The organism is Kitasatospora sp. NPDC051164 (genome assembly GCF_044455625.1).
GTDB lineage: Bacteria > Actinomycetota > Actinomycetes > Streptomycetales > Streptomycetaceae > Kitasatospora.
The window spans coordinates 113,845-170,023 of sequence record NZ_JBITFB010000015.1; the positions used below are offsets into that span (position 1 = coordinate 113,845).

The 56,179-nt window shown below is 73.7% G+C and carries 47 protein-coding genes and 1 pseudogene (2 of these 48 running past the window's edge); 12 read left to right on the forward strand and 36 right to left on the reverse strand.

What is annotated here, in order from left to right:
* Positions 1-768 carry the 5' portion of an AAA family ATPase gene (locus ACIBEC_RS23095; RefSeq protein WP_360495151.1) on the reverse strand. It extends 315 nt beyond the left edge of the window, so only the first 768 of its 1,083 coding nucleotides appear in the window; it begins with the start codon at positions 766-768; its stop codon lies beyond the left edge, outside the window.
* 189 nt (positions 769-957) lie between these two features.
* On the opposite strand from ACIBEC_RS23095, the gene ACIBEC_RS23100 reads away from it, so the two are divergent.
* Positions 958-2,256, forward strand: a complete 1,299-nt coding sequence (locus ACIBEC_RS23100) for an SWIM zinc finger family protein (RefSeq protein WP_360495148.1) — start codon at positions 958-960, stop codon at positions 2,254-2,256.
* 11 nt (positions 2,257-2,267) lie between these two features.
* Complete coding sequence (locus ACIBEC_RS23105; RefSeq protein WP_360495146.1) at positions 2,268-3,869, forward strand: DUF5691 domain-containing protein; 1,602 nt, start codon at positions 2,268-2,270, stop codon at positions 3,867-3,869.
* Between the two features lie 152 nt (positions 3,870-4,021).
* On the opposite strand, the gene ACIBEC_RS23110 is transcribed toward ACIBEC_RS23105, so the two are convergent.
* Positions 4,022-4,426: a cobalamin B12-binding domain-containing protein gene (locus tag ACIBEC_RS23110; RefSeq protein WP_189916109.1), complete on the reverse strand. Its 405-nt coding sequence runs from the start codon at positions 4,424-4,426 to the stop codon at positions 4,022-4,024.
* A gap of 328 nt (positions 4,427-4,754) precedes the next feature.
* On the opposite strand from ACIBEC_RS23110, the gene ACIBEC_RS23115 reads away from it, so the two are divergent.
* Positions 4,755-5,555: a M23 family metallopeptidase gene (locus ACIBEC_RS23115; protein ID WP_360495143.1), complete on the forward strand. Its 801-nt coding sequence runs from the start codon at positions 4,755-4,757 to the stop codon at positions 5,553-5,555.
* Between the two features lie 2 nt (positions 5,556-5,557).
* On the opposite strand, the gene pcrA is transcribed toward ACIBEC_RS23115, so the two are convergent.
* The 3 genes from pcrA to ACIBEC_RS23130 form a co-directional block, all read right to left on the reverse strand.
* Entirely contained in the window at positions 5,558-8,197 is a 2,640-nt protein-coding gene (gene pcrA, locus ACIBEC_RS23120) for a DNA helicase PcrA (RefSeq protein WP_360495140.1), read from the reverse strand.
* Between the two features lie 82 nt (positions 8,198-8,279).
* The gene (locus tag ACIBEC_RS23125; protein WP_360495137.1) at positions 8,280-8,984 is read right to left on the reverse strand and encodes a response regulator transcription factor; all 705 of its coding nucleotides are present in this window, start codon (positions 8,982-8,984) and stop codon (positions 8,280-8,282) included.
* Entirely contained in the window at positions 8,977-10,317 is a 1,341-nt protein-coding gene (locus tag ACIBEC_RS23130) for a PspC domain-containing protein (RefSeq protein ID WP_396288791.1), read from the reverse strand. Before ACIBEC_RS23130 ends, ACIBEC_RS23125 begins: the two co-directional genes overlap by 8 nt.
* A gap of 263 nt (positions 10,318-10,580) precedes the next feature.
* Between ACIBEC_RS23130 and ACIBEC_RS23135 the strand changes: the two genes are divergently transcribed.
* On the forward strand, positions 10,581-12,011 hold the full coding sequence (locus ACIBEC_RS23135) for a PspC domain-containing protein (RefSeq protein ID WP_360495134.1): 1,431 nt from the start codon (positions 10,581-10,583) through the stop codon (positions 12,009-12,011).
* Positions 12,008-12,217 (forward strand): hypothetical protein, encoded by a 210-nt coding sequence (locus ACIBEC_RS23140; protein ID WP_360495131.1) that lies wholly within the window; start codon positions 12,008-12,010, stop codon positions 12,215-12,217. The genes ACIBEC_RS23135 and ACIBEC_RS23140 overlap by 4 nt, the downstream gene beginning before the upstream one ends.
* 73 nt (positions 12,218-12,290) lie before the next feature.
* Here ACIBEC_RS23140 and ACIBEC_RS23145 read toward each other — a convergent pair whose 3' ends face one another.
* The 8 genes and pseudogenes from ACIBEC_RS23145 to ACIBEC_RS23180 form a co-directional block, all read right to left on the reverse strand.
* Complete coding sequence (locus ACIBEC_RS23145; protein WP_396288793.1) at positions 12,291-12,734, reverse strand: ubiquinol-cytochrome c reductase iron-sulfur subunit; 444 nt, start codon at positions 12,732-12,734, stop codon at positions 12,291-12,293.
* A 48-nt stretch (positions 12,735-12,782) separates the two neighbouring features.
* Positions 12,783-13,310 (reverse strand): annotated as a pseudogene (locus ACIBEC_RS23150) (DoxX family protein); the annotation flags it as partial.
* Between the two features lie 202 nt (positions 13,311-13,512).
* Positions 13,513-15,108 (reverse strand): glutamine-hydrolyzing GMP synthase, encoded by a 1,596-nt coding sequence (gene guaA / locus ACIBEC_RS23155; RefSeq protein WP_360495125.1) that lies wholly within the window; start codon positions 15,106-15,108, stop codon positions 13,513-13,515.
* Between the two features lie 1,013 nt (positions 15,109-16,121).
* Positions 16,122-17,765, reverse strand: a complete 1,644-nt coding sequence (locus ACIBEC_RS23160) for a proline-rich domain-containing protein (protein WP_360495122.1) — start codon at positions 17,763-17,765, stop codon at positions 16,122-16,124.
* 342 nt (positions 17,766-18,107) lie between these two features.
* Positions 18,108-19,913, reverse strand: coding sequence for a GMC family oxidoreductase (locus tag ACIBEC_RS23165; RefSeq protein WP_360495119.1), 1,806 nt, complete (start codon positions 19,911-19,913; stop codon positions 18,108-18,110).
* An 88-nt stretch (positions 19,914-20,001) separates the two neighbouring features.
* Positions 20,002-21,633: a succinic semialdehyde dehydrogenase gene (locus ACIBEC_RS23170; RefSeq protein ID WP_360495117.1), complete on the reverse strand. Its 1,632-nt coding sequence runs from the start codon at positions 21,631-21,633 to the stop codon at positions 20,002-20,004.
* 137 nt (positions 21,634-21,770) lie between these two features.
* Entirely contained in the window at positions 21,771-23,582 is a 1,812-nt protein-coding gene (locus ACIBEC_RS23175; protein ID WP_360495114.1) for a serine/threonine-protein kinase, read from the reverse strand.
* Between the two features lie 161 nt (positions 23,583-23,743).
* Positions 23,744-24,874, reverse strand: coding sequence for a hypothetical protein (locus ACIBEC_RS23180; protein ID WP_360495111.1), 1,131 nt, complete (start codon positions 24,872-24,874; stop codon positions 23,744-23,746).
* A 57-nt stretch (positions 24,875-24,931) separates the two neighbouring features.
* Here ACIBEC_RS23180 and ACIBEC_RS23185 point away from each other — a divergent pair, with 57 nt between their 5' ends.
* Complete coding sequence (locus ACIBEC_RS23185; RefSeq protein WP_360495108.1) at positions 24,932-25,477, forward strand: SHOCT domain-containing protein; 546 nt, start codon at positions 24,932-24,934, stop codon at positions 25,475-25,477.
* Positions 25,478-25,519: 42 nt separating this feature from the next.
* Here ACIBEC_RS23185 and ACIBEC_RS23190 read toward each other — a convergent pair whose 3' ends face one another.
* Positions 25,520-27,520 carry a protein kinase gene (locus tag ACIBEC_RS23190; protein ID WP_360495105.1) on the reverse strand — a complete coding sequence of 667 codons (2,001 nt, stop codon included), beginning with the start codon at positions 27,518-27,520 and terminating at the stop codon, positions 25,520-25,522.
* 252 nt (positions 27,521-27,772) lie between these two features.
* Between ACIBEC_RS23190 and ACIBEC_RS23195 the strand changes: the two genes are divergently transcribed.
* Positions 27,773-28,336 (forward strand): hypothetical protein, encoded by a 564-nt coding sequence (locus ACIBEC_RS23195; RefSeq protein WP_360495102.1) that lies wholly within the window; start codon positions 27,773-27,775, stop codon positions 28,334-28,336.
* A 103-nt stretch (positions 28,337-28,439) separates the two neighbouring features.
* Here ACIBEC_RS23195 and ACIBEC_RS23200 read toward each other — a convergent pair whose 3' ends face one another.
* The 4 genes from ACIBEC_RS23200 to ACIBEC_RS23215 all read right to left on the reverse strand — a co-directional run bounded on the left by ACIBEC_RS23200 (position 28,440) and on the right by ACIBEC_RS23215 (position 33,203).
* Positions 28,440-29,564, reverse strand: coding sequence for a GuaB3 family IMP dehydrogenase-related protein (locus tag ACIBEC_RS23200; RefSeq protein WP_360495099.1), 1,125 nt, complete (start codon positions 29,562-29,564; stop codon positions 28,440-28,442).
* Positions 29,565-29,730: 166 nt separating this feature from the next.
* Positions 29,731-31,233 (reverse strand): IMP dehydrogenase, encoded by a 1,503-nt coding sequence (guaB, locus tag ACIBEC_RS23205; protein WP_360495096.1) that lies wholly within the window; start codon positions 31,231-31,233, stop codon positions 29,731-29,733.
* Between the two features lie 300 nt (positions 31,234-31,533).
* Complete coding sequence (locus ACIBEC_RS23210) at positions 31,534-32,259, reverse strand: sigma-70 family RNA polymerase sigma factor (protein WP_360495093.1); 726 nt, start codon at positions 32,257-32,259, stop codon at positions 31,534-31,536.
* A gap of 332 nt (positions 32,260-32,591) precedes the next feature.
* Positions 32,592-33,203 carry a response regulator transcription factor gene (locus tag ACIBEC_RS23215; protein ID WP_014136228.1) on the reverse strand — a complete coding sequence of 204 codons (612 nt, stop codon included), beginning with the start codon at positions 33,201-33,203 and terminating at the stop codon, positions 32,592-32,594.
* Positions 33,204-33,765: 562 nt separating this feature from the next.
* Here ACIBEC_RS23215 and ACIBEC_RS23220 point away from each other — a divergent pair.
* The gene (locus ACIBEC_RS23220) at positions 33,766-34,092 is read left to right on the forward strand and encodes a WhiB family transcriptional regulator (RefSeq protein ID WP_049654358.1); all 327 of its coding nucleotides are present in this window, start codon (positions 33,766-33,768) and stop codon (positions 34,090-34,092) included.
* Between the two features lie 97 nt (positions 34,093-34,189).
* On the opposite strand, the gene ACIBEC_RS23225 is transcribed toward ACIBEC_RS23220, so the two are convergent.
* The 3 genes from ACIBEC_RS23225 to groES form a co-directional block, all read right to left on the reverse strand.
* The gene (locus tag ACIBEC_RS23225; protein WP_360495091.1) at positions 34,190-35,188 is read right to left on the reverse strand and encodes a LysR family transcriptional regulator; all 999 of its coding nucleotides are present in this window, start codon (positions 35,186-35,188) and stop codon (positions 34,190-34,192) included.
* Between the two features lie 272 nt (positions 35,189-35,460).
* Positions 35,461-37,092: a chaperonin GroEL gene (gene groL / locus ACIBEC_RS23230; protein WP_360495088.1), complete on the reverse strand. Its 1,632-nt coding sequence runs from the start codon at positions 37,090-37,092 to the stop codon at positions 35,461-35,463.
* 114 nt (positions 37,093-37,206) lie between these two features.
* The gene (gene groES / locus ACIBEC_RS23235; RefSeq protein ID WP_014136232.1) at positions 37,207-37,512 is read right to left on the reverse strand and encodes a co-chaperone GroES; all 306 of its coding nucleotides are present in this window, start codon (positions 37,510-37,512) and stop codon (positions 37,207-37,209) included.
* 249 nt (positions 37,513-37,761) lie between these two features.
* Between groES and ACIBEC_RS23240 the strand changes: the two genes are divergently transcribed.
* Together ACIBEC_RS23240 and ACIBEC_RS23245 are read left to right on the forward strand one after the other, a co-directional pair.
* A complete protein-coding gene (locus tag ACIBEC_RS23240; protein WP_360495085.1) occupies positions 37,762-38,076 on the forward strand; it encodes a hypothetical protein in 315 nt (104 codons plus the stop codon).
* Positions 38,073-39,269 (forward strand): methyltransferase domain-containing protein, encoded by a 1,197-nt coding sequence (locus ACIBEC_RS23245; protein WP_396288757.1) that lies wholly within the window; start codon positions 38,073-38,075, stop codon positions 39,267-39,269. The genes ACIBEC_RS23240 and ACIBEC_RS23245 overlap by 4 nt, the downstream gene beginning before the upstream one ends.
* 31 nt (positions 39,270-39,300) lie before the next feature.
* On the opposite strand, the gene ACIBEC_RS23250 is transcribed toward ACIBEC_RS23245, so the two are convergent.
* The 5 genes from ACIBEC_RS23250 to tsaB all read right to left on the reverse strand — a co-directional run bounded on the left by ACIBEC_RS23250 (position 39,301) and on the right by tsaB (position 42,840).
* Complete coding sequence (locus ACIBEC_RS23250) at positions 39,301-40,212, reverse strand: polysaccharide deacetylase family protein (RefSeq protein ID WP_360495079.1); 912 nt, start codon at positions 40,210-40,212, stop codon at positions 39,301-39,303.
* 79 nt (positions 40,213-40,291) lie between these two features.
* Complete coding sequence (locus tag ACIBEC_RS23255) at positions 40,292-40,552, reverse strand: hypothetical protein (protein ID WP_360495077.1); 261 nt, start codon at positions 40,550-40,552, stop codon at positions 40,292-40,294.
* Positions 40,552-41,655: a tRNA (adenosine(37)-N6)-threonylcarbamoyltransferase complex transferase subunit TsaD gene (gene tsaD, locus ACIBEC_RS23260; protein ID WP_360495074.1), complete on the reverse strand. Its 1,104-nt coding sequence runs from the start codon at positions 41,653-41,655 to the stop codon at positions 40,552-40,554. The genes ACIBEC_RS23255 and tsaD overlap by 1 nt, the downstream gene beginning before the upstream one ends.
* Positions 41,648-42,154 (reverse strand): ribosomal protein S18-alanine N-acetyltransferase, encoded by a 507-nt coding sequence (gene rimI / locus ACIBEC_RS23265; protein ID WP_360495411.1) that lies wholly within the window; start codon positions 42,152-42,154, stop codon positions 41,648-41,650. Before rimI ends, tsaD begins: the two co-directional genes overlap by 8 nt.
* A gap of 23 nt (positions 42,155-42,177) precedes the next feature.
* Positions 42,178-42,840 (reverse strand): tRNA (adenosine(37)-N6)-threonylcarbamoyltransferase complex dimerization subunit type 1 TsaB, encoded by a 663-nt coding sequence (gene tsaB / locus ACIBEC_RS23270; RefSeq protein ID WP_360495071.1) that lies wholly within the window; start codon positions 42,838-42,840, stop codon positions 42,178-42,180.
* A 154-nt stretch (positions 42,841-42,994) separates the two neighbouring features.
* Between tsaB and ACIBEC_RS23275 the strand changes: the two genes are divergently transcribed.
* On the forward strand, positions 42,995-43,564 hold the full coding sequence (locus ACIBEC_RS23275; protein WP_360495408.1) for a hypothetical protein: 570 nt from the start codon (positions 42,995-42,997) through the stop codon (positions 43,562-43,564).
* A gap of 24 nt (positions 43,565-43,588) precedes the next feature.
* Here ACIBEC_RS23275 and ACIBEC_RS23280 read toward each other — a convergent pair whose 3' ends face one another.
* From ACIBEC_RS23280 to glmS, 6 genes are all read right to left on the reverse strand, one after another.
* Positions 43,589-43,783 carry a hypothetical protein gene (locus ACIBEC_RS23280; protein WP_360495068.1) on the reverse strand — a complete coding sequence of 65 codons (195 nt, stop codon included), beginning with the start codon at positions 43,781-43,783 and terminating at the stop codon, positions 43,589-43,591.
* 128 nt (positions 43,784-43,911) lie between these two features.
* Positions 43,912-44,418, reverse strand: coding sequence for a tRNA (adenosine(37)-N6)-threonylcarbamoyltransferase complex ATPase subunit type 1 TsaE (gene tsaE / locus ACIBEC_RS23285; protein ID WP_360495065.1), 507 nt, complete (start codon positions 44,416-44,418; stop codon positions 43,912-43,914).
* Between the two features lie 109 nt (positions 44,419-44,527).
* A complete protein-coding gene (locus tag ACIBEC_RS23290; protein ID WP_360495062.1) occupies positions 44,528-45,799 on the reverse strand; it encodes an alpha/beta hydrolase in 1,272 nt (423 codons plus the stop codon).
* Complete coding sequence (alr, locus tag ACIBEC_RS23295; protein ID WP_360495405.1) at positions 45,796-46,980, reverse strand: alanine racemase; 1,185 nt, start codon at positions 46,978-46,980, stop codon at positions 45,796-45,798. Before alr ends, ACIBEC_RS23290 begins: the two co-directional genes overlap by 4 nt.
* 226 nt (positions 46,981-47,206) lie before the next feature.
* Positions 47,207-48,682 carry an NAD(P)H-hydrate dehydratase gene (locus ACIBEC_RS23300; protein WP_360495059.1) on the reverse strand — a complete coding sequence of 492 codons (1,476 nt, stop codon included), beginning with the start codon at positions 48,680-48,682 and terminating at the stop codon, positions 47,207-47,209.
* 114 nt (positions 48,683-48,796) lie between these two features.
* The gene (gene glmS / locus ACIBEC_RS23305) at positions 48,797-50,653 is read right to left on the reverse strand and encodes a glutamine--fructose-6-phosphate transaminase (isomerizing) (protein WP_360495056.1); all 1,857 of its coding nucleotides are present in this window, start codon (positions 50,651-50,653) and stop codon (positions 48,797-48,799) included.
* Positions 50,654-50,752: 99 nt separating this feature from the next.
* On the opposite strand from glmS, the gene coaA reads away from it, so the two are divergent.
* On the forward strand, positions 50,753-51,748 hold the full coding sequence (gene coaA, locus ACIBEC_RS23310; protein ID WP_360495053.1) for a type I pantothenate kinase: 996 nt from the start codon (positions 50,753-50,755) through the stop codon (positions 51,746-51,748).
* A gap of 75 nt (positions 51,749-51,823) precedes the next feature.
* On the opposite strand, the gene glmM is transcribed toward coaA, so the two are convergent.
* The 4 genes from glmM to ACIBEC_RS23330 form a co-directional block, all read right to left on the reverse strand.
* Entirely contained in the window at positions 51,824-53,188 is a 1,365-nt protein-coding gene (glmM, locus tag ACIBEC_RS23315) for a phosphoglucosamine mutase (protein ID WP_360495050.1), read from the reverse strand.
* Positions 53,189-53,353: 165 nt separating this feature from the next.
* Positions 53,354-53,875: a 30S ribosomal protein S9 gene (gene rpsI, locus ACIBEC_RS23320; RefSeq protein ID WP_396288796.1), complete on the reverse strand. Its 522-nt coding sequence runs from the start codon at positions 53,873-53,875 to the stop codon at positions 53,354-53,356.
* A gap of 33 nt (positions 53,876-53,908) precedes the next feature.
* Positions 53,909-54,352 (reverse strand): 50S ribosomal protein L13, encoded by a 444-nt coding sequence (gene rplM, locus ACIBEC_RS23325; RefSeq protein ID WP_030055846.1) that lies wholly within the window; start codon positions 54,350-54,352, stop codon positions 53,909-53,911.
* A 232-nt stretch (positions 54,353-54,584) separates the two neighbouring features.
* Positions 54,585-56,179, reverse strand: partial view of an ATP-binding cassette domain-containing protein gene (locus ACIBEC_RS23330; protein WP_360495044.1) — the 3' portion only. It continues 64 nt past the right edge of the window; 1,595 of the gene's 1,659 nt are visible here — the last part of the coding sequence; the start codon falls outside the window, past its right edge — the gene reads right to left on this strand; the stop codon is at positions 54,585-54,587.

A 56,179-nucleotide genomic window follows, 5' to 3' on the forward strand; every position in this document is an offset into this window, starting at 1 on the left:
CTCCTCGGCGCCGCCGGGCAGTTCGGGCAGCTCCAGGGAGCGGCCGAGCTGGCCGACCCGGCGGGTGACGATGTCGACCTCCTCCTCCAGCGAGCCCGGCAGCGGCAGCACTACGGTGTTGAACCGGCGGCGCAACGCGCTGGAGAGCTCGTTGACGCCGCGGTCGCGGTCGTTGGCGGTGGCGATCACGTTGAAGCCGCGCACCGCCTGCGTCTCGCTGCCCAACTCCGGCACCGGGAGCGTCTTCTCGGACAGGATGGTGATCAGGCTGTCCTGGACGTCGGCCGGGATGCGGGTCAGCTCCTCGACCCGGGCGATCTTGCCGTCGGCCATCGCCCGCATCAGCGGCGAGGGCACCAGGGCGTCCGGGTTGGGGCCGCGGGTGAGCAGCTGGGCGTAGTTCCAGCCGTACCGGACGGCCTCCTCGGGGGTGCCGGCGGTGCCCTGCACCAGCATCGTGGAGTCGCCGCTGATCGCGGCCGCCAGGTGCTCGGACACCCAGGTCTTCGCGGTGCCGGGCACGCCGAGCAGCAGCAGCGCCCGGTCCGTCGCCAGCGTCGTCACGGCGACCTCGACCACGCGGCGCGGGCCGACGTACTTGGGGGTGATCCGGGTGCCGTCGGGCAGTTCGCCGCCGAGCAGGTACGTCGCCACGGCCCATGGCGACAGCTTCCAGCGCTCCGGGCGCGGACGGTCGTCCTGCGCGGCCAGGGCGGCCAGTTCGCCGGCGAAGGCGTCCTCGGCGTGCTGCCGCAGAACGTCGGTCATGGGGGCTCCTTGAGGTCGGCCACCGGGGCACACGGGTGCCCCGGGGCAGGATGATCGGGGGGAGCCAGGTCGGCGTCCCGGCCTGTGGGAACCACCCTGCACCGTCCCACTGACAACGCCCGCCGACCCCGGGAAGGGCGCCGGACGGTCAGTCAGCCACTGTCAGTGCCGCCGCCTACGGTCGGCCGCATGGAGGAACGCTGGAGCACCGAACACGTCCTGTCCCTGGCACCTGACGCCGCATCGCAGAAGGCGGCGGGCAAGCTCTCCTCGCCCGCGTCGTGGTCCGGCACGGGCGAGGACGGCACCGCGGTCTGGGGCGAGTGCAAGGGCAGCGGCCGCACGCCGTACCGCACCGTGATCGAACTCGTCACGCCCGCCTACAACTGCACCTGCCCCAGCCGGAAGTTCCCGTGCAAGCACGCGCTCGGACTCCTCCTGCTGTGGAGCGGCTCCCCGGAGGCCGTCCCGGCCTCCGAGCCCGCCGACTGGGCGGCCGACTGGCTCCGGGCCCGCCAGGAGCGCGCCGAGAAACGCGCGGCGGAGCCGGTCGACCCGGAGGCCGCCCGCCGCCGGGCCGAGAAGCGCGGCGCCCGGGTCGCGGCCGGCGCGGCCGAGCTGCGGCTGCGCCTGGCCGACCGGATCCGACACGGCCTGGCCGACCAGTCCACCGCCGGCCCCTGGGAGGAGGTCGCCGCCCGCATGGTCGACGCGCAGGCCCCCGGCCTGGCCGCCCGGGTCCGCGAACTCGACGCCCTGCCGCAGGAGCGGCGGCTGGAGGAGTACGCGATGCTCCACCTGCTCGCCACCGCCGCCACCCGGCTCGACGAGCTGCCCGCCGAGCTGGCCGCGAGCGTCCGCACCCGGGTCGGCTACACCCTGGATGCCGCCGAGGTGCTGGCCGGCCCCACCGTCCGCGACCGCTGGCTGGTGCTCGGCAGCCGGGACACGTCCGACGAGCGGCTCACCACCCGCCGGGTCTGGCTGCGCGGCGCCAAGACCGGTCGCCCGGCCCTGCTGCTGGCCTTCGGCCGCCCCGGCCAGGCCCCCGACCTCGCCCTGCCCACCGGCCACCTGCTGGAGGCCGAACTCGCCTACCACCCCGGCGCCCGCCCGCTGCGCGCCGTCCTCGGCACCCGCTACGGCGCCCCCGAGGCGGGCCCGGCCGACCCACCCGTCGGGCTGACCGTCGCCGAGGCGGTGGCCGGGTACGGCACCGCCGTCGCCGACGACCCGTGGCTGGACACCTGGCCGACGGTCCTCACCGACGTCGTCCCGGTCCGCACCCCGGACGGCTGGCACCTGACGGACGGTCACCACACCGTGCCCGTCCGCGCCTCGGCCGTCCCGGAGGCGGCGCTGTGGCGCCTGGCCGCGGTCTCCACCGGCCGCCCGCTGACGGTCTTCGGCGAGTACGGCCACCAGGGCTTCGCCCCGGTCACGGCCTGGCCCGCCGGGCACCGACCGGTCGGCCTCACCAATTCCTAGGAGCACCGAGAATGACGATCACCCAGGACCCGTGGGAGACCCTGCACACCAGCGCCCTGCTCGGCACCGACCGCCGCCCGCTCCCGGCCACCGCCCTGCCGCTCGCCGACGCCGTGGACCGGACCGACCCGGCCACCGCCCTGCTGGAGCTGGCCGCCCTCGCCACCGTCCGCCGCCGGGCGGGCGCGCTGCCCGTACCGGCCGCCGAGCCGCCCGGCCCGCCCGCGCCCGAGGACACCCGGCCGGAGCTGCCCGAGCCGGCCGCCCGCCGGCTGGCGGTCCTGCTGGCCGGCCGCAGCGGCGGGGGCGCCGGCGGCACCCTGGCCAACCTGGCCGAGCTGCTGCCGCAGTGGCTCGCCACCGCCCGCGCCCGGGGCCTTCGGCCGCCCGCCGCACTGATACCCGGCCTGCTCGACGCCGCCCGCGCGCGCGGCGAACTGCGTTCCGACGCCGTCGCACTGGCCGGCCCGCTGGGCCGCTGGCTGGCCGAGCGGAACCCCGACTGGCGGTTCGTGCTGCGCACCACCACCCAGGAGCCGGCCCGGCAGCAGGACGACCCCGCCGACCACCAGCTGTGGCACGAGGGCCTGTTCGCCGAGCGTGTCACCCACCTCACGCTGCTGCGCCGCCGCGACCCGGCCGCCGGCCTGGAGCTGCTGCGGAGCACCTGGTCCACCGAGCGGGCCGAGGACCGCCTGCTCTTCCTGGACTCCCTCCAGGACGGCCTCTCCCCCGACGACGAGCCGTTCCTGGAGGCCGCCCTCGGCGACCGCAGCAAGAACGTCCGCGCCACCGCCGCCGAACTGCTCTCCACCCTGCCCGGCTCCGCCCTGGCGCGCCGGATGGGCGAGCGCGCGCGGACCGCCGTACGCCTCGCCGGGAGCGGCACGCACCTGCTGGTCACCCCGCCCGCCGAGTGCGACGCGCAGATGCAGCGCGACGGCATCGCGCCCAAGTCCCCCACCGGGCGCGGCGAACGGGCCTGGTGGTTCGGCGAGCTGGTGGCCGCGGCCCCGCTCTCGGTCTGGCCGGAGAGCACCGGCCTGACACCCGAACAGCTGCTCGCCCTGCGGGTCGGCGACAGCATCGACGAGACCAGCAGCAGTTGGGCCGACGACCTGCGGGAGGCCTGGGCGCGCGCCGCGGTCCGCCAGCACGACGCCGGCTGGGCCCGGGCACTGCTCGGCCCGGCCCCGGTGCCGCCCACCCGCGGCGCCGGCCGGGCCCGTGCCCCGCGTGCCACCGGCGCCCCGGCCAAGCTGCTGGCCGTCCTGCCGCCCGAGGAGCGGGCCGCCTGGACGGCCGCGTTCATCGAGGTGCACGGGCTGGGCGAGGCCTTCCAGCTGCTCGGCGCCTGCGCCACCCCGTGGACGCCGCCGCTGTCCACCGCCGTGGTGAGCGCCCTGGCCCGGGCCGCCGCCTCCGGCGCGTACCCGTGGAGCCACAGCGGGGTGCTCGGGATGACGGAGCGCGCGCTCGCGCCCGAGACGGCCGGCGCGGTGGAGGAGCTGGCCGCCGGGGCCGCCCCGGACTCCGCCTGGGCCGAGACCTTCGCCCGGCTGGCCGGCACCCTGCGCTTCCGGGCCGCGATGCTCGCGGAGCTGGCGGGCTGACGCCGGGTGGGCAGTCCGAACGGGCCTCCGGCCGGGCAGTCCGGACGAGCGGTCCGGCGGACCGGGTGACGAAGCGGCCCCGGGAACGGCAGGGCGGGCCGGCCCCGAGGGACCGGCCCGCCCGTCCTGCCGACGATCAGCTCACCCGAGGATCAGCTCGCCCGCAGGTTGGCCTCGACCCAGGCGACCACGTCCCGGGTGGGCGTGCCCGGGGTGAAGATGTCCGCGACGCCCATCGCCTTGAGCTCGGCGATGTCCTCGTCCGGGATGATCCCCCCGCAGAAGACCTTGATGTCCGCCGCGTCGCGCTCCTTCAGCAACTCCAGCACCCGCGCGCACAGCGTCATGTGGGCACCGGAGAGGATCGACAGCCCGATGCCGTCCGCGTCCTCCTGGATCGCGGTGTCGACGACCTGCTCGGGCGTCTGGTGCAGCCCGGTGTAGATGACCTCCATACCGGCGTCGCGCAGGGCACGCGCAATGACCTTGGCGCCACGGTCGTGACCGTCGAGCCCCGGCTTGGCGACCACCACACGGATCGGCCCCGACACACTCATCACTGCCTCCTGGACATCGTTGTCCACCACCCCACCGGGCTTCGTGGGCCACGGGCGCGGTTAACGGTCAATAACCAACCTGAGGGGAGGTTAGCGCCACCCGGCCCGCTTGACCGCGCCCCCTCCCAAGAGGAGGGCAAAGTCACAGCTCCAAGCCTTGCTACCAGCGGGTATACCCATCCTTCCGCCGACCTCCCCCCAGACCCCCCGAGCGCCCCCTTGACAACCGGAGGTTTTTCCGGCGCGTCGGCCTTCCGGCTACAGTCACGGCTGTTCGACCTCGACCGACGACGTCCGTGACCGAGGCCCACCGAGGAGGCAGCCCCCGATGGCTCCCGAAGCAGCCGCCCGTCCGACCCGTGCGCAGCTGCGCCTCGCCGCCCGCGAGCAGTCCCGCGCCGAGCGCCGCGGTGCCGCCAAGGCGGCCACCCGGACGGCGCTGCTGCGGGTCGCGCTCCCGTCGATGGCCGCGCTCGGGGTCGCCGGCGCGGGGGCCGTCGCGGTGGTGCAGGAGCAGGACGGGCGGGTGCCGGCGCAGGCCTCGGCGGCCGACGCCCCGGACAACACCGCCGCCCGGACCGCGGCGCGGCAGGCCCTCGCGACCGGCGACCAGGCCCAGGCCTCGCGCGGCGACGCCCGCCGACCGCTGGCCGGCACCCAGCCCACCGACGCCCGGCCGAGCGACACCCCGACCGCGCAGCCCGCCGCCGAGCCGGCCCCGGAACCGGTCAAGCCCAAGGTGGTCATGCCGGTCGCGCAGCACGGCCTCGGCGAGCTGTTCGGCGAGGCGGGCACCCACTGGGCCAACCGCCACACCGGCATCGACTTCCCGGTGGACGGCGGCAGCCAGGTCATGGCCGTCGCCGACGGCACGATCCGCACCCAGTGGAACCCGTTCTACGGCTACATGTCGGTCCTCAAGATGTCCGACGGCACCGAGGCCTGGTACTGCCACCTGCGCGGCTACAAGATCCGCAAGGGGCCGGTGAAGCAGGGCGACGTCATCGCCTTCGTCGGCAGCAGCGGCAACAGCACCGGGCCGCACCTGCACTTCGAGATCCGGCCGGCCGGCAGCGGGCCGATCGACCCGCTGCCGTGGTTCCTGGCCAACGGCCTGGACCCCCGCTAGCGCTACAGCTTCTCGACGGGCGCGTAGCGCAGCAGCAGCTGCTTGCGCCCCTGCGTGCCGAAGTCGACGGTGGCCTGCGCCCGGTCGCCCACGCCCGTCACGGCCACCACCGTGCCCAGCCCGAAGCTGTCGTGGGTGACCCGGTCGCCGACGGCCAGCGAGACGCCGTCGCGCTCCACCACCTTGCCGCCGCGCCGCGCGGACTGCCCCCAGCCCGCCTTCGGCGAGGCCGAGGCCGAGAACGACGACGAGGACGAGGACCCCGAGGACGAACGCGAACTGCCGCCCCCGGACGAGGACTTGCCCCAGGACGAGCCCGAGGAGTAGCCGCGCTGGGCCGGCGCCTGCACCGCCCCGGTGCGCTTCCACTCCACCAGCGTCTCCGGGATCTCCTCCAGGAACCGCGAGGCCGGGTTGTACGCCGGCTGTCCCCAGGCGCTGCGCAGCACCGAGCGGGTCAGGTACAGCCGCTCGCGCGCCCGGGTCAGCCCGACGTACGCGAGCCGGCGCTCCTCCTCCAGCTCCTTGACCTGGTTGAGCGCCCGCATGTGCGGGAAGATCCCGTCCTCCATGCCGGTCAGGAAGACCACCGGGAACTCCAGGCCCTTGGCGGTGTGCAGGGTCATCATCGTGATGACGCCGCGCCCCTCCTCGTCCTCGTCCGGGATCTGGTCGGAGTCGGCGACCAGCGCGACCCGCTCCAGGAAGTCGGCCAGCGAGCCGACCGGGGGCGCGCCGTCCTCCTCGGCGTCCGGCCGCTCGCCCGGGTCCTGCTCGTACTCGAGGGCGACGGAGGCGAGTTCCTGCAGGTTCTCCACCCGGGTCTCGTCCTGCGGGTCGGTGGAGGACTGGAGCTCGGCCAGGTAGCCGGTCTCCTCCAGGACGGCCTCCAGCACCGCCGCCGGGCCCGCGCCCGACTCGACGACCTGGCGCAGCCCGGCCATCAGGGTGTTGAACTTCTTGACGGCGTTGGCCGAGCGCGCGGCCATCCCGTACGCCTCGTCCACCCGCGCCAGCGCCTGGGCGAAGGAGATCCGCTCCCGCGCGGCCAGCGCGTCGATCATCGCCTCGGCCCGGTCGCCGATGCCGCGCTTGGGCACGTTGAGGATCCGGCGCAGCGGCACGGTGTCCTCCGGGTTGGAGAGCACCCGCAGGTAGGCCAGGACGTCCCGGACCTCCTTGCGCTCGTAGAAGCGCACCCCGCCGACCACCTTGTACGGCAGGCCGACCCGGATGAACACCTCCTCGAAGACCCGGGACTGGGCGTTGGTCCGGTAGAAGATCGCGACGTCGCCTGGCTTGGCCTCGCCCTTGTCGGTGAGCCGGTCGATCTCGTCGGCGATGAACTGGGCCTCGCCGTGCTCGTCGTCCGCGACGTAGCCGATGACCTTCTCGCCGTGGTCGCCGGCCGTCCAGAGCTTCTTCTCGCGGCGGTTGGCGTTGCGTTCGATGACGGCGTTGGCGGCGCTCAGGATGGTCTGCGTGGAGCGGTAGTTCTGCTCCAGCAGGATCGTGCTCGCGTTCGGGTAGTCCTCCTCGAACTGGAGGATGTTGCGGATGGTCGCGCCGCGGAAGGCGTAGATCGACTGGTCCGCGTCACCGACGACGCACAGCTCGGCCGGCGGCACCTCGGCGAGGTGCGCGGCGGCCGGGTTCACGAAGTCCCCGTCCGCGGTGCGCTTCGGCGCGGCCGCGACGGATCCGCCGCTCAGCTCCCGGACCAGCATGTACTGGGCGTGGTTGGTGTCCTGGTACTCGTCGACCAGGATGTGCCGGAACCGGCGCCGGTAGTGCTCGGCGACGTCGGGGAAGGCCTGCAGCAGGTTCACCGTCGTCATGATGATGTCGTCGAAGTCCAGCGCGTTGGCCTCGCGCAGCCGCCGCTGGTACAGCGCGTACGCCTCGGCGAGCTTCTTCTCCATCGGGTTGGCGGCCTGGTCGGCGAAGGTCTCCTCGTCGATCAGCTCGTTCTTGAGGTTGCTGACCTTCGCCGTGAAGGACTTCGGCGGGAACTGCTTCGGGTCCAGGTCGAGGTCGCGGCAGACCAGCGACATCAGCCGCTGCGAGTCGGCCGAGTCGTAGATCGAGAAGCTGGAGGTGAACCCCAGCTGCTTGGACTCGCGGCGCAGGATCCGCACACAGGCGCTGTGGAAGGTGGACACCCACATCGCCCGGGCGCGCGGGCCGACCAGTGCCTCGACGCGCTCGCGCATCTCGCCGGCGGCCTTGTTGGTGAAGGTGATCGCCAGGATCTCCCCCGGCTGCACCCCGCGGGCGCCCAGCAGGTAGGCGATCCGGTGGGTCAGCACCCGGGTCTTGCCCGAACCGGCGCCGGCCACGATCAGCAGCGGCGACCCCGCGTGCAGCACGGCCTCGCGCTGCGGGTCGTTCATCCCCTCCAGCAGCTGCGCCGGGTCGATCACCGTACGGGCGGCGCCGTTGCGGTACCAGGCGTCCCGCTCCGCGTCGGCGGAGTGGTCGGTCCGGAACAGCCCGTCCGGGATCGCCTCCTCGTACGCGTCGTACGGAACGTCGTCCTCGTACGGCGGGGGCTCCTCGTCGATGGGCGCGTCGGGCTGCTTCGACCCGGCGGCAAGTGCCTCGAAACCGGGGAGCGGAAGGTCGTCAAAGAGGCTACTCATGGCACTCCGAGTCTATGGCCACCCACCGACAAGCCCGCCCGGCCCGGAGGAACCGGACCGGGCGGGCTAGACGCCGGGGGGATCAGACCAGGCGGCGGGCGGTGGCCCAGCGGGTCAGCTCGTGGCGGTTGCTCAGCTGAAGCTTGCGCAGGACGGCGGAGACGTGGCTCTCGACGGTCTTCACCGAGATGAAGAGCTGCTTGGCGATCTCCTTGTAGGCGTAGCCGCGGGCGATCAGGCGCAGGACCTCGCGCTCGCGCTGGGTGAGGCGGTCCAGGTCCTCGTCGACCGGCGGGGTGTCGGTGGCGGCGAAGGCGTCCAGGACGAAGCCGGCCAGTCGGGGCGAGAACACGGCGTCGCCGTCGGCGATCCGGAAGATCGCGTTCACCAGGTCGGTGCCGGTGATGGTCTTGGTGACGTAGCCGCGCGCGCCGCCGCGGATGACGCCGATGACGTCCTCGGCGGCGTCCGACACCGACAGCGCCAGGAACTTCACCCCACCCTGCTCGCCCATCACGCCGACCGAGCGGCGCAGCACCTCGACGCCGCCGCCGCCGGGCAGGTGGACGTCGAGCAGGACCACGTCGGGCCTGGTCTCGGCGACCACGCGGACCGCCGAGTCCACGTCGTCGGCCTCGCCGACCACGTCGATGCCGGTCACGTCGGTGCGGCCGATCTCGGCCCGGACCCCCGTCCGGAACATCCGGTGGTCGTCCACCAGGACGACCCGCGCGGTACGCCCGGAGCCTTCGGCCGCGGGGACCCCCGTCGGCGCTGCCTCAGTCATTCGTTCTCTCCATCTCCAGCTCGACCTCGGTACCGCCACCCGCCGCCGGCCGCACCCGAGCGGTGCCGCCGTTGCGCTTCATCCGGCCGATGATCGACTCCCGTACGCCCATCCGGTCCTCGGGCACCGTGTCGGGGTCGAAGCCGGGGCCGTGGTCGCGGACGAACACCGACACCGTCCTCCCCTCCACCTCGGCGTAGACCTGGACCGGTCCCCCGCCACCGTACTTGGCCGCGTTGACGGTCGCCTCCCTCGCGGCCTGCATCTGTGCCGCGATCCTCTCGTCCATCGGGCAGTCACCGACGATGACCAGCTCGACCGGGACGCCGTGCCGGTCCTCGACCTCGGCGACGGCGGCGCGCAGGCTCTCCGCCATGGTGTCCGGGGCGGCCTCGGCGGCGGCCTCCGGGCGGTACAGCCACAGCCGCAGCTCGCGCTCCTGCGAGCGGGCCAGCCGCAGCACCTCCTTGGGGTCCTCGGCCCGGCGCTGGATCAGGGTCAGGGTGTGCAGCACGGAGTCGTGGATGTGCGCGGCGATCTCGGCCCGCTCCTGGGCGCGGATGCGGGCGGTGCGCTCGGCGCCGAGGTCCTGCCACAGCCGCAGGCCGTACGGTCCGAGCAGCACCAGCACCCCGGCGAGCACCGCGAGCGAGGCCTCGATGACCGAGCCGAGCGCGGAACCGCTGCCCTGCATGGCGAGCAGCGCGATGGTGCCGGCCACCGTGAGCAGCACACCCGCGCCGACCCGGGTGTAGGCGCCGCGCCGCTTCTCGCCCTCCTCGATGCCGAACCAGCGCTGCCAGCGCGAGTCGTCGGCCTGCCGCCAGACCAGCGCGACGCCGACGCCGATCGCCAGCAGCGGCCAGGTGTACGGCTTGGCGGTCTGCCAGCCGAGCACGTTGAGCAGGGCGATCAGGCCGATCACGACCATGACCAGGGCGGCGAGCTGGGCGAGGCCGCCCTGTCCGCCCTGTCCGCTCTTGCCGGTCGGCGCCGCGGCTTCGCCCTCCGCGAGCGGCGCCACCGGCTCGCCCTGCAGGGTGTGCTGGAGCAGTTGGCGCAGCCGCCCGAGCCAGCCGCCGGCGGGGCCCTTGCTCAGCAGGCCGCTCTGCAGCCCGGGCGCGGCCGGCACGAACACGCCGTTGAGGTACACCCATTGGGCGCCGCCGCGCTGCGCGGGCTCGCCGATGCCGATCGGCACCACGAACCAGAACGCGGCGTACAGCAGCGCGCCGATCCCCTGCGCGAAGAACAGCAGGACGAAGGCGAGCCGCACCCAGCGCACCGGCAGCCCGAGGTGCACCGCCAGACCGTGCGCGACGCCGCCGAGCATGCGGCCCTGCGGGCTGCGGTAGAGCCGGCGGTACGGCGGCTTCCCGCCGTCGGACGCGTTGGACTCGGCGCCGGCCGACGGCACGGCGTCGGAGGCGATGGTTCGGGGGTCGGTACCGGGGGCTGCCACGCCACCGATGGTTCCACGCGCGGCCCCGCGGGCGCATCAGGGTGTGTCCCTAGCCCGTATCAGGGACAAGTCAGGGTACGGGCAGGGGCGCTCCCGGTTGGGCCGGACCCGTACCTGCCGGAAGGATGGTGTCCATGACCGAGGACCCCCGCATCGAGGAGGCCGGGCCCGCCGCCCCGCCGGAGCCGGAACGCCCGCCGCTGACCAGGGCCGAGCACCGCCGTGTGGTGGCCGGCGTCTGCGGCGGCCTCGGCCGGCACCTGGACATCGACCCGGTGGTCTTCCGGGTGGTCACCGTGGTGCTCTGCCTCTCCGGCGGGCTCGGGCTGTTCCTGTACGGCCTGGCCTGGCTGATCGTCCCGACCGACGACCCGTCCAAGGGCCGCGGCGGGCGCACCGAGCTCCAGCGGGTGCTCACCGGACGGGTGGACGGCCAGTCGGTCGGCGCGGTGCTGCTGACCGTGATCGGCACCGGGGTGTTCTTCTCCTCGATGGGCGACGGCGACCAGATGTTCCCGCTGCTCCTGCTCGCCGGCCTGGTCTTCCTGGCGGTGCGCTACGACCCGGACCGCCGCCGCGGCCGGGGGCGTGGCCGCCGGCACGGGGGTCCGTACGACCGCCACTTGCCCGGGTCCGAGTCCGAGGGCCACCTCTGGCCGCAGTCGGCGCCGGACGAGGCTGCCCGCGCCCGGCACGCCGCCGACCGGGCCGCCGGAACGGTCCCCGCCGACAGCCCCGCCCCGGGCGCGAGCGGGTACCTGTGGGACCCGCGCCACCCCGAGCGCAACCCGTACGGCGCCACCTCCGCGACCGCGACCCCGCCGTTCGGCACCCCGGTGCCACCGGTCGGCGGCCCGGCCCAGCCCTGGTGGCAGCGCGCCGACCTGCCCGAGGGCGACCCGCTGCGCAAGGAGCACCCGAAGCGCCGCTCCGAGCCCGCCGTCGTACGGCACCCCCGGGAGCGCTCGGCGCTCGGCTTCTTCGGCTTCCTGCTGGCGATCGGCGCGGCCGCCGCGGTCTGGTCCGCCTCGGCGAACCACCACAACCCCACCGTGCTGAGCGCGACGGCGCTGGCCGCCGCGCTGCTGGTGGTCGGCCTGACCCTGCTGGTCGGCGCGAAGTTCGGCCGGGCCCGCAAGCTGGCGGCGACCGGGCTGCTGCTCACCCTGGCGCTGGCCTTCGTCGGCCACTCGCCGGACTCGATGAGGAACGCCGTCGGCGATCGCGACTGGACGGTCACCGCGGCGTCCGACCTGCACGACCGGTACAACCTGGGGGCGGGCAACCTCCGGCTGGACCTGTCCGGGCTCGCCCCGGCTGGCGGCACCCTCGCCACCAAGGTCGACCTCGGCGCCGGCGACATGACCGTCACCGTGCCGGCCGACCTGACGGTGAACGTGACCGCCCGGGTCGGCCTCGGCGACGTCACCGTCCCCGGCGACCGCAGCAACAGCACCGGACGGCACAGCTATCTGATCGGCCCGGCCGACGGCCAGGCTTCCAAGGGCACGCTCAACCTCGAACTCGGCATCGGGCTCGGCAACATCAAGGTGGTCCAGCAGTGAGGAAGCACCGGCTCGACCTGTTCTCGCTGATCGCGGGCGCACTGTTCACCGTGCTCGCCGTGCTCTACCTGGTCGCCGCGCTCAACGACCAGTCGGTGAACGGGCGGATCGTCATCCCGGTCACCTTCATCGTGCTCGGCGTCGGCGGCCTGGCCGGCGCGGTCGCGGCGGTGGCCCGGCGCGGCCGCCCCGGCCGCGAGGAGTAATCCGCCCCGAGTCGCCGCCCCCGGACTCCCGCCCCCGGACTCCCGCTCCCGAGCGAGCCCCCGGCCCTGGGCCTCAGCTCTGCTGCGGGCCCAGGGTCAGCTTGTCCCCGTCCTTGGTGACGGTGTACTTCGGCAGCGGCTTGACCGCCGGCCCGTTCACCACCGCGCCGGTCGCGGCGTCGAACCGGGAGCCGTGGCAGGGGCAGTAGAGCCGGCCGTTCTTCGGGGCGTCCACGGCGCAGCCGGAGTGGGTGCACACCGAGGAGAGGCCGCAGTACTGGCCCGCCGTGGGCTGCACGATGTAGACGGCGTCCCCGGTGGCCGGGTCCTTGACCTGGGCCGAGCCGCCGACCGGCACGCTCGCGGCGGACACCGTGGGGGCGGGCCCCGGGGCGGCGGAGACCGGGGCCGCCGACTGCTTGGGCGCGGCGCCCTTGTCCCGGCCGAAGGTGCGGGTCAGCGAGCCGGTGAGCAGCCCGGCCCCGCCGATCGCGACGGCCGCGATCCCGCCGTCCACCAGTGCCCGGCGCCTGGCGTGGTCCTCGCCCAGCCCCCGCGCGCGGTCCCGGCCGGCCCGGCGGGCGAGGTAGCCGTCCACCGACAGGTACGGGGTGCCGGCCAGCACCAGCGGGGTCCAGGCCATCAGGTAGGCGAGGTCGTTGCCGAGGTAGTACGGCGAGACACTCCAGCTGACGGTCAGCCAGAGGCTGAGGTTGAGGAGCGCGCCGCCGAGCGCGGCGGCCCGGCCCCAGAGGCCGAACAGGGTGCCGAGGCCGACCGCCAGCTCGCCGAAGGCGATGGCGAGCGCGAACAGGGTCGGGTGGTCGAGGGCGGGGCCGAGCAGGAACGAGATCGGGCTGCCGCCGGCCTTGGCCGCCTGGGTCTGGGAGACGAAGGAGGCCGGGTCGCCCGCCCCGGCCAGGTAGTGCGCGTCGGAGAGCTTGTCGAGGGCGGCGTACCCGAAGGTGACGCCGAGGAAGAGCCGCAGCGGGAGCAGTGCGTACCTGGACCCGAGGGCCCGCAGCTGCGCCGCCCGGTCGGCCCGGCCGGCCGCTCCCCCGCCGGCCGGCACCGAGTTGCTGGCCTCCGACATCCCGCACACCTTCCCTCTCGGCCTGTCACTCCCTGACAGGTCCGGTTCGCATTCTGCCCGCTCCTGACCGCTTTCGGTGGGAGGTCCCACCCGGGGAACGGCGCCCGCACCGCGAACGGCCGCGCCGCCGTTCCCTTCCATACGGGAACGACGGCGCGACCGTTCAGGCTCCGGTCGTCGGTCTAACGGCCGGCGGGAGTGGTCACTCCCACTCGATGGTGCCCGGCGGCTTGCTGGTGACGTCGACGACGACGCGGTTCACGTCGCGGACCTCGTTGGTGATCCGGGTGGAGATCCGGGCCAGCACGTCGTACGGCAGGCGCGACCAGTCCGCGGTCATGGCGTCCTCGGACGAGACCGGACGCAGCACGATCGGGTGGCCGTAGGTGCGGCCGTCGCCCTGCACGCCCACGCTGCGCACGTCGGCGAGCAGCACGACCGGGCACTGCCAGATCTCGCGGTCCAGACCGGCCGCGGTCAGCTCCTCGCGGGCGATCGCGTCGGCGTCGCGGAGCAGGTCCAGGCGCTCCTCGGTGACCTCGCCGACGATCCGGATGCCCAGGCCCGGGCCCGGGAACGGCTGGCGCTGGACGATCTCCTCCGGCAGGCCCAGCTCCTGGCCGACCATCCGGACCTCGTCCTTGAACAGCTTGCGCAGCGGCTCGACCAGCTGGAACTGCAGGTCCTCGGGCAGGCCGCCGACGTTGTGGTGGGACTTGATGTTGGCGGTGCCGGTGCCGCCGCCGGACTCCACCACGTCCGGGTACAGGGTGCCCTGGACCAGGAAGTCGACCGACTCGCCCTGCTCGCCGGCCTCGGCGATGATCTCGGCCTGGGCCTGCTCGAAGACCCGGATGAACTCCCGGCCGATGATCTTGCGCTTCTCCTCGGGGTCGGTGACCCCCTTCAGCGCGCTCAGGAAGCGCTCGGCGGCGTCGACGACCTTCAGCTGCACGCCGGTGGCGGCCACGAAGTCCTTCTCGACCTGCTCGGTCTCGCCCTTGCGCATCAGGCCGTGGTCGACGTAGACGCAGGTCAGCCGGTCGCCGATGGCCTTGTTGACCAGGGCGGCCGCGACTGCGGAGTCCACGCCGCCGGACAGCCCGCAGATCGCGCGCTTGGTGCCGACCTGCTCGCGGATCAGGGCGATCTGCTCCTCGACCACGCTGCCGGTGGTCCAGGTCGGAGCGATGCCGGCGCCGCGGTAGAGGAAGTGCTCCAGGATCTGCTGGCCGTGGTCGGAGTGCAGCACCTCGGGGTGGTACTGGACGCCGTACAGGCGGGCCGCGTCGTTCTCGAAGGCCGCGACCGGGACCACGTCGGTGGAGGCGGAGACGATGAAGCCCTCCGGCGCGGCCGAGCAGGCGTCGCCGTGCGACATCCACACCGAGTGCTGCGCGGGGACACCCTCGAACAGGGTCGAGCCGGAGCGGGAGACGGTCAGCGGGGTGCGGCCGTACTCGCGGGCACCGGTGTTGTCGACGGTGCCGCCGAGGGTCACGGCCATCAGCTGGAAGCCGTAGCACATACCGAAGACCGGGACACCGGCCTCGAAGATCGCGCGGTCGATCTGCGGCGCGCCCTCTTCGTAGACCGACGACGGGCCGCCGGAGAGGATGATCGCCTTGGGGTTCTTGGCGAGCATCTCGGCGACCGGCATGCTGCTCGGCACGATCTCGCTGTAGACCCGCGCCTCACGCACCCGACGGGCGATGAGCTGGGCGTACTGGGCACCGAAGTCGACCACCAGGACGGTGTCGTTGTCCGGCGCGGACTGGACGGGAATTGCAGAGGACACAGACGGCCTTCCGGCAGCGGTATCGAGGTGTCACGCGGAGCCGCCTCCCCCTGCGGGGCTGCGGTGGCGACGGGCGTGGGGTGTCTGGCTCCGATTCTACCGGGCTGTCCGGTTTCACTCGTCTGCCCATCCAAAGGACCGTGACCGGACGGGGCCGCGATTCGTTGCTTCAGACGACCGCACGGCCGCGCCGCGTCCGCCAGACGCGCCGACCGCCCCCCGCGGGGGCATCGCCGTACGGCTGCAGGACCACGCGTGGAGCTTCACCCCAGTCCACCGGCGCATGTGGCGCCGCCGCCCGGCTCCGCCGGGAGCGCGGCTCCGTGGGACCGTGCGCGGGTGCCGCGGTCGGCAAGCAGGGGACAGCGAACCCGGCCGCGACTGGGTCGAGAGGTGGGACGGCCGGAGTCCGGGGACGCCCGGGACCGGCCGTCGCACCCCCGGCCCGATCCGGGGCACACCCGGCGCACGCCCCCGGCCGTCCCGCGCCGCTACGCGCGTCCCCGTGCGCCGCACCCTCCCGACCACTACGCACCGTGATCATCGGCGGTCGCCCTGACAGCAAATGGACAGGATCGAACTGTGCCGAATCGGTTGCAGAGCGAGCCCCTCGTCCAGCACGATGCTCGTTGTAAGCGGTTCTCCCGGCGACCTGACGGCTCACCGAGAGGGCCCGCCGACGACGTTCCGCAGCCGCCGCACAGCCAGGCGACAGCGGTTTTCACTTCACGCTCCGTGAGCGAGGGACCGGCGCAGACCTGCGCGCCGCCTGCCGCTCCACGAGCGCCCGCGCCCCAGACCGCCGGCCACCCACGCCGGAGCCGCGAGGGCGCGACCCCAGGCCAACCGACACGACGGCGCTCCTCCCCCGGCGCCGTCACCCCAGCACCGGCGCGGCCCTGACGCCGAGTGCTGAACGACAAAGGGCCCCGCTCCCCCGCGGGGCCCTTTGCCCGTTCCGGACGCCTCCGCCCCCGGTCCGGCCGCCCTGTGCCGTCCGGACCCTTCGGACCTCAGGGGTGCTCGCGCCAGACGCTCGGGTCCACCGACTCCTCGCCCCGGGCCTGCGGCGCGTCGGCGGGGACCGAAGTCCCGGCCGCGGGGGTGGGCGGCGCCTCGTGCGAGCCCAGCACCTCGCCCACCCCGGCCCCGGGGGCGGTCGGCCCGTCCTGCGGCACGGCGGCCTGCGCGGGGACACCGTGCGGCGGACCGCTCTGCACGGGAGCGCCCTGCGCCGGACCGCCCTGCGCGGGGACGCCGTGCGGCGGCATCGGCCCGTGCGGCACCTCCGGCGGCACGGGCGCGGGCGCGTACGGATACGGATGCGGATGCGGATGCGGAGCAGCGCCCTGCGGCGCGCCCCCGCCGCGGACCGCCGCCAGCAGCGGCGGCACCAGCAGCGCGCCGGCCACCGCCCAGGCCGCGTTGGCCGCCAGGACGGTGAGGAAGGTCAGCCCGACCGAGTTCTCCTGGGACACCGCCGTGTCGGTGGCCCGGCTCCAGCCCGCCACGGACGAGGTCCGGGTCATCATCGCCCCGGCCACCGCCATCAGCGCGGTGAGCGCCGTGGCGTGCACCGCCGCCAGGCGCAGCCGGTCGGCCGCGTCCAGTTGTCGCCGGTACGCCGTCCAGCCGAGCAGGCCCGCCGCGGCGAGCGCCAGCAGGCCGGCCCAGCGCCAGTCGGCGGTCACCTGGTCGCGCAGGTCGAAGAAGGAGAGGTCCAGGTCCTCGCTGCGGTCGCCCCAGGACGTCTTGCCGCCGGTCATGCCGCTGTGCGCCTGGAAGGTCGCGCCCGAGCCGAAGCCGAGCAGGGTGAGGCCGAGGTTGGGCAGGAAGGCCAGCGACAGCCCGGTCTGCCCGCCGCTCGTGCTGTTCGCCGCGACCAGGACGAAGGCCGCCGTCGCGGACAGGGCCACCGACAGCGCCATCGCCTGGCCGGCGGTCAGCGCGGCCACCGCCCAGCCGCGCACCGACCGGCTGCGCCAGGCGGCCCAGCGCAGCGCGTCGGTGCCGTAGACGGTGAAGGCCAGCAGTCCGGCCAGCAGCACGGTCCAGCCGACCGCCTCCGGCCAGCCGGCGCCCGCGGTGATCACCGGCCGGGCCAGGTCCTGGCCGCTGGTACCGGTGTAGTCCGGGATGTCGTAGGTGTCCTGCGGCTGCCAGGTCGTACCGCCGACCGCCCAGAGCACCGTCGTCACCCCGGCGAGGACCAGGGCGGTGCGCAGCGCCTCACCGGCGGCCTGGACCCGGGTCAGCTGGCCCTCCACCGCCTTGCGCCGCCGCAGCCCGGCCCGCAGGCCGAACCAGAGCGCCAGGCACCACAGGGCGGTGACGGTCATCGGCGCCACCCGGAAGACGATGTCCATCCGTTCGGCGTGGCCGCGGCTCAGCGGGCTCTGGTACCCGAGCTTGAACGGCGCGCCGAGCGCGTTCAGCGCCATCGACAGTGTCGCGCCGAAGCGGTCGCCGAAGTCGGGCGACCGGAACCGGTACTCGTACTGGTAGTCGCCCGGGATGGCCGCGATCAGCGCGGCCATCAGCAGCACGGCGGTCGGCGCGACGGCCGCCCTGAACGCCGGGCGCCAGTCGGGCCCGGTCAGCAGACGGCGGACGGGCGGCGGCTGGGTGTACGGCGTCCCGGCGCCCCACGTGCCCACCGCGGGCGGGGCAGGCGGGGCAGGCAGAGGCGGGGCCACCGCAGGCGGGGCAGGCAGAGGCGGGGCAGGCAGAGGCGGGGCCACCGCAGGCGGGGCAGGCAGAGGCGGGGCCGCGGCGGGCGGGGGCGGGGGCGGGGGCGGAGGTGCAAGCGGCCGCCCGCACGAGCCGCACGCCGACGCCCCCTCCACCGAAGTCGCGCCGCACGATGCGCAGTTGGCCATGGACCGGTTCCCCCCGCTCGACGAGTCCCTGGGTTGCCCCAAGGAGCCCGTTTATCCCATCGGACCCGAACGGATGTCAACCGGGAACAAGGGCAGGCGGGTTGGGGGGTCGGACCGGCTTCAGCCGCGCTTCCCGGGAACCTCCGGGACGGGCAGCAGCGGCAGTCGCAGCGCGCCGAACGCGCTCTCCGGCACGGCCGGCCGCACCGGCGCCACCGGAGTGACCCGCCGGTACGCCTGGTCCTGCGCCGGGCGCCGGTCCGCCTCGCCCTTGTTCGGCCACATCGACAGGGCGCGCTCGGCCTGCGCGGTGATGGTGAGCGAGGGGTTGACGCCGAGGTTGGCGGAGACGGCCGCGCCGTCCACCACGCTGATCCCCGGGTATCCGTACAGCCGGTGGTACGGGTCGACCACGCCGGTCTCGGGGGCGTCGCCGATCGGGCAGCCGCCGAGGAAGTGCGCGGTCATCGGGATGTCGAAGATCTCGCCGACGGTGCTGCCCGCGAAGCCGTTGATCTCGTCGGCCAGCGCCTGGGCGCCCTTTTCGGCGGCGGGGATCCAGGTCGGGTTGGGCTCGCCGTGGCCCTGGCCGGAGGTGAGCCGGGGCTTGCCGAGCGGGCCCTTCTTCAGCGAGACGGTGATCGAGTTGTCCAGCGACTGCATCACCAGGCCGATGATCGTCTTCTCGGACCAGCCGCGCTGGTTCATCGAGCGGGCGAAGGTCACCGGGTGGCGCACCGAGTTACCCAGGTAGCGCAGCCAGCGCGGGACCGCTCCGCCACCCTTGACCTGGGCGATCGACAGCGCGCCCATCGCGTTGGAGCCCTTGCCGTAGCGGACCGGCTCGATGTGGGTGTTGGCGTCCGGGTGGATCGAGGAGGTGATCGCGACGCCCTTGGTGAAGTCCGCCTTGGTGCCGTAGCGCCGGTCGGTGGTCTGCGCGCCCACCAGGGCCTCGGAGTTGGTGCGGGTCAGCTCGCCGAGCCGGGCGGAGATCCGGGGCAGGTGCCCGGCGTCCCGCATCCGGTGCAGCAGCGACTGGGTGCCGTAGGTGCCGGCCGCGACGACCACCCGGGCGGCGGTGATGGTCCGCGCGCCCGCCTTCACCCGGTCCGTCTTCGAGCGCGAGTCGGTGCGGCGCACGTCCACGGCGAAACCGTGGTTCCCGTCGGCACCGGGGAGCTCGCGGATCCGGGCCACCGTGGTGAGCGGGTGGATCTCCGCGCCGCCCCGCTCCGCAAGGTAGAGGTAGTTCTCGGTGAGCATGTTCTTGGCGCCGTGCCGGCAGCCGGTCATGCACTCGCCGCACTCCACGCAGGCCTTGCGGGCCGGGCCGGCGCCGCCGAAGTACGGGTCGGCGACCTCGTCGCCGGGCGCCGCCTTGGCCGTGCCGTCGGTGTCCTTGCCGTCGCCGAAGAACACCCCGACCGGTGCCATGTGGAAGGTGTCGCCGACGCCCATCCGCTCGGCGGCCGCCTTGAGGTGGACGTCGGAGGGGGTGACGGTCGGGTTGAGCCGGACCCCGAGCATCCGCTGCGCCTGGTCGTAGAACGGCGCCAACTCCTCCTGCCAGTCGGTGATGTGGCGCCACTGGCGGTCCTCGAAGAAGGCCTTCGGCGGCACGTACAGGGTGTTGGCGTAGTTCAGCGAGCCGCCGCCGACCCCGGCGCCGGCCAGGATCAGCACGTTGGCGAGCAGGTGGATCCGCTGGATGCCGTACAGCCCGAGCTGCGGAGCCCACAGGTAGTTCGGCAGGTCCCAGGAGTTCCTGGGCAGTTCGTCCCGGTCGAAGCGCCGTCCGGCCTCCAGGACGGCGACCCGGTAGCCCTTCTCGGTCAGCCGCAGCGCCGCAACCGATCCGCCGAAGCCGGATCCGACCACGACCACGTCGTAGTCGAACTCCGTCGCACCGCCGGACTCCACCATCTGCCACCGCTCCTTCGCCGGGATGAACATGCCTGTGGGAACCGCGAGTCGGGCCCGCACGACCGCGGGGCCCGGCTGTCGCGGGGGCCTACCTGAAGCGCAGCGCCTTGAGCGCGCGCAGCCCGCCGGTCATCACGGCGGCGAACTGCTTGTCGTCCAGGCCGAACGAGGGCGCGATCGGCATCAACCGCTGGGTCGCGATGGTCTGCGCCTCGGTGAAGCGCAGGATGCCCTCGGCGCCGTGCCGGCGGCCCAGCCCGGAGTCGCCCATGCCGCCCATCGGGGAGGCGACCGAGCCGTACGCGGCCGCGTAGGCCTCGTTGACGTTGACCGTCCCGGTGCGCAGCCGGGCCGCGACCGTCCGGCCGCGCCGCCGGTCCCTGGTCCAGACGCTGGAGTTCAGGCCGTACGGCGTGGAGTTGGCGGCGGCCACCGCCTCGTCCTCGGTGTCGAAGCGGTAGACGGAGACGACCGGGCCGAAGGTCTCCTCGGCACAGACCGCCAGGTCCGGGGTGACGCCGTCGAGGATGGTCGGCTCGAAGAAGAACGGGCCGAGGTCCGGCCGGGCGCGGCCGCCGGCCACCACGGTGACGCCCGCCTTGACCGCCTCCTCCACGTGCCGGGTGGTGGTCTCCAGCTGGCGGACGGAGACCAGCGAGCCCATGTCCGCGCCGTACGCGAGGCCGCCGCCGAGGCGCAGCGCCCGGGTGCGGGCGGCGAAGCGCTCCAGGAACTCGTCGGCCACCGAGCGGTGCACCAGCAGCCGCTCGATCGAGATGCACAGCTGCCCGGCGGAGGAGAAGCAGGCCCGTACGGCGCCCGCGGCGGCGGCGTCGAGGTCGGCGTCGGAGAGCACCAGCATGGCGTTCTTGCCGCCGAGTTCGAGCGAGGCACCGACCAGCCGGGCGGCGGCGCGCTGGGCCACGTCGCGGCCGGTGCGGGTGGAGCCGGTGAAGGAGACGTAGTCGGCGTGCTCCACCACGGCGGGGCCGATCACCGGCCCGTCGCCGATCACGACCTGCCACAGGTCGCCCGGCAGCCCGGCCTCGACCAGCAGCTCGCGGGCCCACAGCGCGGTCAGCGCGGTCTGCGTGTCGGGCTTGTTGACCACGGCGTTGCCGGCCACGAAGGCGGGCAGGGCGTCGCCGATGGACAGCTCCAGCGGGTAGTTCCAGGGCGAGATGTGGCCGATCACGCCCTTGGGGCGGCGGGCCTCGACCGCGTGGGTGAGCACCGGCAGCGCGCCACCGTGCCGCTTGTCCTTGAGGTACGTGTGCGCGGCGCGCCCGTAGTGCCGGGCGGCCATGGCGACGGCCAGCACCTCCTCGAAGGCGTGCAGTCGGGCCTTGCCGGTCTCCGCCTGGATCAGGTCCAGCACCTCGTCCTGCCGCTTGAGCAGCAGGTCGTGGAAGCGCAGCAGGACGGCGGCGCGGCGGCGCACCGGCAGCGCGGCCCAGGCCGGCTGGGCGCGGCGGGCCAGCTGGAAGGCGACCTCGACGTCGGCCGGGGTGGACTGAGGCAGGCCGGCCAGCCGCTCGCCGGTCAGCGGGGCGACGGTGTCCACCAGGTCGGGCTCGCCGGCGGCGGTGACGCCGGCGGCCAGCCGGTCGACCAGGGAGCGCGGGACGGCCGCTGCGACGGTCCGGCCGCCGCCGGGGGCCGCCGGGTTGCCGGCGCCGGGGTGTTCGGTGGCCACTGCATCTGCTGTGAGGTCCGACATACGGCGCAGCCTAGGCCTTCGGGGGCCGGTCCGGTACCCGTGGGTAACAAGAATCTGCCGCAGTCGGGCGAAAGCGGACGCTCCGACCGTCGAAGCCTTCCGGCCGTCGAAGCGTTCCGACCGTGGGCGCCGTCGGCTCAGCGGGTCGGCGCGAAGTAGTGGAGCACCGCGTTGAAGCGCTGCTCGGCCTCGTTCCACTCGTTGCCCCGCTCCGGGCTGGACGAGTAGATCGCGTAGCTGGTGCCGTCGTCGTCGATGAACTCGGCCTCGATCGCCCGCCGCCGGCCGCCGCCCTGGGCGGCGTAGCTGAACTCCCAGACGGCCGCCTCGTGGCCGTTGACCGCGACGCTGGTCATCTTGTGCTGCTTGTAGTCCTTCAGGGACTTGGAGACGGAGCTCTCCATCTGCCGCATGTGCTCCAGCGGCTTGACCGACTGCCCGACGGTGACGGCGAACTGCAGGTAGTGCGTCTTGTTGTCGGGGCTGTAGTAGATCTGGTTGTCGGACGCGGCGGTGCGCTGCCAGGCCGGGGTGCCCGAGGGCAGCGGGAAGCGGAAGCCGGCCGGGTCGTCGACCCAGTGGTAGCCGTCGGGCGCCGCGCTCGGGGGGCTGGCGTCGCTGCTGGGCTCCGGTCCGGTCGACTCGACCGGACCGGTCGGCGTCGGGTCGTCGGAGCCGCCGCCCACCACGTGCTGGGTGGCGAGGAAGGTCCCCGCGGCCGCCAGCAGGCCGACGGCCACCGCGATGGCGACGATCTTCGCGGTGCTGCGGCGCTTGGCCGGGCCGCGCGCGGGCGTGACGGAGTGCGGTACCGGCGCGACGGGCGCGGTGTGCGCCTGCCCGGCGGCCACCCCGCCCCCGGAGGTGTCCTGGACGGCGGGGGCCGCGACGCCGGAGGCCGCGACGGCAGCGACTGGGGCGGCTGCGGCGGGGTCACCGGCAGACGCCCGCGGCTCGGTCGGCCCCTCGGAGCCCACGGAACCCTCGGAGCCCTCGGTGCTCCCGTCCGGGGCCTCCGCGGCCTCCGCCCGGTGCTCTCTGCGGTCCACCACCGGTACCGACTGGGTGGGCAGCCGCACCGGCGCGACGGCCTTGAAGCCCATCGTGTGCCCGGCCTGCACCTCGGCCAGCATCCGGGCCACCTCGTCCGCGGTCGGCCGGTCGGCCGGGTCCTTGGCCATCAGCGCGGCCAGTACCGGCCCCAGCGGACCGGCGCGGCGCGACTCCGGCAGCGGCTCGTCGACCACCGCGGCCAGCGTGCTGATCGGCGAGTCCCGGCGGAACGGCGACTGGCCCTCGACCGCCGCGTACAGCGTGGCCCCGAGGCCCCACAGGTCGGAGGCCGGGCCGGGCCGCTCGCCCTGGGCGCGCTCCGGCGCCAGGTAGTCCGGCGAGCCGACCAGGTCGCCCGGCCGGGTCAGCTCGGTCGAGCCCTCGTACTTCGCGATGCCGAAGTCCAGCAGCACCACCCGCCCGGTGCCGCGCTCCAGCAGCACGTTGGCCGGCTTCACGTCCCGGTGCAGCACGCCCAGCTGGTGGCCGCGGTGCAGGGCGGCGAGCACCTGGCTGCCGACCTCGGCGGCGGCGCGCGGCTGCAGGGTGCCGTCCTGGCTGATCACGTCGGCCAGCGAGCGGCCGTCGACCAGCTCCATCACGATCCACGGCCGGCCGTCCTGCTCCAGCACGTCGTGCACGGTGATCACACCGGGGTGCTTGATCCGCGCGGCCGCGCTGGCCTCGCGCTTCATCCGGGTGTGCAGGATCTGCAGGTCCTCCTCGGGCAGGTGGTTGACGGTCAGCTCCTTGACCGCGACCTCCCGGTCGAGCATCCGGTCCCAGGCCCGCCAGACGGTGCCCATGCCGCCCCGGCCGAGCCGCTCGCCGAGCTCGTACCGCCCGGCCAGCAACCGCTCCGCCTCGGCCGCCTCCGGCCGGTCCTGCACGCCCATCCGCGACCGCTCCCCCACACATTCCGCCTGCCGTCACCGCGACGGATGGCCTGGTGCAGACCACTGTTCGAACAAATCCCACGCACACATTAGGCGTACGGTGCCGCCCTCGGTAATCACGCCCACCTCCCGGACCAGCGGCGCCGGATCCGCCCGGGCCGTCAGCCTGCGAACAGCACCACGGCGACCATTCCCAGCGCCAGCAGGACAAAGACGCCCCCCACCAGCAGCGGACCCAGGAGGGAGGGGGGTATCCGCGGCGGTTTCACCCCGCCACCGGGCCCGTTACCGGCGCCGTCGCCCGCCCCGGCCTTCCCGGAACCCCCGGCGTTTCCACCCCGTCGGCCGACCCGGGCGCCCCGGCGCGGCCGCACCGGCACCAGCGGCGCCTCCGGCTTCAGCGTCACCGCCCGCGCCACCCGCTCCTCGTCCACCGGCTCCGGCGCGCCCGCCAGCAGCTCCACCAGCTCGCGCCACACCGCCTCCGCGGTCGGCCGCAGCACCGGGTCGGGCTGCAGCAGCCGCTCGACCAGCGGCCCCAGCGGCCCGCAGACCGCCGAGTGCTCGCGCCGTCCGTCCCGTACGGCCGTCACCAGCTCCGGCACGCCGCCCTCCGGGTACGGCGAGCGGCCGGTGACCAGCCGGTGCACCAGCACCCCGAGCGCCCAGCAGTCGCCCGCCGGGCCGCCGTCCAGCGGCCAGCGCTCCGCCACCGGGCCGACCAGGGTGGCCCGTACGTCGTACCGGCGCCGTCCGCCCGGCCCGCCGAGCTCCTCGGCCAGCGCCTCCTCCGCCACCCCGGCGAGCAGTCCGCCGAGCATCGCCGCACCGTCCTCGCAGAGCAGCACCGACTCGGCGGTCAGGTTGCCGTGCGTGAGCCCGGCCCCGTGCAGCGCCCGCAGCGCGCCGGCCAGGTCCGCCGCCAACTCGGCCGCCCGGTACGGCGGGACCGGCCCGCCGACCAGCAGTTCGGCCGCCGTCAGCCCGGCCGGCCGCTCCTCCGCCGTCCACAACAGCTCGCCCTCGACGAAGGCCCCGACCCCGCGCAGCAGCCGCGGGTGCGCGGCCGGCGCGGCCGAGCCGACCGCCGCCACCCGCCGTACCAGCCGGTCCGCCTGGGCGGGTGCCACGCCCTCCGGGTCCTGACCGGCGGTCAGCAGCGCAGGCAGCTCCAGGGCACGAAGCAACACCGATTCGCCGGTCCGCTCGTCCACCGCCTGGGCGCGGAAAGGTTCGGGACGGTCCGTCAGCCGGTACCGTCCCGCCAGCAACTGCCCGGGGCCGCCTCGCATGCCAGTTCCTCTCGCTCACCGAGCAGCCTACTGAGCGGCTCCTTTACGCTCGGTCCCATGGACTGGACCGATCTGATCGACACCGCCTTCAAGGTGACGGGAAACAACAACCAGGCGAACCGGGCGGAGGCCGTCCGCACGGTCGAGGGGACGGTCATCGACGGCGAGAAGCCGGTCGCCTCCACCGCCGGGCGCCACCCCGACCACTTCCGCAAGGGGGTGCTCGTGCTGACCACCCATCGGTTGCTCTTCCTGAAAGACGGGAAGCCGCCGGTACCGGTTCCGCTCACCGCCGTCACCGACGCCACCGTGACCCGCACCAAGCTCAACGGCGAGGTGCTGACGGTCGTCGCGTTGACCGGCTCGCACCGCTTCGAGGACGTGGTCAAGGCCGACGTCTTCGCCGAGCAGGTACGGGAGTCCGCCCGGCTCGCCCGCACCGCCCCGCCGGCCGCGCCCGCCGCCGCCGCACCGACGGACCCTGCCGCGCTCGGCGAGGGCGAGCAACTCGTCGACCGGCTGGAGCGGTTGGCCGCCCTGCACGCCTCCGGGGCGCTCACCGAGGACGAGTTCACCCGGGCCAAGCAGCGCCTGATCGGCTGAACCCGTCCCCGCTGAACCCGTCCCCCGTGGGCCCAGCCCTCGCTACGGCGCGGGCTGGAAACTGCCGAAGACGACGTCCCGGACCGGGGCCTGCGCGGACCACTCCGCGTCCGGGACGATCCAGTAGATCGAGTAGCCGTACTTGGCCGGAGTCCCGGTCACGAAGCCGCGGTTGAGCGAGTGCGTCTTGGGCGTGCCGCTGGTCCACTCCCAGTCCGCGGCGTTGGTCCACTGCCGGTAGGAGATCGCGGACAGGTTCAGCCGCTGGTAGTTGCTGACCTGGCCGCGCAGGCCGGGCTCGGACTCCTGCCAGTCGGCGACGGCGCTGGCGCCCGGCGAGGTCGTCCACTCGATCCGCAGCTGGCTGCCGTCGGCCGCGTTCTTGAAGATCCTCCGGTTGGCGTCCGAGCTGCTCGGCTGCAGCCAGTCCGGCAGCACGACCGAGAAGCCGCTCGGGTCCTTGTACTCGTGGTACCCGGCCGGCACCGCGCCGCCCGGTGCGGGCTGCGCCGGGGTCTGGGCGGGCACCGGGGGCTGCGCGGGAGCCGCGGGCGTGGTGGCGGCGGGCGTGGTGGCGGGCTGCGCGGGCACGGGAGCGGCGGGCGTGGTGGCGTCCGCGCCCGGCGTCCCGGGGGCGGTGCCGGCGGGCACCGGCTCCGGCGCGGGCGGCGTGGCGCTCGGCGTGGCGTCCGTGGTCGCCGCCCCCGGCGTGGTGGCGCCCGCGCTGTGGGTGGCCGCGCCCTTCGTGTCGCCGGTGCCGCCACCGAGGGCCTGGACCACCGCGACCACTCCCGCGATCAGCAGCAGCACCACGACCACGGTGGCGATGGCCAGCCGTCGCCGGCCGGTGCGCGGGTTCGCCCCGGCGGCCTGCGTCGCGCCCAAGGTCCATTCGCTGGTCACCGGCCGGATCGGCTCGGGCGTCGGCTCCTCCGCCGCCGCCGTGACGGGCTCCGCCACGGCGGCTGCGGGCGGCTCCTCGTCCCGGGCCCGGCTGCCCACCCGGACCGTCCCCAGCAGCCCGCCCACGGTCCGCTTCCGGCCGTCCTCGGGCCTCTTCGGCTCCGGCTCCGGCTCCGACTGCGGCTTAGTCTCCGCCGGCGGCTTCGCCTCGGGCTTGGCCTTGGACTCGGACTCGGCCTTCGACTCCGGCGCGGCGGCCGGCTTCTCCATCGGCATCGCGTGCTCGGTGGTCGACTCGGCCCTCACGGTCGCGTCCGCGACCACCCGCTTGAGCATCGACCGGGTCTGCGAGGCGTCCAGCCGATCGGCCGGGTCCTTCTCCAGCAGCCCCTCGATCACCGGCCGCAGCGCCCCGGCGTTCACCGGCGTGACCAGGTCCTCGGTCATCACCGCGGTCAGCGTGGCCAGTGCCGAGCCGCGGTCGTACGGCGGCCGCCCCTCGACCATCGCGTACAGCGTGCCGCCCAGCGACCACAGGTCGGCCGGCGGCCCGGGCTTCTGCCCGCGAGCCCGCTCCGGGGATATGTACGAGGGCGCGCCGACCAGCATGCCGGTGGAGGTGACCGAGGCGTCTCCCTCCACGCTGGCGATGCCGAAGTCGGTCAGCACGACCCGGCCGTCCTCGCCGATCAGCACGTTGGAGGGCTTCACGTCCCGGTGCAGGATGCCCAGCGCGTGCGCGGCGATCAGCACGCCCAGCACGTCGAGCGCGATCTCGGCGGCCCGGCCGGGCGCGAGCGGCCCGTCCTCGCGGATGACGTCGGCCAGCGAGCGGGACTCGACCAGCTCCATGACGATCCACGGCCGGTCGTCCTCGTCGACCACGTCGAAGACGGTGACCGCCGAGGTGTGCCGGATCCGGGCGGTCGCCTTGGCCTCGCGCAGCGTCCGGACGATCAGCCGGTGCTTCTCCTCCTCCTCGACGCTGGCGTTCATCCGCAGTTCCTTGACCGCGACGGTCCGGCCGAGCATCTCGTCCTCGGCGCGCCAGACAGTGCCCATGCCGCCGCGTCCGAGCACGCCGTTCAGGCGGTAGCGGCCGGCCAGGAGGCGGCCGGTGGAACCCTTCGCCTGGGTCATTCGGAACGTTCCCCCATGTGCTGCTGGCGGTCGTGGTGACGGCGCGTCGGACCGGCCGGGCCCGAACGCCCAAGCCTCCATCATCCCCTGTCCCGGGGTCCCAGGACCACCCGCCCCCCGCTCCAAGCTGGGACGAACCGGAACGGGTGCGGCGCTCCGTGCCCGATCTGTGATCGAAAACTCGCCAAGATCCGTTCGATTCACTGCTACCGTTCGGCAGCTCATCGTCTTTTCCGGGGGGATTCGACGCCCATGACCGCACCCGCACCGGGCACTGACGGCCCCTCGGCCCGGCCGCGCACCGCCCAGCACTACTCGGTCGCACCCCCTCCGGCCTCCCCCGACGGCTACGTGGCGCCCGGCATGCCCGGCGCCCCGGTGACCGGTTACGACCCGGTCACCCCCGCGCCCCGGACCACCCCCCGCCGCCGCACCGCCCTGGCCGTGGCCCTCGCCGTCCTCGCCATGCTGCTCGGCGGCCTGGCCTACGGCTGCGCCCCGCTGCGGGCCGCGGACAGCCTCGGCTGGCTGGCCATCGCCCCGGCCGGCCTGGTCGCCCTCCCGCTCGGTCTACTCGGTGGCCGGAACCGGCTGCTCCCGCCGCTCGGCGCCCTCCTCGCGGCCGGCGCGCTCCTCCTCGGCCAGCTGACCGAACACCTCCGCCGGGTGCACGCCGACGGCCCCGGCCCGCGAGGGCTCCTGTACGACACCCTGACGACCTGGCGTGCCGACCTCCGCCCGCTCGACGCCGCCTTCTACGCCATCGCCCTCGTCGGCGGCTTCCTCCTCACCCGCCGCACCGCCGACCGCGGCTGACCCCCACGGACGACAGCCGCCCCCCGGCCCCCGGACAGCCCGAAGGCCCCCGCCCGACTCCTGGAACCCAGGGAGTCGGCGGGGGCCTTCGTCGGGACGCGACTCAGCGGTCGAGCGCCGGGGTGACCGTCACCTCGACCCGCTGGAACTCCTTGAGCTCCGTGTAGCCGGTGGTGGCCATCGCGCGGCGCAGCGCACCGAACAGGTTCATGGTGCCGTCCGGGGTGTGCGACGGACCGGTGAGGATCTCCTCGGTGGTGCCGACCGTGCCGAGGTCCACCCGCTTGCCGCGCGGCAGCTCCTCGTGGACGGCCTCCATGCCCCAGTGGAAGCCCTTGCCCGGGGCGTCGGTGGCGCGGGCCAGCGCGGCACCGATCATCACGGCGTCGGCGCCGCAGGCGACGGCCTTCGGGATGTCGCCGCTGTAGCCGACGCCGCCGTCCGCGATCACGTGCACGTAGCGGCCGCCGGACTCGTCCATGTAGTCGCGGCGGGCGGCGGCCACGTCGGCGACGGCGGTGGCCATCGGCACCTGGATGCCGAGCACGTTGCGGGTGGTGTGGGCGGCACCGCCACCGAAGCCGACCAGCACGCCGGCCGCGCCGGTCCGCATCAGGTGCAGGGCCGCGGTGTACGTGGCGCAGCCGCCGACGATCACCGGGACGTCCAGCTCGTAGATGAACTGCTTGAGGTTGAGCGGCTCGGCGCCGCTGGAGACGTGCTCGGCCGAGACGGTGGTGCCGCGGATGACGAAGACGTCGACGCCGGCGTCCACCACGGCCTTGGAGAACTCGGCGGTGCGCTGCGGCGAGAGCGCGGCGGCGGTGACCACGCCGGAGTCGCGGACCTCCTGGATCCGCTGCTTGATCAGCTCGGCGCGGATGGGCGCGGCGTAGACCTCCTGCAGCCGGCGGGTCGCGGTGGACGCGTCGGTGATCGAGGCGATCTCGTCCAGCAGCGGCTGCGGGTCCTCGTAGCGGGTCCAGAGGCCCTCGAGGTTCAGCACGCCCAGGCCGCCGAGGCGGCCGATGGCGATGGCCTGCTGCGGCGAGACCACGCTGTCCATCGGGGCCGCCAGGAACGGCAGCTCGAAGCGGTAGGCGTCGATCTGCCAGGCGATCGAGACCTCCTTCGGGTCCCGGGTACGGCGGCTGGGGACGACGGCGATGTCGTCGAAGGCGTACGCCCGGCGGCCGCGCTTGCCTCGCCCGATCTCGATCTCAGTCACTTCGAGCCCTTCTGCTGTGTTGCTCATGCCCGCCGGGTCACCCCGGCCGCACCCAGTATCCCGTACTACCGGCGGCCCCGCCCCGACGGCCCGTTCCCCGGACGGGCGAGGGCCCGCCGCTGCGGTGCAGCGGCGGGCCCTCGGTGGTTCGTGCCGTACGGACCGGTCAGCGGGTGGAGTAGTTCGGCGCCTCGACGGTCATCTGGATGTCGTGCGGGTGGCTCTCCTTGAGGCCCGCCGAGGTGATCCGGACGAAGCGGCCCTTGCTCTCCATCTCGGCGATGGTGCCGGCGCCGACGTAGCCCATGGTCTGGCGCAGACCGCCGACCAGCTGGTGCAGGACGGCCGACAGCGGGCCGCGGTACTGCACCTGGCCCTCGATGCCCTCGGGGACGAGCTTGTCGTCCGAGGCCACCTCGGCCTGGAAGTAGCGGTCCTTGGAGTAGGAGCGGCCCTGGCCGCGGGACTGCATGGCGCCCAGCGAGCCCATGCCGCGGTAGGACTTGAACTGCTTGCCGTTGATGAACAGCAGCTCGCCCGGGGACTCCTCGCAGCCGGCCAGCAGCGAGCCGAGCATGACGGTGTCGGCACCGGCGGCCAGCGCCTTGCCGATGTCGCCGGAGTACTGCAGGCCACCGTCGCCGATGACCGGCACGCCGGCCGCCCGGCAGGCCAGCGCGGCCTCGTAGATGGCGGTGATCTGCGGGACGCCGATGCCGGCGACCACGCGGGTGGTGCAGATGGAGCCGGGGCCGACGCCGACCTTGACGCCGTCCACGCCGGCGTCGATCAGCGCCTGGGCGCCGTCGCGGGTGGCGACGTTGCCGCCGACCACGTCGACCCCGACGGCCGACTTGATCTTCGCGATCCAGGCCAGCGCGTTGTGGCTGTGGCCGTGCGAGGTGTCCACCACGAGGAAGTCCACGCCGGCCTCGACCAGGGCCTGGGCCCGGTCGAACGCCTCGGCGCTGGCGCCGACGGCGGCGCCGACCAGCAGCCGGCCCTCGGCGTCCTTGGCGGCGTTCGGGTACTGCTCGGCCTTGACGAAGTCCTTGACGGTGATCAGGCCCTTGATCCGGCCCTCGTCGTCGACCAGCGGCAGCTTCTCGATCTTGTGGCGGCGCAGCAGTGCCATCGCGTCGACGCCGGAGATGCCGACCTTGCCGGTGATCAGCGGCATCGGGGTCATGATCTCGCGGACCTGGCGGCTGCGATCGGACTCGAAGGCCATGTCGCGGTTGGTGACGATGCCGAGCAGCTTGCCCGCCTCGTCGGCGATCGGCACGCCGGAGATGCGGAACTTGGCGCACAGCGCGTCGGCCTCGGCCAGCGTGGTGTCCGGGCCGACCGTGATCGGGTCGGTGACCATGCCGGACTCGGAGCGCTTCACCAGGTCGACCTGGTTGGCCTGGTCCTCGACCGACAGGTTGCGGTGCAGCACGCCGACGCCGCCCTGGCGCGCCATCGCGATGGCCATCCGCGCCTCGGTGACCTTGTCCATCGCCGCGGAGAGCAGCGGGATGTTGACGCGGACGTTCCGGGAGACCCGCGAGGACGTGTCCACCTGGTTCGGCAGCACCTCGGAGGCCCCGGGCAGCAGCAGGACGTCATCGAACGTGAGCCCGAGCATGGCGAACTTCTCGGGTACGCCTGCGGCGTTGTAAGACATTTGGGGGGTACCTTCCGTGGCCGGCCTTATCCGCTCACGCCCTGAGGGTGGGGGCGCATTCATCGCTCACTCGCGCAGACCGCCGAAGCCGGGTGCAATGGGAGGATCCTCCAAGGGGACCCCGCGCGCACCCGTGAAACTTTGGCAACCCGCCCAGGCGCCGATACCCCATGGTACTGGCACCGCGAATGTGTCCTCGTGTGCCCTTGACAACAACCCCGCCCCGTTGCTTGCCCCAACCCCAGCCGACAGCCCCAGCCGACACCTGCCCCAGTGGCCAGCCGACGGGAACGGCCGAGGTCAGGAGGACTCCTCCGCGAGCGCCCGCAGCCGGCTGAGCGCCCGGTGCTGGGCCACCCGGACGGCCCCCGGCGACATGCCGAGCACCTCGCCGGTCTCCTCCGCCGACAGCCCGGCGGCCACCCGCAGCAGCACCAGCTCGCGCTGACGGGCCGGAAGGTTGGACAGCAGCTCCTTCGCCCAGGCGGCGTCGCTGCTCAGCAGCGCCTGCTCCTCCGGGCCGAGCGCCTCGTCCGGCACCTCCGGCAGGTCGTCCTGCGGGACGACGGTCGAACCGGGCCCGCGCATCGCGGCCCGCTGCAGGTCGGCGATCTTGTGGGCGGCGATGCCGTACACGAAGGCCTCGAACGGCCGCCCCTGGTCCTTGTACCGGGGCAGCGCGCAGAGCACGGCGACGCAGACCTCCTGCGCGACGTCGTCCACGTGGTGCCGGGCCCCGCCGGGCAGCCGGACCAGCCTGGCGCGGCAGTACCGCAGCGCCAGCGGGTGGACATAGGCGAGCAGGGCGTCGATCGCCGGCCCCTCGCCGCGCACGGCGGCCGCGACCAGCTCGCCCACCAGCGGCGAGCTGCCCGTACCGAGCACCGGCGGGCGGCGTGGTCCGACGTCGGCACCGGAACCGCCCGGGCCGTCGGAATCGGCGTACGACGGATCGTGACCCGGGCCGGAGGGCTCGGCCTCCACCGGGTCCGCCTGGCCGGACGCACCGGCGACGTCGTCGCGCATCGGTCCATGGTGCCTGGTCGAGCGGGAAAACGCGGCACCGCGTCCGGAGTTGTGCACCGGAACGTTATGCGCTGCGGCACCGTAGGGCGTGCCGCGCACCACCGGCCCCTCCTGCACCGTGCCGCCTCCCGCCCCGCCGTCGGTGGTTCCGTCCGTCGCGCCGTCCGCCGAGTGTCCTGCGGCTGCGTGGTTCGCCACAGTGCCTGTCCGCTGGTCCCCGAGGTGCTCCACTCCTCCATGGTGCAACCTCGGGACCGTAACGTCACACGCCCGTGCGGCATCCGCCCCGGGGATCACCGGTGGCGCGCCGCACCCGGCGGCGCCGCCGGTGGTCAGCGGACCAGGCCCCAGCGGAAACCCAGCGCCACCGCGTGCGCGCGGTCGGAGGCCCCGAGCTTCTTGAACAGCCGTCGGGCGTGCGTCTTGACGGTGTCCTCGGACAGGAACAGCTCGCGCCCGATCTCGGCGTTGCTGCGGCCGTGGCTCATGCCCTCCAGCACCTGGATCTCACGCGCCGTCAAGGTCGGCGCGGCACCCATGTCGGGGCTGCGCAGCCGGCGCGGGGCGAGCCGCCAGGTCGGGTCGGCGAGGGCCTGGGTGACGGTGGCCCGCAGCTCGGCGCGCGAGGCGTCCTTGTGCAGGTACCCGCGGGCGCCCGCGGCCACCGCGAGCGCGACACCGTCGAGGTCCTCGGCGACGGTGAGCATGATGATCCGCGCGCCCGGGTCGGCGGACAGCAGTCGCCGGACCGTCTCGACCCCGCCGAGGCCGGGCATCCGGACGTCCATCAGAACGAGATCGGAGCGGTCGGCCACCCAGCGGCGGAGGACCTCCTCCCCGTTCGTCGCGGTGGTGACCCGGTCCACACCGGGTACGGTCGCGACCGCGCGGCGAAGCGCCTCGCGGGCGAGCGGGGAATCGTCGCAAACGAGAACGGAAGTCATGACTGTCGTCCTCCGCAGCTGATCCGCGTCACGTTGAGCCTCCTGGCTGGTACGAACCTCTCCGACACGGCCGATCGGCGGCAGACTCCGTGCTGATCGCCCCAACTTGCCCGCGATCGTTCCCGATGTCCGACGCCCGCTAACCGCCTCCGCACTTCCAACGACCGTCACTCGAATGAGTTACGGCCTTCAGGGTCATCTCCACCACTGTACGTGGCCGACTCGTTACCGATCAGCCGCATCGCGGTGCACACGCCGCACTTTTCCGCAGCTCGCGCGCGGTGGGCGTGCGACCCGCACACCGATTCGGTGCGTCGCGCGCCCGTCGGCCACCCGATTGCCACGCCCACGCCCGCCGAAGGCCCTTGCCCACTTTGCCCGTTTTTATAGCTTTCGTATGGTCATTGACTGTTGTGCCAGTGTGTGGGTGACTTGTCCATGGAGTCGCCTTAAGTCATATTTCCAGGTGTCCACACCAGCGCATCGAAGCCCCGCCGTACCGCTCGGCAGCAGCCCGCCGAGTTCCCGGCCTGCGGCCGACGGCCTCTGAAGGGAATGAGCCATGGCAGATTTCTCCCGCCTCCCCGGTCCCAATGCGGACCTCTGGGACTGGCAGCTCTCCGCAGCCTGCCGTGGCGTGGACAGCTCGCTCTTCTTCCACCCGGAGGGCGAGCGCGGGGCCGCGCGCAGTTCGCGCGAGGCCAGCGCCAAGGAGGTCTGCATGCGCTGCCCGGTGATCGCCGAATGCGCGGCGCACGCGCTGGCGGTCCGCGAACCGTACGGCGTCTGGGGCGGGATGACCGAGGACGAGCGCGAGGAGATGCTGGGACGCTCGCGGCACCGGCTGGTGGAGGTCCCACTGGCCCCGCCGGCGGTCGCGCAGCGCTAGACCCGCCTCCACGACGCGCCGTGAAGAAACGTTTCTTCGCGGCGCCTCAGCCCGCTCACAGTCGGTACGGGACCTACGGGAGTCCCGTCACCCCCCGTCAGCGGGCGCCCGCCGCCCCGGCCAGCCGCTCCAGCATCAAGGCCACAGCCGGCACCTCGGCCAGGTCCGGCAGGGTCAGCGCGACCACCCGGCGAACCGCCGGCGCCCCCGAAGCCGTCCGCACCGGCACCGTCGACACGCCGTCAGGGCGCACCGACTGCAGCGCCAGCCGGGGCAGCACCGCCACCCCCAGCCCGGCCGCCACCAGGCCGACCACCGCCGGGTAGTCGTCCGTCGCGAAGTCGATCCGGGGCTCGAATCCGGCCCCCGCGCAGAGCTCCACCAGGTGCCCCCGGCACTGCGGGCAGCCGGCGATCCACTGCTCCCCCGCCAGCTCGGCCAGCTCCACCGGCCCGCCCCGCCCGGCCAGCGGGTGGGCGGCGGGCAGCAGGCCCACCAGCGGGTCGTCCAGCAGCGGGGTGACCACCAGATCGGACCAGTCGGTCCCGGCCGACAGCTGCTGGGCCTCCAGGTTGGCCTCGGCCCGCGCCTCGCGGGGCGTGCTGTGCGCGGACACCGGCAGCGCGGCAGCGCCGTCGGACTGCGGGTAGCGGAAGGCCAGCGCGATCTCGCACTCGCCGCCGCGCAGCATCGCCAGCGACTCCGGCGGCTCCGCCTCGACCAGCGACACGCGCACCCCCGGATGGCCGTCCCGCAGCCGGGCTACGGCGGGCGGCACCAGGGTGGAACTCGCGGTCGGGAAGGAGACCAGTCGCACCCGACCGGCCCGCAGTCCGGCGATCGCGGCCACCTCCTCCTCGGCGGCGGAGAGCCCCGCCAGGATCCCGGTGGCATGCTTGAGCAGGACCCGCCCGGCCTCGCTGAGCTGCATGCCGCGGCCCGAGCGGACCACCAGCGGGGTGTCCACGGACTTCTCCAGGGCCTTCATCTGCTGACTGATGGCAGGCTGCGTACACCCCAGCTCACGGGCGGCGGCGGAGAAGGAGCCGGTGCGGGCGACGGCACGCAGGACGCGCAGATGGCGGGCCTCGATCATGCCTTAGTTATAAGGTAATCTTTGCGTTCTGCAAAATTCTACTGATGATTGAAGCCTCAAGCCGCGCCGCCCCGAGCGGCGTCACGGGCGAGCGGGCGAGCGGGCGAGTAACCGCCCCGAGCCGAAGGGGCGCGCCGGTGCCGAAAGGGAGAAGCGAGGGAGCGCCGACCGTGTCAGAGCGCCCCGGAGGCGAGCGGGCGAGCAAGCGCCGGAGGCCCGGCCCGACACCCCTCGCGGGGTGCGGACCGGGCCTCCGGTCAGTGGTTCGGGCCTCAGTGCGAGTGGCCGTGACCGTGGGAGTGGCCGTGACCGTTGTCGGCCTCCTCCTCCTTCTTCTCCACCACGAGGGTCTCGGTGGTGAGCAGCAGGGAGGCGATCGAGGCGGCGTTCTCCAGGGCGGAGCGGGTGACCTTGACCGGGTCGATGACGCCGGCCTTCAGCAGGTCGCCGTACTCGCCGGTGGCCGCGTTGTAGCCGTGGCCGGTCTCCAGCTCGGCGACCTTGTGGGTGATGACGTAGCCCTCGAGGCCGGCGTTCTGGGCGATCCAGCGCAGCGGCTCGTGCAGCGCCTTGCGGACGACCGCGACACCGGTCGCCTCGTCACCCGACAGGCCCAGGCCACCGTCCAGCACCTTGGCGGCGTGGACCAGGGAGGCGCCACCGCCGGCGACGATGCCCTCCTCGACCGCGGCACGGGTCGCCGAGATGGCGTCCTCCAGGCGGTGCTTGCGCTCCTTCAGCTCCACCTCGGTGGCGGCGCCGACCTTGATGACGCAGACGCCGCCGGCCAGCTTGGCCAGGCGCTCCTGCAGCTTCTCGCGGTCCCAGTCGGAGTCGGTGGCGGCGATCTCACCCTTGATCTGGGCGACGCGGCCGGCCACGGCCTCGGTGTCACCGGCACCGTCGACGACGGTGGTCTCGTCCTTGGTGATGGTCACGCGGCGGGCGGTGCCCAGCACGTCCAGGCCGACCTGGTCGAGCTTGAGGCCGACCTCCTCGGAGATGACCGTGCCGCCGGTCAGGGTGGCCAGGTCGCCGAGGATCGCCTTGCGGCGGTCGCCGAAGCCCGGGGCCTTGACGGCGACGGCGTTGAAGGTGCCACGGATCTTGTTCACGACCAGGGTCGACAGCGCCTCGCCGTCGACGTCCTCGGCGATGATCAGCAGCGGCTTGGTGGCACCGCCCTGCAGGATCTTCTCCAGCAGCGGCAGCAGCTCCTGGATGGAGGAGATCTTGCCCTGGTTGATCAGGATGTACGGGTCCTCCAGGACCGCCTCCTGCCGCTCCGCGTCGGTGACGAAGTACGGCGACAGGTAGCCCTTGTCGAACTGCATGCCTTCGGTGAAGTCCAGCTCCACGCCAAAGGTGTTCGACTCCTCGACGGTGATGACACCGTCCTTGCCGACCTTGTCGATCGCCTCGGCGATCAGCTCGCCGACCTGGGTGTCCTGCGCGGAGAGGGACGCGACGGCGGCGACGTCGTCCTTGCCCTCGATCTCGCGGGCGATGGAGAGCAGGTGCTCGGAGACGGCGGCGACGGCCTTGTCGATGCCCTTCTTCAGGGCGGCGGGGCCGGCACCGGCGGCGACGTTGCGCAGACCCTCGTTGACCAGGGCCTGGGCCAGCACGGTGGCGGTGGTGGTGCCGTCACCCGCGACGTCGTTGGTCTTGGTGGCGACCTCCTTGACGAGCTGCGCGCCAAGGTTCTCGTACGGGTCGTCCAGCTCGACCTCGCGGGCGATGGTGACACCGTCGTTGGTGATGGTCGGGGCGCCGAACTTCTTGTCGATGACGACGTTGCGGCCCTTGGGGCCGATGGTCACCTTGACGGTGTCGGCCAGCTTGTTGACACCGCGCTCCAGCGAGCGGCGGGCGTCCTCGTCGAACTGCAGGATCTTCGCCATGTTCCCTATTCCCTCGGGGCTGCGGCCGGCCCGGCCGCCGAACTACGTGAACCAACAACCACGCCCCGGGCCACTGTCACGAAGGACACGGATCCGGGGCGGGTCGGGGACGACTTACTTCTCGATGATGGCGAGAACGTCGCGAGCGGAGAGCACCAGGTACTCCTCGCCCTGGTACTTCACCTCGGTGCCGCCGTACTTCGAGTACAGGACGATGTCACCCACGGCGACGTCGAGCGGCAGACGCTGGCCGTCCTCGAAGCGGCCCGGCCCGACGGCCAGGACGACGCCCTCCTGGGGCTTCTCCTTGGCGGTGTCCGGGATAACCAGGCCGGAGGCCGTGGTGGTCTCGGCGTCGAGCGGCTGGACCACAATGCGGTCCTCGAGCGGCTTGATGGCAACCTTGCTGCTGGTGGTCACGTCCGAGCTCCCCTTCGGAGATTACGGGGTTTTCTAACGGGTAGGGCGAGCCTGCGGGTCTGCCGTCGCGGGGGTCAGACACACGTTCTCGCATTAGCACTCCCCCGGTGGGGAGTGCCAAGGACGACCATAGGCCTGTGTTAGCACTCAGTCAACCAGAGTGCCAACGACGCGCCCGTGAGGTCCGGGAATGACGGATGAGTACTCGTACTCATGTGCGCCCGGCCGACCGCTCGACACACTCGTGCCATGACCGATACCCCGGTACGCGTCGGACCGTCCCGCACCGACGACATCCTGCTCTCCGCGGTTCTCCTGCCGGTGCTCGCGGTGATCCCGCTCGTCGCGTTCTGGCTGACTCTCTGGCTCGGCTTCGCCGCCACGGACGCGGCGGACGTGATCGTCCCCGTCGGGCTGCTCATCGGCGTGGCCGCCAGCCTCGGGGTGCCCCTGTCCGTCGCCTTCCGTACCCGGCGTGCCGGGTACGCGGTCCTGCCGGCCGCCGCCGTCGTGGCGCCCTTCCTTGTGCCGGGCTGGGCGATGGCGGGCTACCCCGGCCTGTGACCGGCGAGAATGGCCCCGTGGACACCGAGAACCTCCAGCCGCTGCTGACGCCCGAGGGCCAGGCCCTGCTCGCCGAGTTGCGCGAGTTCACCCCCGAGGAGGAGCTGGCGCTGGCCACCCGGCTGCGGCGGGAGCACCCGGCGGAGCTGGTGTCGGCGGCCTTCGGGCAGGCGCGGCTGCGGCAGCGGGCGCGGGCGAAGTTCGGGGCGGACGCCGACCTGATGTACTTCACGCCCAACGGGGTCGAGCAGTCCACCCGGCGCAGCGTCGCCGAGTGGCGGGCGCGGCGGTTCGCCGAGCTGGGCGTGCGGCGGCTGGCGGACCTGTGCTGCGGCATCGGCGGGGACGTGCTGGCGCTGGCCCGGGCGGGCATCGAGGTGCTGGCCGTCGACAAGGACCCGGCGGCCTGCGCCGCCACCGCCGCGAACGCCGCCGCGCTGGGCCTGGCCGAGCTGGTCGAGGTGCGCTGCGCGGACGTCGCCGAGGTGGACGTGGCCGGCTACGACGCGGTGTTCACCGACCCGGCCCGGCGGACCTCGCGCGGCCGGGTGTTCGACCCGGAGGCGTACGCCCCACCGCTCTCCTGGGCGATCGAGGCCGGCCGGCGGGCCCCCATCGGGGCGCTGAAGGTCGCGCCGGGCATCCCGCACGAGGCCGTCCCGGCGGACGCCGAGGCCGAGTGGGTGTCCGACCACGGCGACGTCAAGGAGGCGGTGCTCTGGTTCGGCACCAAGGCCGCCCACCCGCACCGCGCCACCCTGCTGCCGCAGGGCGCCGTCCTGACCGGCGGCGACCTGCCCGACCCGCCGGCCGGCCCGGTGGGGCGCTACCTGTACGAGCCGGACGGCGCGGTGATCCGGGCGCACCTGGTGGCCGAGGTCGCCGAGCAGGTCGGCGGCCGGCTGATCGACCCGAAGATCGCCTACCTGACCTCGGACGAGCTGGTCGCCACCCCGTACGCGCACGCCTTCGAGCTCACCGACGTGCTGCCCTTCCACATCAAGAAGCTGAAGGCGCTGCTGCGCGAGCGCGGGGTCGGCACGGTGGTGATCAAGAAGCGCGGGATGGCGATCACCCCGGAGGAGCTGCGCCGCCAGCTCAAGCCCTCCGGCCCGAACACCGTCACGGTGATCCTCAGCCGGACCGACCACGGCCCGCTGATGATGCTGGGGCAGCCGGTCCGCGCGTCGTAGCGGCCTACGGGCCCTACGGGGCCTACGCGGACTACGAGGCGGGGGCCTGGATGTAGTCCTCCAGCCGGGCCACCGAGAAGCCCTGCTCCTGGATCCGGGCCAGCAGGTCGCCGAACATCTGGGTCATCGTGGCGCCCTTGAGCTCCTTGGGGCCGCGGAAGTGCGCCAGGATGATGTCGCCGGGCTTCAGCTTCTTGTCCCCGGCCTGGTACTGCATGTCGTGGATCTGCATCGATTCGCGCCACAGCACGATCGCGCGCGGGCCGCACTCCTGCACCGAGGTGTTGAGCGTCGGGGTGTTGGCGCCGTCGCCGAACGGCGGGCGGAACAGCAGCGGGGCGGTGCCGTACTGCTGGGTGAGCGCGGCCTGGTCGTCGCAGATCTCGGACTTCTGCTTGTCCGGCGACAGCTTGCTCATCACCGGGTGGGTGACGGTGTGGTTCTGGATGTGGTTGCCCAGCGCCTGGAGCGGCTTGAAGTAGCCGTAGTCGTTCTTGACGATGTCCTTGGTCAGGAACATCGAGATCGGCACCTTGAGGTCGGTCAGCATCTCGACGAACTTCGGGTCCTTCTCGGCGCCGTCGTCGATGGTGATGAAGACCACTTTGTCGGTCGTCTTCACGTCGCTGAACACCGGCACCGGGCCGGTCCGTTCGAGCTTGACGGGCTTGTCGGCGGGCGCCGCCGGGGCGGGCGCGAGCGGGGTGAGGTTCCACTTCGCCCAGGCCGCCGCGCCGGCGACCGCCCCGGTGGTGGCGCCCGGGGAGGCGCCCCCGCCGGCCGGGGCGGCTCCGGTCGGCCGGGGCGCGGCCGGCGGCGCCGTGGTGGCGGCCGGGGCGCCGCCGCCTCCGTTGTCGCCGCACGCGGTGGCGAAGGCCAGCAGGGCCAGCGCTCCCGCCGCGTAGGTCCTGGTCCTGGTCCTGCTCCGCCCGTTCCTGCTCACCGCACCGCGCTCCCGGCTTCCGTCCAGCTTTCTCTCAGCTATGCACGGTAGCGGCGGGCCCGTGGTTCCCCGCACAGGACTATTCGACGTGCTCGCTGGTGAAGGACCAGCAGTGCACCGGGCGGCCGAGCAGCTCGGCCGGCGGGTCGGCGACCGGCGCCGGCTCGCCGCTCCACCAGGTGATCAGCAGCACCCTCTCGCCCGGGGCGGAGAACAGTTCGAGGCGCTCCAGACCGGCCGTACCGCGCAGCGCGGGCAGCGCCGATTCCCGCACCCAGGCGGCGAGTTCGGCCGCGCGGCCGTCGGCCGCCCGGGCCTCCCACATCGCGGCGACGGTCATCAGGCGCCGCCGCCGAGGGCGTCGTAGGCCTGGCCGTGGACGTCCTCGTGCCCGAGGCCGACAGCCGGGACGTGGACCTCGGTCACCGGCAGCGAGGAGTCGGCCGACAGGTCGAAGGCGGACGGCGCCCGGTCACGCCACACCATCTCGGCGCCGAGCGCCGCGACCATCGCGCCGTTGTCGGTGCACAGGCCCGGCCGGGGCACCCGCAGCCGGATGCCGGCCCGGTCGCAGCGCTGCTGGGCCATCTCGCGCAGCCGCGAGTTGGCGGCCACGCCGCCGCCGATCATCAGGTGGTCGACGCCGTTGTCCTTGCACGCCTTGACGGCCTTGCGGGTGAGCACGTCGGTGACGGCTTCCTGGAAGGACGCCGCCACGTCGGCGATCGGCACCCCCTCGCCGGCCCGGCGCTTGGCCTCCACCCAGCGGGCGACGGCGGTCTTCAGGCCGGAGAAGGAGAAGTCGTACGCGGGGTCGTTCCGGCCGGACAGGCCGCGCGGGAATGCGATCGCCTTGGGGTCGCCCTCGCGGGCCGTCCGGTCGACCACAGGGCCGCCGGGGAAGCCCAGGCCGAGCACCCGGGCGACCTTGTCGAAGGCCTCGCCGGCCGCGTCGTCGATGGTCGCGCCGAGCGGGCGGACGTCGCTGGTGATGTCCTCGCTGAGCAGCAGCGAGGAGTGCCCGCCGGAGACCAGCAGGGCCATCGTCGGCGAGGGCAGCCGGCCGTGCTCCAGCTGGTCGACGCAGATGTGCGAGGCGAGGTGGTTGACCCCGTACAGCGGCTTGTCCAGCGCCCAGGCGTACGCCTTCGCGGCGCTGACGCCGACCAGCAGCGCGCCGGCCAGGCCGGGGCCGGCGGTGACCGCGATGCCGTCCAGGTCGCTCGCCTTGACCCCGGCGGTGTCCAGGGCGCGCTGGATGGTCGGGACCATCGCCTCCAGGTGGGCGCGGCTGGCGATCTCCGGGACGACGCCGCCGAAGCGGGCGTGGTCGTTGACGCTGGAGGCGACCGCGTCGGCCAGCAGCGTGGTGCCGCGCACGATGCCGACGCCGGTCTCGTCGCAGGAGGTCTCGATGCCGAGGACGAGCGGTTCGTCAGCCATGGGGGGTGTCCTCAATGTCCTTCGGGTCGGTGCTGTCGGTGCGGTCAGTGCGGTCAGGGCTCGGGTGGTCGAGGCGCATCACCAGCGCGTCGACGTTGGCGGGCTGGTAGTAGCCGCGCCGGATGCCCACCGGTTCGAAGCCGTGGCGCTCGTACAGCCGCTGGGCGCGCGGGTTGTCCACCCGCACCTCCAGCAGCAGCTCGGCGCAGCCGCGCCGGGCGGACTCCCGGATCAGGTCGGTGAGCAGCGCCGTGCCGAGGCCGCCGCCCTGGTGGCGGTCGTCGACGGCGATGGTCTGGACGTCTCCCTCGCCGGCGATCGCCATCAGCCCGGCGTAGCCGACGATCGCGCCGTCGGCGGCGGTGGCGACGGTGTAGTGGCGGGTACCGCCGGGGTGGGCCTCGGCCAGCTCGGACCAGAACATCCCGGTGGACCAGGCGTCCTCGGGGAAGAGCCGCAGCTCCAGTTCCACCACCGGCGCGATGTCCCACCAGCGCATCGGGCGCAGGGTGGTGCCGTGGTTCACGCCGGGAGCACCGCCTTGTAGCCCGCCGGCACCTGGGCGTCCGGACGGCGCAGGTACAGCGGGACGTTCGGCAGCAGCTCGCGCCCGGCGGCCAGCTCGGCGGCGGCGAAGCCGGCCAGGGCTCCGGCCGACACGTGCTCGGGGCCGTGCGCGCCCGGGAAGGCGTCGGGGTACAGCAGCGCGCCGGCGCCGACGGAGCGGTGCTGCGGGGACAGCTCGGCCGGGCGATCCACGCCGGGGCCCTCGGTGCGGCGGCCCTCGGCGTCGTACGAGGCCCAGTAGACCTCCTTGCGGCGCGCGTCGGTGGCCACCGTGAACGGCTCCCCGCTCAGGCCCTCGACCTCGGTCCGGGCCTGGAAGGCGATCGCGTCCAGGGTGCAGACGCCGTGCACCGGCAGCCCGAGGGCGTGGCCGAGCGCGGCGGCGGTCACCAGGCCGACCCGCAGGCCGGTGTACGGGCCCGGGCCGACGCCGACCGCGATGCCGGTCAGCCGGTGCTTGTCCACCCCGGCCGTCCTCAACACCCGGTCGATCGCGGGCAGCAGCAGTTCGCCGTGGCGTCGGGCGTCGACCTGGTGGGCCTCGGCCAGGACGGCGGTGCCGTCGTGGACGGCGGCGGTGACGGCGGGGGTAGCGGTGTCGAACGCGAGCAGCAGCACGGGTCAAGGTTAGACCGACGTTGGGCCGACCGGCCGATCGGCAAGGTGTACCGACCGGGAACACACATCCGAGGCGCTGCGACCCCGACGGACGGACCTGGCACGATAAGGCGGTACGTAATAAAGACGGCAGCGGGAGCGGCACGTGGCGAAGATGGGTCCTGGAGTGGTGGTCACGGGGCTGACCCTGGGGGCCCTGGCGGTGGTGAGCCTGCTGGCCTTCCAGGCCAACGGCGCCCAGGACCGGGCGGGCGCTCCCAAGCCCTCGGCCGCCACCACCACGGCGGCCGGCACGGCCACCGCCGCGGCGCCGAGCGCCTCGGCCACCCCGACCGTCCCGCCGCTGCCGGCCACCTCGGGCACCGGCACGCGGGTGGTCTACTCAGTGAGCAGCCACTACGTCTGGCTGGTCGACCCGAAGAAGATCCCGCAGGTCGCGGCCGCCTTCCAGGTCGTTCCGGGCACGGTCGAGCCCGCTCCTGGCAGCTACGCGGTGTACAGCCGCACGGCGACGACCACCGGGACGGACGGCCGGCAGATCGAGCACGTGGTGCGCTTCGCGCAGCAGGCCGGCGTGGTGTTCGGCTTCAGCGCGGCGGTGGACGGCGCGACCCCGACCGCCGACCCGAAGGCCAAGACCGGCGGTATCCGCAGCGGCCGCGCCGAGGGGCAGCTGCTCTGGGACTTCGCGCCGAAGGACACCAAGGTGGTCGTGGTCGCCTGAGGGCGCCGCACGCGCAGGCCGACCTCACGCGGCCCGGGGCGTCTTCGCCTCGGGCTCCTCGGTCTGTCTCGGCTCCGGCTCGGGCGGGGTGGACACCGCCTCGGCGGCCGCGCAGGCGGCCAGCAGTGCCCGCATCGGCTCCCCCGGAGCGCAGCGGGCGGACTCTCCGGCCCCGGCGGCGCGGACGGCGCGTTCCGGGGCGGGGGTGGTGCTCGACATGGCGCCTCCCTAGTTAGGCAGACCTAACCGCAGCACCCATCCCACCACGCGCGGTACTCCGCCCGCAACATCTTGCCGACAGCCTGTCGGCAAGGTGTCGCGACCCGCCGCCGCTCCGGTCCGGCGGGCTACTCCTGTCCGGCCAGCTTCACGAGCTCCACGTCCGCCCAGCGCGGGCCGATGCCGGTCAGCAGGACCCGGCGCGGGTCCTGGTCGTCGCCGTCGGCGGTGTCGCCCAGGGCGCGTTCGATCCGGACCTCCAGCCGGTCCTCGGACAGTCGCTCGACCTTGCCCTCGCCCCACTCGACCACGACCACCGACTCCGGCAGCGAGACGTCCAGGTCGAGGTCCTCCATCTCGTCCAGGTCCCCGCCCAGCCGGTACGCGTCCACGTGCACCAGGGCCGGGCCGCCCACCAGCGAGGGGTGCACCCGGGCGATCACGAAGGTCGGCGAGGTCACTGCCCCGCGGACCTGCAGCCCCTCCCCCAGGCCCCGGGTCAGCGTGGTCTTCCCCGCTCCCAGCTCGCCGGAGAGCAGCACCAGGTCCCCCGGCCGCAGCAGCGCGGCCAGCTCCCGGCCGAGCCGGCCCATCCGCTCCGGGGTGGGGACGGTGAGAGTGGCGTGCGAGCCCATGCGCGTGTCTTGCCCTTCGGTCCGTACCGGCGCACCGACCACCGGCCGCCACCGCTACCGTGCCACATCGGCGCCCCCGGGTGCGGCGGGCGGGTGCCGGGACGGGGCGTCAGGCGGGGTCGACGGCCGGTTCGGTGGCCGTCCCGGCAGCGGGCTCGGCAGCGCTCCCGGCGGCCGATCCCCGGGCCAGGTCGAGGACGGCCGCGGGCAGCGGCGCGGCCCCGGCGAAGTCGGTGGCCCGGCGCAGCAGCAGTGCCAGTTCGCGGTCGACCAGCTCCGGGCGCTCCAGCATCACCAGATGCCCGGCGCCGTCGGCCAGGACCAGTTCGGCGCCCGGCAGCCGCTCGGCCATCGCCTCGCTGTGCGCCGAGGGCGTCAGCAGGTCCTTCGTCCCGGCCAGCACCAGGGCCGGCAGGCCGCGCAGGGCGGCCAGCGCCTCGTACTTCTCGTGCGCGCCGAACACCGGGTAGAACTCGGCGACCACGTCGATCGCGGTGGCGTCCAGCAGCTGCTCGGCGAAGCGCACCACGCCGGGGTCGACGTCCCGGCCCCCGAAGGAGAACCTCCGGTAGAAGACGGCGGTCACTTCCGAGCCCAGCCGCCTGGTGGCCTCCACCAGGTCGACCTGGCGGCCCAGCAGCTTCACCATCCCGGGCGCGACCTTCTTGAACAGCTTCGCGCCGGCCTTGGGCAGGCCGAGGTTCACCTGGTTCCAGTCGCCCGCGAGCGTGCCGATCAGGGCGACCCCGGCGACCCGCTCCCGGAACAGCTCGGGGTGCTGGTCGGCCAGCGCCATCACGGTCATGCCGCCCATCGAGTGGCCCACCAGCACCAGCGGCCCGGTCGGCGCGACGGCGTCGATCACCGCCTTGAGGTCGCCGCCCAGCTGGTCGATGCCGGCCGGCTCGCCCGCCAGGTACGAGCGGGAGCGCTCGGAGCGGCCGTGGCTGCGCTGGTCCCAGAAGACCAGCCGCATGCCCTCGCGCAGCGCGGCCCGCTGGAAGTGCCAGCTGTCCTGGTTGAGGCAGTAGCCGTGGCAGAACATCACGGTCAGCGGCTCGGACGAGTGGATGTCACCGTCCGGCAGGTCCCAGCCGGCGCCGTCCAGTTCCACGTAGAGCTCGGTGCCGTCCGGCGCGGCCACCGTCCTCGGGCGCCCGCGCAGCGAGCCGTACGGGGCGCTCGCGTCCAGCTCGACCCGGGCCCGGCGGCGCATCGCCCGCCCGACGGTCAGCCGCTCGATCGCCACCCCGGCGGCCGCGCCGGCCGCCAGCACGCCGACCGAGATCCCGATCACGCCCGCCCGGCTCACCCCGGAGGCCGCGCCGGCCGCCTTGGCGACCGCCGCGACCGCTCCGTCCCCGGTCGGTGTCTCGGTCATGCCGACGGGTCCTCGGCGTGGCTGCCGCCCAGGTAGCGGCGGGGTACCCGGGCGCCGATCCGGGTGACGATCTCGTACGCGATGGTGCCGCAGGCGCGGGCCCAGTCCTCGGCGGTGGGCTCGCCGCGCTCGCCGTTGCCGAACAGCAGCGCCTCGTCGCCGACCCGGGGGGTGTCCCCGCCCAGGTCCACGACGAACTGGTCCATCGCCACCCGGCCGGCCACCGTGCGCCACTTGCCGCCGATCTGCACCGGGCCCGTGCCGCTGGCGTGCCGGGGGACGCCGTCGCCGTAGCCGAGCGGGACCAGGCCCAGGGTGGTCGGTCCGGGCGTCGTGTAGTGGTGGCCGTAGCTGACCCCGTGCCCGCCGGGGACCTCCTTGACCAGCGCCAGCCGCGCACCCAGCGCCATCACCGGGCGCAGCCCGAAGTCGGCCGGCGAGCCCACCTCGGGCACCGGCGACAGTCCGTACGCGGCCAGGCCGGTGCGGACCAGGTCGAAGTGCGACTCGGGCAGCAGCAGGGTGGCCGGCGAGTTCGCCAGGTGCCGCACCTCGGGGCGCAGCCCGGCCGCCTCGGCCGCGGCCAGGGCGGTGCGGTAGGAGTCCAGCTGGGCCTGGATCGACGGGTGGCCGGGCTCGTCGGCGGCCGCGAAGTGCGACCAGACGCCGACCACGGTGAGCAGCCCCTCGGCCTCGGCGCGCCGGGCGGCGGCCACCAGCCGCGGCCAGTCGTGCGGCTGGCAGCCGTTGCGGCCGAGGCCGGTGTCGGCCTTCAGGTGCACGCGGGCCGGGATGCCGGTCTCGCGGACGGCCGGGAGCAGTTCGTCCAGCGCCCACTGGCCGCTGACCGAGATGTCCAGGTCCGCGCGGAGCGCCTCGCGCCACGGCCCGCCGGGTGTCCACAGCCAGCACAGGATCCGGGCCTCTTGCGGACGGATGCCTGCGGCCCGCAGCGCCAGTGCCTCCTCGGGCGTCGCGCAGCCGAGCCAGCCGACCCCGTTGGCGACCGCTTCGCGGGCGCACTCGACCGCGCCGTGGCCATAGGCGTCCGCCTTGACCGCGAGCATCACCGCCGCGCTGCCGACGCGCTCGCGCAGCGCGGCGAGGTTGCCGCGCAGGGCGGCGAGATCGATGGTCGCCTCGGCCCGTACGCCGTCGGTGAGGGTGGCGGTGCCGATCATGTTCGCAGTTGTCATCAGGGTCAGTCTCCCAGACGTCCCGGAGTCCTCGCCGAACGGCCCATCGGCGCGGCGGCCGACGAACGGGCCTCACCCACCGCACGGACCTGCGGTGAACCGCTCGTCACCGCCTGCTCGGACGCCGGCAGCGGAGCGTTCGGTTCCGCTCCGCCGACTCACCCAGGCGATCCGCCGCACCGCCGGCTCTCCCGGGCTGCCTGCCGCACCGCTAGCGTCCCCGGACCGCCCGCCAGACCGCGGGCAGTGCCTCGGCCACCGCCAGGGCCGTCACGGGCGCGCCCGGCGCCCCCGCCGCCTCGCGGCCCGCCAGGCCGTGCAGGTAGGCGGCCACCGAGGCGGCGTCCAGCGGCGACAGGCCCGCCGCGAGGAGCGAGCCCGCCAGCCCGGCCAGCACGTCGCCGCTGCCCGCGGTGGCCAACCAGGAGGTGCCGGTGGGGTTAACCCGGACGGCGCCGCCCGGGTCGGCGACCACCGTGGTGGAGCCCTTCAGCAGGACGGTCGCGCGGTAGACGGCCGCCAGCCGGCGGGCGGTGGCCAGCCGGGCGGCGGCCAGGTCGTCGGCGGCCGGCGGCGGGGTGCCGTCGGCGCCCGCGAGCAGCCGGGCGGCCTCGCCGGTGTGCGGGGTGAGCAGGGTGGGCGCGGTGCGGCCGGCCAGCGCGGCCGGGCCGAGCCGGCCCAGCTCGGTCAGCCCGTCCGCGTCCACCAGCACCGGGACGTCGCTCGCCAGTGCCTCGGTCAGCGCCTGCCGCGCCCCCTCGCCGCCGCCCGGCCCGACCACCCAGGCCTGCACCCGCCCGGCCCCGGCCGGTCCGCCCTCGGTGACCAGCGTCTCCGGGAAGCGCCGCACCACCTCCTCGGCCGCCGCGCCCACGTACCGGACGGCGCCCGCGCCGCCCCGCAGCGCCCCGGCGACGGCCAGCAGCGCCGCCCCCGGGTAGGTCGCCGAGCCGGCCGCCACCCCGACCACCCCGCGCCGGTACTTGTCGCTCTCCGCGCCCGGCAGCGGCAGCAGCGCCGCCACGTCCGCGTGCTGCAGGGCCGTCACGTCCGGTTCCGGCGGCTCCAGCCCGATGCCGACCAGCTGCACGGCGCCCGCGTACGAGGCACCCGGGTCGACCAGCAGCCCGGGCTTGTACGTGCCGAAGCAGACCGTGACGTCCGCGCGCAGCGCCGCGCCCGGCACCTCACCGGTGTCGGCGTCCACCCCGCTGGGCAGGTCCACCGCGACCACCACCCCGCGCCGCCCGGCCTCCGTGTACGGCCGGGCCTCGGGGCGCAGCCCGCCCCGGCCGCCGATGCCGACGATCCCGTCCAGCACCAGGTCCGCGCGCGAGAAGTCGGCCAGGCCGACGTCCCGCTCCGCCGTCACCCGTCCGCCGGACGCCCGCAGGGCGGCCAGCCCGCCCGGGTGCGCCCGCTCCGGCGCGAGCAGCACCGCCGTCACCCGCGCCCCGCGCCGGGCCAGCGCGGCTCCGGCGTACAGGGCGTCACCCCCGTTGTCCCCGCTGCCCGCCAGCACCACCACCCGGCTGCCGTACACCCGCCCTCGACGCCGCGTCAGCAGCCGCGCGCACGTCGCCGCCAGCCCGACGGCCGCCCGCTGCATCAGCGCGCCCTCCGGCAGCCGCGCCATCAGCACGGCCTCGGCGGCCCGGACGGCTTCCACACGGTGGGCATGACGCATGACGGCGCTCCTCCAGCGGTCGGCTACCGCCGACGCTATCCCGCAGGAAGCACGACGGCGCCCCTGCGGTAGGACACAGCCACCGCAGGGGCGCCGTCACCGGCGGGCACGGACCTACTCGACGGTGACCGACTTCGCCAGGTTGCGCGGCTGGTCGACCTCGTGGCCCTTGGCCGTGGCCAGCTCGCAGGCGAAGACCTGGAGCGGCACGGTGGAGACCAGCGGCTGGAGCAGGGTCGGGGTGACCGGGATGCGGATCAGGTGGTCCGCGTACGGCACGACGGCCTCGTCGCCCTCCTCGGCGATCACGATCGTGCGGGCGCCACGGGCCCGGATCTCCTGGATGTTGGAGACGATCTTGTCGTGGAGGATCGACCGCCCACGCGGCGAGGGCACGACCACCACGACCGGCAGCCCCTCCTCGATCAGCGCGATCGGGCCGTGCTTGAGCTCGCCCGCCGCGAAGCCCTCGGCGTGCATGTACGCCAGCTCCTTGAGCTTGAGCGCGCCCTCCAGGGCCACCGGGAAGCCGACGTGGCGGCCGAGGAACAGCACCGAGCGGGCGTCGGCCAGGGAGCGGGCCAGCTCGCGCACCGGCTCCATGGTCTCCAGCACCTGCTCGAGCTGCTTCGGCGCGTCGCCGAGCTCCTTGATGACGGCGAAGATCTCGTCGCCCCACTTGGTGCCGCGCACCTGGCCCAGGTAGAGGGCGACCAGGTAGCAGGCGACCAGCTGGGTCAGGAACGCCTTGGTGGAGGCGACCGCGACCTCCGGACCGGCGTGCGTGTACAGCACGGCGTCCGACTCGCGCGGGATGGTGGAGCCGTTGGTGTTGCAGATCGCCAGCACCTTGGCGCCCTGCTCACGGGCGTGCCGCAGGGCCATCAGGGTGTCCATGGTCTCGCCGGACTGCGAGATGGCGATGACCAGCGTGCCCGGGCCCATGATCGGGTCGCGGTAGCGGAACTCGGAGGCGACCTCGACCTCGCAGGGGATGCGGGTCCAGTGCTCGATCGCGTACTTGGCGATCATGCCGGCGTGGAAGGCGGTGCCGCAGGCGACGATGACGACCTTGTCGACCGACCGCAGGTCGGCGTCGGAGATCCGCAGCTCGTCGAGGGTGAGCCGGCCGTCGGTGCCGATCCGGCCGAGCAGGGTGTCGGCGACGGCCTTCGGCTGCTCGGCGATCTCCTTGAGCATGAAGTAGTCGTAGCCGCCCTTCTCGGCGGCGGAGGCGTCCCAGTCGACGTGGTACTCGCGCACGTCGGCGGGGGTGCCGTCGAAGTTGGTGACGGTCACGCCGCTGCGGCGCAGCTCGACGACCTGGTCCTGGCCCAGCTCGATCGCCTCGCGGGTGTGCGCGATGAAGGCGGCGACGTCCGAGGCGAGGAAGTTCTCGCCCTCGCCGCGGCCGACGACCAGCGGCGAGTTGCGGCGGGCACCCACGACGACGTCCGGCGCGTCGGCGTGCACGGCGACCAGGGTGAAGGCGCCCTCCAGCCGGCGGCAGACCACCCGCATGGCCTCGGCGAGGTCGCCCTGGTACGACTCGCCCAGCAGGTGGGCGACGACCTCGGTGTCGGTCTCGGACCGGAGGGTGTGGCCGCGCTCGGCGATCTCGGCCCGCAGCTGGGCGAAGTTCTCGATGATGCCGTTGTGCACCACGGCGACCCGCAGGTCGTCGTCCAGGTGCGGGTGGGCGTTGGCGTCCGTCGGGCCGCCGTGGGTGGCCCAGCGGGTGTGGCCGATGCCGGTGGTGCTGCCGGGCAGAGGGGCCTCGGCGAGCGACTTCTCGAGGTTGGCGAGCTTTCCGGCCCGCTTGTCGGTGGACAGGCTCCACTGCCCGTCGGAGTCCTGTACCTGCACCGCGACACCGGCCGAGTCGTAACCCCGGTACTCCAGGCGCTGCAGGCCTGCGATTACTACGTCGAGGGCGGACTGCGCGCCCACGTATCCAACAATTCCGCACATGCGTGCCAGCATAAGGGCGGTTCTGTGGCCGTATTCCCGCCTTGCGAGAACGCTGCGTGACCGACACCACAACCACCGTGAACGCCGCTACGGCTCACAATGGAGCATGTGCTGACCGAACTCTGTACGCGGGGCGACACCACGCCCGGCCCGTCGCCGTCCCCCTACGTCGACCTCAGCAGGGCCGAGTGGAGCGCGCTGCGCGAGCGAACGCCGCTGCCTCTGACCGCCGAGGAGGTGGAACGGCTGCGCGGTCTGGGCACCGCTCTCGACCTCGACGAGGTGCGCGACATCTACCTGCCGCTGTCACGGCTGCTGAACCTGTACATCCATGCCACGCACGAACTGCGCGGCACCCTGGGCACCTTCCTGGACACCCCGGACACCGAACGCACCCGGACCCCGTTCATCATCGGCGTGGCCGGCTCCGTCGCCGTCGGCAAGTCGACCACCGCGCGCCTCCTCCAGGCGCTGCTGGCCCGCTGGCCCGAGCACCCCCGGGTCGAACTGGTCACCACCGACGGCTTCCTGCTGCCCAACGCCGAGCTGCGCCGCCGCGGCCTGATGGCCCGCAAGGGCTTCCCCGAGTCGTACGACCGCCGGGCGCTGATGCGCTTCGTGGCGGACGTGAAGGCGGGCAAGGAGCGCGTCAGCGCGCCGGTCTACTCGCACCTGGTGTACGACATCGTGCCGGACGAGCGGCTGACCGTGGAGCGCCCGGACATCCTGATCGTCGAGGGCCTGAACGTGCTCCAGCCGGCCCTGCCCGGCAGCGACGGGCGCACCCGCCTCGCGGTGGCCGACTACTTCGACTTCTCGATCTACGTCGACGCCCGGACCGACGACATCGAGCACTGGTACCTGGACCGCTTCCGCAAGCTGCGGCAGACCGCCTTCCAGGACCCGAACTCCTACTTCCTCCGCTTCACCGAGGTGCCGGAGGAGGAGGCGATGGAGTACGGCCGGCAGGTCTGGCGCACCATCAACAAGCCCAACCTGCTGGAGAACGTGCTGCCGACCCGCGGCCGGGCCACCCTGATCCTGCAGAAGGGGGCGGACCACAAGGTCCGCCGGGCGCTGCTGCGCAAGCTCTGACGACCCGACAGAGGGCCCCCGCCGGAAGCCGGCGGGGGCCCTCTGGGCGTACGGGGTGTACAGGGCGTACGGGCTTCAGCCCAGGTGGGTGCGGACCGCCTCGGCCAGCCGCTGCCCGACCGCCTCGGCCTGCACCGGGTCGGCGGCCTCGACCATCACCCGGACCAGCGGCTCGGTGCCCGACGGCCGCAGCAGCACCCGGCCGGTGGAGCCCAGCTCGGCCTCGGCCGCGGCGACTGCGGCGGCCAGCTCGGTGCTGGTCTTCACCCGGGACTTGTCGACGCCCTTGACGTTGATCAGGACCTGCGGCAGCCGGGTCATCACGGCGGCCAGGTCGGCCAGCGGCTGCTTGGTGGCGGCCAGCCGGGCGCCCAGCATCAGGCCGGTCAGGGTGCCGTCACCGGTGGTGGCGTGGTCCAGCAGGATGACGTGGCCGGACTGCTCGCCGCCCAGCGCGAAGCCGTGCTCCTTCATGGCCTCCAGCACGTAGCGGTCGCCGACGGCGGTCTCCACCAGGTCGATGCCCTCGCGCTCCATCGCCAGCTTGAAGCCGAGGTTGGACATCACGGTGGCCACCGCGGTGTTGCCGCGCAGGGTGCCGGCCTCCTTCATGGCGACCGCGAGGATGGCGATGATCTGGTCGCCGTCCACCTCGTCGCCCTCGGCGTCGGCGGCCAGGCAGCGGTCGGCGTCGCCGTCCAGGGCGATGCCGAAGTCGGCCTTGTACTCCTTCATCGCGACGCGCAGCCGGTCCAGGTGGGTGGAACCGACGCCGTCGTTGATGTTGAGGCCGGTGGGCTCGGCCCCCAGGGTGTGGACGACCTCGGCGCCGGCCCGGGCGAAGGCCTCGGGGGCGACGTAGGCGGCCGCGCCGTGGGCGCCGTCGATGACGACCTTGACGCCGTCCAGGCGGTTGGGCAGCACGCCGATCAGGTGGGCGACGTACTTGTCGAAGCCCTCGGTGTACTCGCGGACCCGGCCGACGGCGGCACCGGTCGGACGGTTCCAGTCCTCCTCGCCGAGCGTGTGCTTGCGGTAGTGGGACTCGATCGCGTCCTCGATCCGGTCGTCCAGCTTGTGGCCGCCGCGGGCGAGGAACTTGATGCCGTTGTCCGGCATGGCGTTGTGGCTGGCGGACAGCATCACGCCGAAGTCGGCGCCGAGCGCGCCGGTGAGGTAGGCCACGGCCGGGGTGGGCAGGACGCCGACCCGCAGGACGTCGACTCCGGCACTCGCCAGACCGGCGATGACGGCGGCCTCCAGGAACTCTCCCGAGGCACGCGGGTCACGGCCGACCACCGCGACCGGCCGGTGGCCGTCGAAGGCACCGGCCTCGCCGAGCACGTGCGCCGCCGCGACCGACAGCCCGAGCGCGAGCTCCGCCGTCAGGCCCTGGTTGGCCACCCCGCGTACGCCGTCCGTACCGAAGAGTCGTCCCACTGTCCCGTCCTCCATCACCACTGCTCGGAACCCAACCGATGATCCCGGCCGCCGCACAGTAGCCGGGGAACGCGTCGCCCCGGAGTACACGTGGTACTCCGGGGCGACGGTTGCGCAACACCAGGGGGGCGGCGCCGCCAGGGCGGACGCCCCCCTGGGACGCGATTAGCGCTTGCTGTACTGCGGCGCCTTGCGGGCCTTCTTGAGACCGGCCTTCTTGCGCTCGACGGCGCGGGCGTCACGGGTCAGGAAGCCGGCCTTCTTCAGCGCGCCGCGGTTGTTGTCCACGTCGGCCTCGTTCAGGGCACGGGCCACGCCGAGGCGCAGCGCGTAGGCCTGGCCGGACACGCCGCCGCCGCTGATGCGGGCGACGACGTCGTAACGGCCGTCCAGCTCGAGGAGCTTGAAGGGCTCGTTCACGGTCTGCTGGTGCACCTTGTTGGGGAAGTAGTCCTCAAGGGTGCGACCGTTGATCTTCCACTGGCCGGTGCCGGGGACGATGCGCACGCGGGCGATCGCCTCCTTGCGACGGCCGAGGCCGGCGCCCGGGATGGCCTCGCCGAAGCGGCCGGCCAGGGACTCGGAGGTGTAGCTCTCCTCGGAGGTGTACTCGCCCTCGACGGCCTCGGCGGCCTCGTCGAAGTCGACCTCAAGGGTTTCAGTGGTCTCGGCCACGGTGTTCCTCAGCTCTTTTCAGTGATGGGGGGCTTGGTGGCCGAATTACTGCGCGACCTGGGTGATCTCGAACGGCACCGGCTGCTGGGCAGCGTGGGGGTGCTGGTCGCCCGAGTAGACCTTCAGCTTCGAGAGCATCTGGCGGCCCAGGCTGTTCTTGGGGATCATGCCCTTGATGGCCTTCTCGACGGCCTTCTCCGGGTTGTTCGCCAGCAGGTCGTCGTAGCGCACCGAGCGCAGACCGCCCGGGAAGCCCGAGTGGCGGTAGGCCAGCTTCTGGGTCTTCTTGTTACCGGACAGGTGCACCTTGTCGGCGTTGATGATGATGACGAAGTCACCAGTGTCAACGTGCGGCGCGTAGATCGCCTTGTGCTTGCCCCGGAGGAGGTTGGCGGCCTGGGAAGCCAGGCGGCCGAGCACGACGTCGGTCGCGTCGATGACGTGCCACTGACGCTGGACGTCGCCGGGCTTGGGGCTGTACGTACGCACGGTCGTAGCCTTCGCTTTTCAGTGAGTGAGTCCTGACAGGAGCACCCGGACGGAAGAGCAGCCTGGTCAACCTTGGACGCAATTCAAGGGGGACCGCTGGTCGTCGACCTGATGTCTCCGGCGTACCGACCTCTCACGTGAGATAGAGCGAGCCAATACGCACATCAAGCGTCCAGGTTACCGGCACGACGGGAAGGGGTCAAAAATCGACGTGGACCCCCCTCGCCGTCACTCAGCGTTCGCGCTCCACCCGGGTCACGTCCCAGACCGGTTCCGGCGACTCGTACACCCGGCCGTCGGCCCCGAACACCAGGAAGCGGTCGAAGGTCTTGGCGAACCAGCGGTCGTGGGTGACGCACAGCACGGTGCCGTCGAAGGCCTCCAGCCCGGCCTGCAGAGCCTCGGCGCTCTCCAGGTCCAGGTTGTCGGTCGGCTCGTCGAGCAACAGGGCTGTCACACCGGAGAGTTCGAGCTTGAGGATCATCAGCCGGGCCTGCTGCCCGCCGGACAGCGACTCGAACTTCTGCTCCTCCTGGCGGTCCAGCTCGTACCGCCGCAGCGCGCCCATCGCGGCGCCGCGGCTGAGCGCGTGCTCCTCCTCGACGATGGAGCGGACGGTACGGCCGAACAGCTCCGGGTGGGCGTGGGTCTGCCGGAAGTGGCCGGGCACGACCCGGGCGCCGAGCTTCCAGGCGCCGGTGTGCGCGACCGTCTCGTCGCCAGCCAGCAGCCGCAGGAGGTGCGACTTGCCTGCGCCGTTGGCGCCCAGCACCCCGATCCGCTCGCCGTAGAAGACCTCCAGGTCGAAGGGCTGCATCAGGTCGGTGAGTTCCAACTGCTCCAGGGTGAACGCGCGCACGCCGGTGCGCCCGCCCTTGAGCCGCATGGTGATGCTCTGCTCGCGCGGGGGCTCCTCCGGCCGGCCGGCCTCCTCGAACTTCTTCAGCCGGGTCTGCGCGGCCGCGTAGCGGGTGGCGAGGGCGTGGCTGACCGACGCGGCCTGGCGCAGGGTCACCACCAGCTTCTTGAGCTTGGCGTGCTCCTCGTCCCAGCGCCGCCCCAGCTCCTCGAAGCGCGCGAACCGGTCCTTGCGGGCCTCGTGGAAGGAGTCGAAGCCGCCACCGTGCACCCAGACGCTGCTGCCGGCGGCACCGGACTCCACGCTGATGATCTTCTCGGCGGTGCGGGAGAGCAGCTCGCGGTCGTGTGAGATGTACAGCACGGTCTTCGAGGTCGCCTTGATGGCCTCCTCCAGCCAGCGCTTGCCCGGCACGTCCAGGTAGTTGTCCGGCTCGTCCAGCAGCAGCACCTCCTCGGGGCCGCGCAGCAGCGTCTCCAGGACGAGCCGCTTCTGCTCGCCGCCGGAGAGCGTGTTCAGGCCGCGCCACTGGGCCTTGTCGAAGGGCACGCCGAGGGCCGCCATGGTGCAGACGTCCCAGTCGGTCTCGTAGTCGTAGCCGCCGACGTCGGCCCAGTCGGAGAGCGCCTGGGCGTAGGCCATCTGCGTCTTCTCGTCGTCCTGGGCGATCATCGCCAGCTCGGCCGCGTCCACCGCGCGGGCGGCCACCGCGATCCGCTCGGGGGCGACCGACACCAGCAGGTCGCGGACCGAGGCGTCGGCCGGCAGCGCGCCCGGGGTGGACCGCTGGTCCTCGCGGCCGGTGGTGCCGACGAACTGGCGCATCACGCCGAGCCCGCCACTGATCGTCACCGAGCCGCCGTGCGGCTGGAGGTCCCCCGCGATCATCCGCAGCAGGGTGGTCTTGCCGGCGCCGTTCGCGCCGACCAGGGCGACCGCGGCGCCCTCGCCGACCCGGAAGGACGCGT

Excerpts from the sequence above, each read along its gene's own strand:
- ACIBEC_RS23240 (WP_360495085.1), top strand. The coding sequence starts at position 37,762 with ATGACCGATACCCCGGTACGCGTCGGACCGTCCCGCACCGACGACATC.
- ACIBEC_RS23115 (WP_360495143.1), top strand. The coding sequence starts at position 4,755 with ATGGCTCCCGAAGCAGCCGCCCGTCCGACCCGTGCGCAGCTGCGCCTC.
- ACIBEC_RS23180 (WP_360495111.1), bottom strand. The coding sequence starts at position 24,874 with ATGCGAGGCGGCCCCGGGCAGTTGCTGGCGGGACGGTACCGGCTGACG.
- ACIBEC_RS23190 (WP_360495105.1), bottom strand. The coding sequence starts at position 27,520 with ATGACCCAGGCGAAGGGTTCCACCGGCCGCCTCCTGGCCGGCCGCTAC.
- ACIBEC_RS23125 (WP_360495137.1), bottom strand. The coding sequence starts at position 8,984 with ATGACTGAGGCAGCGCCGACGGGGGTCCCCGCGGCCGAAGGCTCCGGG.
- ACIBEC_RS23195 (WP_360495102.1), top strand. The coding sequence starts at position 27,773 with ATGACCGCACCCGCACCGGGCACTGACGGCCCCTCGGCCCGGCCGCGC.
- pcrA (WP_360495140.1), bottom strand. The coding sequence starts at position 8,197 with ATGAGTAGCCTCTTTGACGACCTTCCGCTCCCCGGTTTCGAGGCACTT.
- ACIBEC_RS23130 (WP_396288791.1), bottom strand. The coding sequence starts at position 10,317 with ATGCTCGGCGGCGTCGCGCACGGTCTGGCGGTGCACCTCGGGCTGCCG.
- ACIBEC_RS23290 (WP_360495062.1), bottom strand. The coding sequence starts at position 45,799 with ATGACCGAGACACCGACCGGGGACGGAGCGGTCGCGGCGGTCGCCAAG.
- ACIBEC_RS23280 (WP_360495068.1), bottom strand. The coding sequence starts at position 43,783 with ATGTCGAGCACCACCCCCGCCCCGGAACGCGCCGTCCGCGCCGCCGGG.
- ACIBEC_RS23165 (WP_360495119.1), bottom strand. The coding sequence starts at position 19,913 with ATGGTGGAGTCCGGCGGTGCGACGGAGTTCGACTACGACGTGGTCGTG.
- glmS (WP_360495056.1), bottom strand. The coding sequence starts at position 50,653 with ATGTGCGGAATTGTTGGATACGTGGGCGCGCAGTCCGCCCTCGACGTA.
- ACIBEC_RS23100 (WP_360495148.1), top strand. The coding sequence starts at position 958 with ATGGAGGAACGCTGGAGCACCGAACACGTCCTGTCCCTGGCACCTGAC.
- ACIBEC_RS23275 (WP_360495408.1), top strand. The coding sequence starts at position 42,995 with ATGGGTCCTGGAGTGGTGGTCACGGGGCTGACCCTGGGGGCCCTGGCG.
- tsaD (WP_360495074.1), bottom strand. The coding sequence starts at position 41,655 with ATGGCTGACGAACCGCTCGTCCTCGGCATCGAGACCTCCTGCGACGAG.
- ACIBEC_RS23135 (WP_360495134.1), top strand. The coding sequence starts at position 10,581 with ATGACCGAGGACCCCCGCATCGAGGAGGCCGGGCCCGCCGCCCCGCCG.
- groL (WP_360495088.1), bottom strand. The coding sequence starts at position 37,092 with ATGGCGAAGATCCTGCAGTTCGACGAGGACGCCCGCCGCTCGCTGGAG.
- ACIBEC_RS23220 (WP_049654358.1), top strand. The coding sequence starts at position 33,766 with ATGGCAGATTTCTCCCGCCTCCCCGGTCCCAATGCGGACCTCTGGGAC.
- ACIBEC_RS23105 (WP_360495146.1), top strand. The coding sequence starts at position 2,268 with ATGACGATCACCCAGGACCCGTGGGAGACCCTGCACACCAGCGCCCTG.
- alr (WP_360495405.1), bottom strand. The coding sequence starts at position 46,980 with ATGATCGGCACCGCCACCCTCACCGACGGCGTACGGGCCGAGGCGACC.
- coaA (WP_360495053.1), top strand. The coding sequence starts at position 50,753 with ATGGAGCATGTGCTGACCGAACTCTGTACGCGGGGCGACACCACGCCC.
- ACIBEC_RS23210 (WP_360495093.1), bottom strand. The coding sequence starts at position 32,259 with ATGCGCGACGACGTCGCCGGTGCGTCCGGCCAGGCGGACCCGGTGGAG.
- ACIBEC_RS23185 (WP_360495108.1), top strand. The coding sequence starts at position 24,932 with ATGGACTGGACCGATCTGATCGACACCGCCTTCAAGGTGACGGGAAAC.
- rimI (WP_360495411.1), bottom strand. The coding sequence starts at position 42,154 with ATGCGCTGGTGGGACATCGCGCCGGTGGTGGAACTGGAGCTGCGGCTC.
- ACIBEC_RS23170 (WP_360495117.1), bottom strand. The coding sequence starts at position 21,633 with ATGTCGGACCTCACAGCAGATGCAGTGGCCACCGAACACCCCGGCGCC.
- tsaE (WP_360495065.1), bottom strand. The coding sequence starts at position 44,418 with ATGGGCTCGCACGCCACTCTCACCGTCCCCACCCCGGAGCGGATGGGC.
- ACIBEC_RS23175 (WP_360495114.1), bottom strand. The coding sequence starts at position 23,582 with ATGGGCGTGCAGGACCGGCCGGAGGCGGCCGAGGCGGAGCGGTTGCTG.
- guaB (WP_360495096.1), bottom strand. The coding sequence starts at position 31,233 with ATGTCTTACAACGCCGCAGGCGTACCCGAGAAGTTCGCCATGCTCGGG.
- ACIBEC_RS23255 (WP_360495077.1), bottom strand. The coding sequence starts at position 40,552 with ATGACCGTCGCCGCGATGTGGGAGGCCCGGGCGGCCGACGGCCGCGCG.
- ACIBEC_RS23215 (WP_014136228.1), bottom strand. The coding sequence starts at position 33,203 with ATGACTTCCGTTCTCGTTTGCGACGATTCCCCGCTCGCCCGCGAGGCG.
- ACIBEC_RS23225 (WP_360495091.1), bottom strand. The coding sequence starts at position 35,188 with ATGATCGAGGCCCGCCATCTGCGCGTCCTGCGTGCCGTCGCCCGCACC.
- ACIBEC_RS23300 (WP_360495059.1), bottom strand. The coding sequence starts at position 48,682 with ATGCGTCATGCCCACCGTGTGGAAGCCGTCCGGGCCGCCGAGGCCGTG.
- ACIBEC_RS23110 (WP_189916109.1), bottom strand. The coding sequence starts at position 4,426 with ATGAGTGTGTCGGGGCCGATCCGTGTGGTGGTCGCCAAGCCGGGGCTC.